The sequence below is a fragment of the Bacillus sp. lyk4-R2A-2 genome (assembly GCF_030209735.1).
Lineage (GTDB): Bacteria > Bacillota > Bacilli > Bacillales > Bacillaceae > Bacillus > Bacillus pumilus.
The window spans coordinates 288,358-346,028 of sequence record NZ_JARVRK010000001.1 but is presented as its reverse complement, the minus strand read 5'-3'; the positions used below and the strand labels follow the sequence as shown (position 1 = coordinate 346,028).

At 40.0% G+C, this 57,671-nt stretch carries 61 protein-coding genes, 1 pseudogene and 1 riboswitch (2 of these 63 only partly in view); of the genes and pseudogenes, 45 read left to right on the top strand and 17 right to left on the bottom strand.

Features of this window, described 5'->3' with window-relative positions:
* From QRN39_RS01500 to QRN39_RS01465, 8 genes are all read left to right on the top strand, one after another.
* Window positions 1-41, top strand: partial view of a CPBP family intramembrane glutamic endopeptidase gene (locus QRN39_RS01500; protein WP_284905911.1) — the 3' end only. The gene continues 1,447 nt to the left of window position 1, outside the view; only the last 41 of its 1,488 coding nucleotides appear in the window; its start codon lies off the left edge, out of view; it ends in the stop codon at window positions 39-41.
* A gap of 18 nt (window positions 42-59) precedes the next feature.
* A complete protein-coding gene (locus tag QRN39_RS01495; protein WP_050943432.1) occupies window positions 60-782 on the top strand; it encodes an ABC transporter ATP-binding protein in 723 nt (240 codons plus the stop codon).
* A complete protein-coding gene (skfF, locus tag QRN39_RS01490) occupies window positions 775-2,196 on the top strand; it encodes a sporulation killing factor system integral membrane protein (protein WP_113386651.1) in 1,422 nt (473 codons plus the stop codon). Before QRN39_RS01495 ends, skfF begins: the two co-directional genes overlap by 8 nt.
* Window positions 2,197-2,215: 19 nt before the next feature.
* The gene (locus QRN39_RS01485; protein ID WP_106029700.1) at window positions 2,216-2,731 is read left to right on the top strand and encodes a HEAT repeat domain-containing protein; all 516 of its coding nucleotides are present in this window, start codon (window positions 2,216-2,218) and stop codon (window positions 2,729-2,731) included.
* A complete protein-coding gene (locus QRN39_RS01480) occupies window positions 2,731-3,153 on the top strand; it encodes a TlpA family protein disulfide reductase (RefSeq protein ID WP_284905907.1) in 423 nt (140 codons plus the stop codon). Before QRN39_RS01485 ends, QRN39_RS01480 begins: the two co-directional genes overlap by 1 nt.
* A gap of 23 nt (window positions 3,154-3,176) precedes the next feature.
* Window positions 3,177-3,392 carry a hypothetical protein gene (locus QRN39_RS01475; RefSeq protein WP_284905905.1) on the top strand — a complete coding sequence of 72 codons (216 nt, stop codon included), beginning with the start codon at window positions 3,177-3,179 and terminating at the stop codon, window positions 3,390-3,392.
* Window positions 3,393-3,520: 128 nt separating this feature from the next.
* Complete coding sequence (locus QRN39_RS01470) at window positions 3,521-4,648, top strand: DUF418 domain-containing protein (protein ID WP_350225036.1); 1,128 nt, start codon at window positions 3,521-3,523, stop codon at window positions 4,646-4,648.
* A 364-nt stretch (window positions 4,649-5,012) separates the two neighbouring features.
* Entirely contained in the window at window positions 5,013-6,263 is a 1,251-nt protein-coding gene (locus QRN39_RS01465) for an MFS transporter (protein ID WP_284905901.1), read from the top strand.
* A gap of 56 nt (window positions 6,264-6,319) precedes the next feature.
* Here the strand turns inward: QRN39_RS01465 and QRN39_RS01460 are convergent, their stop codons facing one another.
* Window positions 6,320-7,369, bottom strand: coding sequence for a TauD/TfdA family dioxygenase (locus QRN39_RS01460; RefSeq protein ID WP_233421696.1), 1,050 nt, complete (start codon window positions 7,367-7,369; stop codon window positions 6,320-6,322).
* Between the two features lie 962 nt (window positions 7,370-8,331).
* Here QRN39_RS01460 and QRN39_RS01450 point away from each other — a divergent pair.
* The 15 genes from QRN39_RS01450 to QRN39_RS01380 all read left to right on the top strand — a co-directional run bounded on the left by QRN39_RS01450 (window position 8,332) and on the right by QRN39_RS01380 (window position 20,403).
* Window positions 8,332-8,703 carry a GntR family transcriptional regulator gene (locus QRN39_RS01450; protein ID WP_050943421.1) on the top strand — a complete coding sequence of 124 codons (372 nt, stop codon included), beginning with the start codon at window positions 8,332-8,334 and terminating at the stop codon, window positions 8,701-8,703.
* A 5-nt stretch (window positions 8,704-8,708) separates the two neighbouring features.
* Window positions 8,709-9,584: an ABC transporter ATP-binding protein gene (locus QRN39_RS01445; RefSeq protein WP_251191219.1), complete on the top strand. Its 876-nt coding sequence runs from the start codon at window positions 8,709-8,711 to the stop codon at window positions 9,582-9,584.
* The gene (locus QRN39_RS01440; RefSeq protein WP_284905898.1) at window positions 9,568-10,173 is read left to right on the top strand and encodes an ABC-2 transporter permease; all 606 of its coding nucleotides are present in this window, start codon (window positions 9,568-9,570) and stop codon (window positions 10,171-10,173) included. The genes QRN39_RS01445 and QRN39_RS01440 overlap by 17 nt, the downstream gene beginning before the upstream one ends.
* Before the next feature lie 186 nt (window positions 10,174-10,359).
* The gene (locus QRN39_RS01435; RefSeq protein WP_251191218.1) at window positions 10,360-10,575 is read left to right on the top strand and encodes a helix-turn-helix transcriptional regulator; all 216 of its coding nucleotides are present in this window, start codon (window positions 10,360-10,362) and stop codon (window positions 10,573-10,575) included.
* Window positions 10,575-10,871, top strand: a complete 297-nt coding sequence (locus QRN39_RS01430) for a hypothetical protein (RefSeq protein WP_223249605.1) — start codon at window positions 10,575-10,577, stop codon at window positions 10,869-10,871. The genes QRN39_RS01435 and QRN39_RS01430 overlap by 1 nt, the downstream gene beginning before the upstream one ends.
* A gap of 55 nt (window positions 10,872-10,926) precedes the next feature.
* Entirely contained in the window at window positions 10,927-11,871 is a 945-nt protein-coding gene (locus QRN39_RS01425) for an alpha/beta fold hydrolase (protein WP_284905894.1), read from the top strand.
* Window positions 11,872-12,055: 184 nt separating this feature from the next.
* Window positions 12,056-12,688: a TetR/AcrR family transcriptional regulator gene (locus tag QRN39_RS01420; RefSeq protein ID WP_284905971.1), complete on the top strand. Its 633-nt coding sequence runs from the start codon at window positions 12,056-12,058 to the stop codon at window positions 12,686-12,688.
* A gap of 50 nt (window positions 12,689-12,738) precedes the next feature.
* Window positions 12,739-13,422, top strand: coding sequence for a bacitracin ABC transporter permease (locus tag QRN39_RS01415; RefSeq protein WP_284905892.1), 684 nt, complete (start codon window positions 12,739-12,741; stop codon window positions 13,420-13,422).
* 24 nt (window positions 13,423-13,446) lie between these two features.
* The gene (locus QRN39_RS01410; protein ID WP_284905889.1) at window positions 13,447-14,205 is read left to right on the top strand and encodes a DUF4097 family beta strand repeat-containing protein; all 759 of its coding nucleotides are present in this window, start codon (window positions 13,447-13,449) and stop codon (window positions 14,203-14,205) included.
* Between the two features lie 381 nt (window positions 14,206-14,586).
* Window positions 14,587-14,913, top strand: a complete 327-nt coding sequence (locus QRN39_RS01405; RefSeq protein ID WP_284905887.1) for a circular bacteriocin, circularin A/uberolysin family — start codon at window positions 14,587-14,589, stop codon at window positions 14,911-14,913.
* Between the two features lie 57 nt (window positions 14,914-14,970).
* Complete coding sequence (locus tag QRN39_RS01400; protein WP_284905886.1) at window positions 14,971-16,623, top strand: hypothetical protein; 1,653 nt, start codon at window positions 14,971-14,973, stop codon at window positions 16,621-16,623.
* The gene (locus QRN39_RS01395; protein ID WP_284905884.1) at window positions 16,616-17,317 is read left to right on the top strand and encodes an ABC transporter ATP-binding protein; all 702 of its coding nucleotides are present in this window, start codon (window positions 16,616-16,618) and stop codon (window positions 17,315-17,317) included. The genes QRN39_RS01400 and QRN39_RS01395 overlap by 8 nt, the downstream gene beginning before the upstream one ends.
* A gap of 7 nt (window positions 17,318-17,324) precedes the next feature.
* A complete protein-coding gene (locus QRN39_RS01390) occupies window positions 17,325-17,858 on the top strand; it encodes a stage II sporulation protein M (RefSeq protein WP_284905882.1) in 534 nt (177 codons plus the stop codon).
* A gap of 257 nt (window positions 17,859-18,115) precedes the next feature.
* The gene (locus tag QRN39_RS01385; protein WP_144472715.1) at window positions 18,116-18,646 is read left to right on the top strand and encodes a hypothetical protein; all 531 of its coding nucleotides are present in this window, start codon (window positions 18,116-18,118) and stop codon (window positions 18,644-18,646) included.
* Between the two features lie 368 nt (window positions 18,647-19,014).
* Entirely contained in the window at window positions 19,015-20,403 is a 1,389-nt protein-coding gene (locus QRN39_RS01380; protein ID WP_284905880.1) for an amino acid permease, read from the top strand.
* A 40-nt stretch (window positions 20,404-20,443) separates the two neighbouring features.
* On the opposite strand, the gene QRN39_RS01375 is transcribed toward QRN39_RS01380, so the two are convergent.
* The 6 genes and pseudogenes from QRN39_RS01375 to fabF all read right to left on the bottom strand — a co-directional run bounded on the left by QRN39_RS01375 (window position 20,444) and on the right by fabF (window position 27,356).
* Complete coding sequence (locus QRN39_RS01375; RefSeq protein WP_113386657.1) at window positions 20,444-21,325, bottom strand: glycerophosphodiester phosphodiesterase; 882 nt, start codon at window positions 21,323-21,325, stop codon at window positions 20,444-20,446.
* 92 nt (window positions 21,326-21,417) lie between these two features.
* Window positions 21,418-22,752, bottom strand: coding sequence for a glycerol-3-phosphate transporter (gene glpT, locus QRN39_RS01370; RefSeq protein WP_050943401.1), 1,335 nt, complete (start codon window positions 22,750-22,752; stop codon window positions 21,418-21,420).
* A 225-nt stretch (window positions 22,753-22,977) separates the two neighbouring features.
* Window positions 22,978-23,748: a SurA N-terminal domain-containing protein gene (locus tag QRN39_RS01365; protein WP_284905878.1), complete on the bottom strand. Its 771-nt coding sequence runs from the start codon at window positions 23,746-23,748 to the stop codon at window positions 22,978-22,980.
* 152 nt (window positions 23,749-23,900) lie between these two features.
* Window positions 23,901-24,692 (bottom strand): AGE family epimerase/isomerase, encoded by a 792-nt coding sequence (locus QRN39_RS01360; protein WP_284905969.1) that lies wholly within the window; start codon window positions 24,690-24,692, stop codon window positions 23,901-23,903.
* 780 nt (window positions 24,693-25,472) lie between these two features.
* Window positions 25,473-25,964 (bottom strand): annotated as a pseudogene (locus tag QRN39_RS01355) (thioredoxin domain-containing protein); the annotation flags it as partial.
* Between the two features lie 159 nt (window positions 25,965-26,123).
* Entirely contained in the window at window positions 26,124-27,356 is a 1,233-nt protein-coding gene (gene fabF, locus QRN39_RS01350; protein WP_284905877.1) for a beta-ketoacyl-ACP synthase II, read from the bottom strand.
* Between the two features lie 103 nt (window positions 27,357-27,459).
* Here fabF and QRN39_RS01345 point away from each other — a divergent pair, with 103 nt between their 5' ends.
* Together QRN39_RS01345 and QRN39_RS01340 are read left to right on the top strand one after the other, a co-directional pair.
* The gene (locus tag QRN39_RS01345; RefSeq protein ID WP_284905875.1) at window positions 27,460-28,296 is read left to right on the top strand and encodes a helix-turn-helix transcriptional regulator; all 837 of its coding nucleotides are present in this window, start codon (window positions 27,460-27,462) and stop codon (window positions 28,294-28,296) included.
* Window positions 28,297-28,494: 198 nt separating this feature from the next.
* Window positions 28,495-28,704: a hypothetical protein gene (locus QRN39_RS01340; RefSeq protein ID WP_050943391.1), complete on the top strand. Its 210-nt coding sequence runs from the start codon at window positions 28,495-28,497 to the stop codon at window positions 28,702-28,704.
* 141 nt (window positions 28,705-28,845) lie between these two features.
* Here QRN39_RS01340 and QRN39_RS01335 read toward each other — a convergent pair whose 3' ends face one another.
* On the bottom strand, window positions 28,846-29,352 hold the full coding sequence (locus tag QRN39_RS01335; RefSeq protein WP_284905872.1) for a hypothetical protein: 507 nt from the start codon (window positions 29,350-29,352) through the stop codon (window positions 28,846-28,848).
* A 191-nt stretch (window positions 29,353-29,543) separates the two neighbouring features.
* Here QRN39_RS01335 and QRN39_RS01330 point away from each other — a divergent pair, with 191 nt between their 5' ends.
* From QRN39_RS01330 to QRN39_RS01300, 7 genes are all read left to right on the top strand, one after another.
* Entirely contained in the window at window positions 29,544-29,804 is a 261-nt protein-coding gene (locus tag QRN39_RS01330) for a metal-sensitive transcriptional regulator (protein WP_003217059.1), read from the top strand.
* A 123-nt stretch (window positions 29,805-29,927) separates the two neighbouring features.
* A complete protein-coding gene (locus QRN39_RS01325) occupies window positions 29,928-30,410 on the top strand; it encodes a DsrE/DsrF/DrsH-like family protein (RefSeq protein ID WP_012008766.1) in 483 nt (160 codons plus the stop codon).
* 14 nt (window positions 30,411-30,424) lie between these two features.
* Complete coding sequence (locus tag QRN39_RS01320; protein ID WP_284905867.1) at window positions 30,425-30,778, top strand: rhodanese-like domain-containing protein; 354 nt, start codon at window positions 30,425-30,427, stop codon at window positions 30,776-30,778.
* Window positions 30,779-30,825: 47 nt separating this feature from the next.
* Complete coding sequence (locus QRN39_RS01315; RefSeq protein ID WP_050943387.1) at window positions 30,826-31,386, top strand: sulfurtransferase TusA family protein; 561 nt, start codon at window positions 30,826-30,828, stop codon at window positions 31,384-31,386.
* A gap of 14 nt (window positions 31,387-31,400) precedes the next feature.
* On the top strand, window positions 31,401-32,528 hold the full coding sequence (locus QRN39_RS01310) for an MBL fold metallo-hydrolase (protein ID WP_284905865.1): 1,128 nt from the start codon (window positions 31,401-31,403) through the stop codon (window positions 32,526-32,528).
* 33 nt (window positions 32,529-32,561) lie between these two features.
* Window positions 32,562-32,792 (top strand): sulfurtransferase TusA family protein, encoded by a 231-nt coding sequence (locus tag QRN39_RS01305; RefSeq protein WP_284905863.1) that lies wholly within the window; start codon window positions 32,562-32,564, stop codon window positions 32,790-32,792.
* A gap of 58 nt (window positions 32,793-32,850) precedes the next feature.
* Window positions 32,851-33,627, top strand: a complete 777-nt coding sequence (locus tag QRN39_RS01300; protein ID WP_284905861.1) for a sulfite exporter TauE/SafE family protein — start codon at window positions 32,851-32,853, stop codon at window positions 33,625-33,627.
* 30 nt (window positions 33,628-33,657) lie between these two features.
* Here QRN39_RS01300 and QRN39_RS01295 read toward each other — a convergent pair whose 3' ends face one another.
* Both QRN39_RS01295 and proS read right to left on the bottom strand, forming a co-directional pair.
* Window positions 33,658-33,834: a hypothetical protein gene (locus QRN39_RS01295; RefSeq protein ID WP_003216908.1), complete on the bottom strand. Its 177-nt coding sequence runs from the start codon at window positions 33,832-33,834 to the stop codon at window positions 33,658-33,660.
* Between the two features lie 143 nt (window positions 33,835-33,977).
* Entirely contained in the window at window positions 33,978-35,411 is a 1,434-nt protein-coding gene (proS, locus tag QRN39_RS01290; RefSeq protein ID WP_284905858.1) for a proline--tRNA ligase, read from the bottom strand.
* Window positions 35,412-35,807: 396 nt separating this feature from the next.
* Window positions 35,808-35,907: riboswitch (purine riboswitch) on the top strand.
* 77 nt (window positions 35,908-35,984) lie between these two features.
* Between proS and QRN39_RS01285 the strand changes: the two genes are divergently transcribed.
* A complete protein-coding gene (locus tag QRN39_RS01285) occupies window positions 35,985-37,157 on the top strand; it encodes an MFS transporter (protein WP_061406605.1) in 1,173 nt (390 codons plus the stop codon).
* Window positions 37,158-37,397: 240 nt separating this feature from the next.
* Here the strand turns inward: QRN39_RS01285 and QRN39_RS01280 are convergent, their stop codons facing one another.
* Window positions 37,398-38,165: a GNAT family N-acetyltransferase gene (locus QRN39_RS01280; RefSeq protein WP_284905853.1), complete on the bottom strand. Its 768-nt coding sequence runs from the start codon at window positions 38,163-38,165 to the stop codon at window positions 37,398-37,400.
* 216 nt (window positions 38,166-38,381) lie between these two features.
* Here QRN39_RS01280 and QRN39_RS01275 point away from each other — a divergent pair, with 216 nt between their 5' ends.
* From QRN39_RS01275 to QRN39_RS01255, 5 genes are all read left to right on the top strand, one after another.
* Window positions 38,382-38,840: a MarR family transcriptional regulator gene (locus tag QRN39_RS01275; RefSeq protein WP_050943378.1), complete on the top strand. Its 459-nt coding sequence runs from the start codon at window positions 38,382-38,384 to the stop codon at window positions 38,838-38,840.
* Window positions 38,841-38,951: 111 nt separating this feature from the next.
* On the top strand, window positions 38,952-39,182 hold the full coding sequence (locus tag QRN39_RS01270) for a hypothetical protein (protein WP_251191199.1): 231 nt from the start codon (window positions 38,952-38,954) through the stop codon (window positions 39,180-39,182).
* Complete coding sequence (locus QRN39_RS01265) at window positions 39,179-39,640, top strand: 2-thiouracil desulfurase family protein (protein ID WP_251191198.1); 462 nt, start codon at window positions 39,179-39,181, stop codon at window positions 39,638-39,640. The genes QRN39_RS01270 and QRN39_RS01265 overlap by 4 nt, the downstream gene beginning before the upstream one ends.
* 29 nt (window positions 39,641-39,669) lie before the next feature.
* Window positions 39,670-40,086, top strand: coding sequence for a DUF5301 domain-containing protein (locus tag QRN39_RS01260; protein ID WP_284905847.1), 417 nt, complete (start codon window positions 39,670-39,672; stop codon window positions 40,084-40,086).
* An 81-nt stretch (window positions 40,087-40,167) separates the two neighbouring features.
* On the top strand, window positions 40,168-40,995 hold the full coding sequence (locus QRN39_RS01255) for an aldo/keto reductase (RefSeq protein WP_284905845.1): 828 nt from the start codon (window positions 40,168-40,170) through the stop codon (window positions 40,993-40,995).
* A gap of 48 nt (window positions 40,996-41,043) precedes the next feature.
* Here the strand turns inward: QRN39_RS01255 and QRN39_RS01250 are convergent, their stop codons facing one another.
* The gene (locus QRN39_RS01250; protein ID WP_284905967.1) at window positions 41,044-42,117 is read right to left on the bottom strand and encodes an iron-containing alcohol dehydrogenase family protein; all 1,074 of its coding nucleotides are present in this window, start codon (window positions 42,115-42,117) and stop codon (window positions 41,044-41,046) included.
* A 189-nt stretch (window positions 42,118-42,306) separates the two neighbouring features.
* Here QRN39_RS01250 and trhO point away from each other — a divergent pair, with 189 nt between their 5' ends.
* Both trhO and QRN39_RS01240 read left to right on the top strand, forming a co-directional pair.
* Window positions 42,307-43,275: an oxygen-dependent tRNA uridine(34) hydroxylase TrhO gene (gene trhO / locus QRN39_RS01245; RefSeq protein ID WP_284905842.1), complete on the top strand. Its 969-nt coding sequence runs from the start codon at window positions 42,307-42,309 to the stop codon at window positions 43,273-43,275.
* A 343-nt stretch (window positions 43,276-43,618) separates the two neighbouring features.
* Window positions 43,619-45,238, top strand: coding sequence for an APC family permease (locus QRN39_RS01240; protein ID WP_137055178.1), 1,620 nt, complete (start codon window positions 43,619-43,621; stop codon window positions 45,236-45,238).
* 34 nt (window positions 45,239-45,272) lie between these two features.
* Here QRN39_RS01240 and QRN39_RS01235 read toward each other — a convergent pair whose 3' ends face one another.
* Window positions 45,273-45,473 carry a hypothetical protein gene (locus tag QRN39_RS01235; RefSeq protein WP_050943366.1) on the bottom strand — a complete coding sequence of 67 codons (201 nt, stop codon included), beginning with the start codon at window positions 45,471-45,473 and terminating at the stop codon, window positions 45,273-45,275.
* Window positions 45,474-45,658: 185 nt separating this feature from the next.
* On the opposite strand from QRN39_RS01235, the gene licT reads away from it, so the two are divergent.
* The 4 genes from licT to QRN39_RS01215 all read left to right on the top strand — a co-directional run bounded on the left by licT (window position 45,659) and on the right by QRN39_RS01215 (window position 51,361).
* Window positions 45,659-46,495: a BglG family transcription antiterminator LicT gene (gene licT, locus QRN39_RS01230; protein ID WP_003217030.1), complete on the top strand. Its 837-nt coding sequence runs from the start codon at window positions 45,659-45,661 to the stop codon at window positions 46,493-46,495.
* 235 nt (window positions 46,496-46,730) lie between these two features.
* Window positions 46,731-48,590, top strand: coding sequence for a beta-glucoside-specific PTS transporter subunit IIABC (locus QRN39_RS01225; RefSeq protein ID WP_284905837.1), 1,860 nt, complete (start codon window positions 46,731-46,733; stop codon window positions 48,588-48,590).
* Window positions 48,591-48,609: 19 nt separating this feature from the next.
* The gene (locus QRN39_RS01220; RefSeq protein ID WP_284905833.1) at window positions 48,610-50,031 is read left to right on the top strand and encodes a glycoside hydrolase family 1 protein; all 1,422 of its coding nucleotides are present in this window, start codon (window positions 48,610-48,612) and stop codon (window positions 50,029-50,031) included.
* Between the two features lie 592 nt (window positions 50,032-50,623).
* Window positions 50,624-51,361 (top strand): hypothetical protein, encoded by a 738-nt coding sequence (locus tag QRN39_RS01215; RefSeq protein ID WP_284905831.1) that lies wholly within the window; start codon window positions 50,624-50,626, stop codon window positions 51,359-51,361.
* A 7-nt stretch (window positions 51,362-51,368) separates the two neighbouring features.
* Here QRN39_RS01215 and QRN39_RS01210 read toward each other — a convergent pair whose 3' ends face one another.
* The gene (locus QRN39_RS01210; protein WP_223251399.1) at window positions 51,369-51,689 is read right to left on the bottom strand and encodes a hypothetical protein; all 321 of its coding nucleotides are present in this window, start codon (window positions 51,687-51,689) and stop codon (window positions 51,369-51,371) included.
* 432 nt (window positions 51,690-52,121) lie between these two features.
* Between QRN39_RS01210 and arr the strand changes: the two genes are divergently transcribed.
* Window positions 52,122-52,538, top strand: coding sequence for an NAD(+)--rifampin ADP-ribosyltransferase (gene arr / locus QRN39_RS01205; RefSeq protein WP_212046258.1), 417 nt, complete (start codon window positions 52,122-52,124; stop codon window positions 52,536-52,538).
* A gap of 58 nt (window positions 52,539-52,596) precedes the next feature.
* Here arr and QRN39_RS01200 read toward each other — a convergent pair whose 3' ends face one another.
* The 3 genes in view from QRN39_RS01200 to mngB are tightly spaced (at most 57 nt apart) and all read right to left on the bottom strand, a layout consistent with a single transcriptional unit that may run on beyond the window.
* Window positions 52,597-54,516: a BglG family transcription antiterminator gene (locus QRN39_RS01200; protein WP_335363919.1), complete on the bottom strand. Its 1,920-nt coding sequence runs from the start codon at window positions 54,514-54,516 to the stop codon at window positions 52,597-52,599.
* A complete protein-coding gene (locus QRN39_RS01195) occupies window positions 54,513-55,397 on the bottom strand; it encodes an ROK family protein (protein ID WP_284905826.1) in 885 nt (294 codons plus the stop codon). The genes QRN39_RS01200 and QRN39_RS01195 overlap by 4 nt, the downstream gene beginning before the upstream one ends.
* A gap of 57 nt (window positions 55,398-55,454) precedes the next feature.
* On the bottom strand, window positions 55,455-57,671 hold the 3' portion of the coding sequence (gene mngB, locus QRN39_RS01190) for a mannosylglycerate hydrolase (RefSeq protein WP_284905824.1). Its footprint extends 447 nt past the window's final position; only the last 2,217 of its 2,664 coding nucleotides appear in the window; its start codon lies beyond the right edge, outside the window — the gene reads right to left on this strand; the stop codon is at window positions 55,455-55,457.

Here is a 57,671-nt window from a genome sequence, read left to right as displayed (position 1 = left end):
AAAGATATCTACATACCAAGAAGCCTCAGCATACATCCTAATAGTAAGGGAGAGATTTGATGCCATTCATGGAGGTTCAGAATATAAGCAAACGATATAGCAATGGTGATGGGATAGAGGGTCTGTCATTTTCCATCGAAGCAGGTGAGGTTGTGGCGCTACTCGGGCCTAATGGAGCCGGGAAGACGACAACGATTCGGTGTTTAACGGGGCTATATAAACCAGATGGAGGGGAAATTCTCATTGAGGGTTTCCCGCCTGGTCATTCCCATGTCCAAAAACAAGTAGCTCTTATTCCTGATCAGCCGTATTTGTATCCAGACTTAACGGCTGCTGAACATGTTCAATTCCGTGCTCGAGGATATCATAAAGGCTTAAAACAGATCAAGGAAAAGGTATATGGGGCGTTGAAAGAAGTACATATGGAAAAAAAGATGAACGAACTGTGCGGAAGGCTGTCAAGAGGTCAAAAGCAGCGTGTCGTCTTAGCAGGGGCCATTGTTCAAGATGCCTCCCTTTTTATATTAGATGAACCGACTGTCGGGTTAGATATTCCATCAAAACAGTGGCTGTCGGATTGGCTGAGACAAAAAAGCAGTCAAGGTGGGTCGGTCTTTGTGTCGACTCATAGTCTGGAGTTCGTTCTCGATACGGCCAGTAGGGTGGTATTGATTCGAGACGGTGCCATCATGAAGAATATGGATGTTCCTCAATTAAAGGAAGAACAGAGTGAGTGGAGGGCAGAAGTCATTCAACTTCTGGGGGAGTGGTCAAGTGAATAACACACTCTCCCTTTTATGGATGAAATCTCAAAGGCGCTTGATCAGTAAAAATCAAGAAAAGAAAATGCCTTTTCTGATCTTACTTCTTTTCATTGCGGCAATTGGTTTTCAGCTAAGCGCAGTTTCAAGTATGGGTGATTGGAATGCGGTTGCAGCTGGGTGGATCATTGTCTGTTTGTTTGTTCTTTATACGGGGTTTGGCTTGTTTACAAATCGTCTGCCTAGTCAAATGAACGATATCATTTGGTTATATGGAAATGGCGCTTCTCTATGGACAGTTGTCATCAGTGTATGGTTATATCACATTTTTTGGCGAGGGGCTCTTCTTATTGTCTCTGCTGTGGCTGCGGATTTACTTCTGTTTTTTATGACGCAGCAGTACCCGTTTCTCCTTGGAAGATCACTCATTCTCACAGGGCTGTTATGTTTGGTTGAAACTTGGATGATTGCGATGTCTTGTGCTAGAACCATTCGAGTATATAAGCGCCTGTTCATACTTAGTTTTGTATTGATGTTTTGCTTCTTTGCACTGCTTGTTTTGAATCAATTCATGATGAAACAGCTCTTCTTGATGAAAATGGCTGATTCTTTGATGTTTCAAGCTGGACGTATGATTGAAGAGTTCTCCATTCTTTCTTTCTTCATCTTTATTGGAGTAATGTTCCTATCTTTCATGATGATGTACAAGGCTAGTCATCGTTTAGAGATGAAGGAGTCTTTAGTCAAGGAGGCAGTATTTTGGGAAGAATTTGAGGGGAAACACATTCAATCAAGTCCAATCGTTCAAAAAAAGGGCAAGACATGGTGGGGGCTTCCGTCATTAACGGGTAGCTGGGCTTTTCTTTGGATTGAATTATTGCTGCTAAAAAAGTATGCGGCCTTTCATTTGTTATCTACCATGCTGTTAATTGGTACTTACTATGTCGTCCTTACTTATTTTTCTGATTGGCTGAATCTATTCTTAATCGTCATCGCTTCATCCGTTCTTTTTAGTTCATATTATGCTGGGATTGTAAGACACGCACAAACAGGAGTGCTCTATCTTTTTCCAGGTGCTTTATATCAAAAAATCATCCTGTTAGAAGTGTTTCAAACCTTTTGGCTGTATGCGTTCTACTTGATTTCTCTTTATTTAATTGAGATTCAGGATGTATTGTATTGGACCTTATTTGGTGGAGGAGTTTATATATGGTTTTTGGCCATACGGCACTTTGCCTTTATGCAGCCCCTGAGACGAGAAAGGAGTTTTGCTTTGGCCGCCTATTATCGATCATTGCTATTTGCGTCTGTGATTAGTGCTATGGTTATGATTAGCATTCATCTAATCACTGATGGCTTGTTGACAACAATTGTATCCCTAGTGGCTGGAGCAGGATTTTATGTGCTTTGTTATCGATACCGTGCGGTTCATTAAAAAGAGGAGTTGATTGTCAATGAAACCAGAAAATAAGCTGTCTCAATCAGTTCAACAATTGGCAAATACAAATGAAGTAACGATCGTTCAAGCAATAGGGGAATTGAGAAAGTTCGGAAAAGATGCAGTGCCCGTCCTTGTTGAGGCTTTAAAAGAAAAAGGATCTCTGCGGAACATTGCAGCAGCTGTACTTGGTGAATTTGGAGCAGATGCGGGAGAAGCAGCTGAGCCACTAGCGCAGCTATTAGAAAGTGAAGAAGAGGATACAAGAATGGCCGCTGCCATGTCACTCATGAGGATTGGACAGCCTAGCTTGCCATTCCTTCTGGCACTGGCTAAACGTTATGAGGGACCTACTTGTTTCTGGGCATCATGGTGTATCTCTTGGATTGATCCATCAAAAATTGAAAAAAACATGTACGAGTGCTTAAAACAAGAACAAGAAAATCCAACAGGCAGCGTCACTCCTTTTGCTGCAGAGGAAGCATTAGGGAAGATTATTGCTTTTCAGCTAAAGGAAAAGGGGGATAAATAGTGGAAACGCAAAAACTCAATTGGCCTGAGCACCTCCCTTGGATTTTTCCTTCAGATCAAAGGAGTTTATCTGAGGGACAGCAACTTCTATATTTTTGGTCAGTCAACTGTCCGCATTGTGAAGAATTAACCGACCACATTCTATATCGTGTAAATCAGTTGGGTATTCATTTAACCTGTGTCCATGTTCCATATACAGAAGATGAAAAGTCGGTAGATGTTGTTTCAGAATATGCAGAGGAAAAAAATATGACCGCTCCTATTGTGTTGGATCAGGATTATGAGATTGTTGCAAAGTATAAGATTCAAGGGTTACCTAGCTTTTGCCTTATAGATGAAGAGGGAAATTTAATAGATCGGAAAATGGGAGATAGCGGTTTGGAAAAAATATTGAAAAAGATAGAAAAACATTCAATTAGTTAGCAAGTATCAGGGAGGAGAGAGTGTTGTTTCAATCAAACAAAGAATTAAAAAGAAACGCCATTTTTTTCGCTGGGATTGGAGCGGTTTTGTTGGCTTTAATGATACTGAAATGGTTTTCGATTTCAGCAGACTGGGAGCTGACGTTGATTTTTTGGGGATTGGGGATTTTGTTTTATTTGAACCGTGTGATGCGGAAAGAAGAAAGTCATCATTCATCAATTCATTCGTATGAAACCTAGAATGTATATTCTAGGTTTTTTTATTAAATTTACCTTAAAACGCATGTTTTTACATGGGTGTAGAGACCAATTTTTTAAAAGTGTGGTAGGATAAATATGCTTTTATATTTTCCGAAGGAGCTGTCGTGTTGAAGGGATCTAGGGTTGAGTTAATTGATAGTTTACGTGGTTTTAGTTTATTAGGTATTTTGATCGTGAATATGCTTAATTTTCAATATGATTATGATTTTGAGAAAATGTTTGATTCGAGTTTTTGGGGGCAGGAATTCGGCGTTTATCTGACTGAAATATTGTTCCAAGGGTCTTTTTATCCGATTTTTTCCTTTTTGTTTGGGTATTCTTTTATCAAGCTGATTGAATCGACGAAGGCCAAGGGACTAAATACGAATGCCATTGTCGTTCGCCGTGGTTTTGGTCTGATTGTTCTTGGGATGCTGCATTACATCTTTATTTGGAATGGTGACATTCTTCTTTATTATGGAGCTTGTACGTTTTTCTTGATGATGTTTTTGAGCAGCCGGATTAAAACAATGCTGATTTGGTCGGGTGTGTTAGGTGCGTTGTCATTAGTCGTTTTGCCATACATGATGAAATTTGTTTATGGGACTGATGAACTTTTAACCGATGTGTATGCGAAGGGAGCATATGGGGATATTTTGCTCAGCCGGGTTACGGTTGAAGACGATATGCTGATTGTGACCGTCATTCTGGCGATCGTGACCATTACGCTTATGCCGATACTAGGGTTTCTTTTCGGTACGATGATGGTGGGGCCGTTTGCATTGCTAGGTATGGTGATTGGTAAACGAGGACATCTCACGGAAGAAGATCGAGGGATGGCTTATCGCAAAGGCTGGGTCTGGGTCATTGTCGTCGGGCTTGCGCTAAAATGTGCGACGTTCATTGATGCGCCTTGGAGTGAATTCGTTATGATTCTCGGTGGCTATGTACTGGCGATCGGGTATATTCAAGCTTTTATTGTTTTCTACTATTCGAAGGCAGCCGAAGGCCTCAAACGTTTGCTTGCAGGGCTTGGCCGTTTGTCCCTATCAAATTATTTGGCGCAGTCTATCATTTGTACAACGATTTTCTATTCTTATGGACTTGGTCTATTTGGACAGATGGGGTCAATGTTTGGACTGCTGCTGGCTGTCGGACTTTATACAGCACAGCTGTTCATCAGCTATCTCTATTTGAAAAAATGGAGAAGAGGTCCGGTGGAGTGGATGATGGGAAAATGGGTGTATTGGAAATAAATGCTTTATTAAAACGTGAACAGGTAAGGAGTTTACTATTGAGAATAGAGCACTTTAAGACTGTAATCTCCTATGACTCTTTTAGAAATCCTCAAAATTAATTTTTACTAATCATGAGTATTGGAAAAAATAAATATGTATAAATGCTGGTTCAATCTTAATTGAATCTAAGAACTATTCCTACTAGGGTGATGATTGAATTTTATAATTTTCTCTGACACTTATACAGGTCACCGTTATATAACATTCATCCAGTATATTTTAAAGCGGATAGAAAATTTAAAAATCCCATTCAAACTTCTTTTTATTTTTGAGATAATGACATAAAGTTTACATATTTAGAATAAAAAGAGAGGTGGGTTACATGTCACAAATTAAAGCTAATCATGAAAAGGGGAGCTATAGATGGGTTATACTCATAATAGCTACCTTTTCACAAACGTGTGCAACATTTGTAAATTACGGAGTAGGTCCTTTAGCAACATTTTGTCAAGAAATATATAACTTATCACAATTTCAAACAGGTTTAATTGTATCAGCTGTAAATATTGGCCCTATATTTTCTATGCTAATATTCGGTAACATAATGGATAAATACGGTGAGCGGTGGGTTGTAGGAATAGGCTCAATCTTACTAGGACTTACCATGTTAATAACAATTCCTATTAATGAATATGTATACCTTTTGATTGTTCTTGCTTTTGTCGGGGTTTGGTATGGGACGGCTCAACCAGGGGGGAGCAGTGCAATCATCAATTGGTTCCCTAAAAACAAAAACAGAGGACTTGCAATGGGGATTCGTCAAACTGGAATACCACTTGGTGGTGCTTTAGCTTCAACATCCCTACCTTTTTTCTTTTATAATTATGGTTTATCTTCAGTTAAATTAACACAAGCTATTGTAGCAATTGCAGGTGGTATAATCTTTTCAATTTTCTACAAAGATCATGGAATGACTGCGCAAAGACAACAGAATGATCGTTTTTTTGAGAAAATTAATAAGATCAAAGCAAAATCGAGTCTTTATCCAGTATTTTTTATTGGAATGAGTATGATTTCTTTACAATTAATCATATTAGCTCACCTGATGAGTTATCTAAGCAATACCTTACATATATCATTAAGTATTTCTGGAACGTTGTTAAGTGTGGTTTTAATTGGCGGTGCAATTGGACGGATATTGTTAGCATGGATGAGTGACAATTTGTTTAATGGAGATAGAAGTAAGCCATTACAACTTACAATATTATTAACTGTCATTATTTTAATTGTTCTAGTCTACTTTTTGAATTATCTTCCACTATGGGGACTTTATATAATTTGTTTCATTTTAGGTTTTTTAGGAGTGGGATGGTACAGTTTATTTATTGTGCTAATATCTGAAAAAGCAGATAAAGATTTTATTGGATTAACTGTAAGCTTTGGTTTAACTTTAAATCAAATTTTTATTGTGCTGGCACCCTCCCTATTTGGCTTATCAGTGGACTATTTTAATGGATATAAACTACCGTTCTTCCTATTAATATTGTTTATATCAATAGGGGGTATATGGCTTAACTTATCGGAAAGAAACAATAAATGTCAAACACAAAAAGAAACTGAAAACAACCTTTAAAATAGAAAAAAACGCCATAGAATGCTAATTTTCATTCTATGGCGTTTTCACACTCGTTAGTGATTTAAAGCAAGTTTAAAAACTCGATCTTTAACAGGTTCTAGAGTACGGTGATTCCATAAATCAGGTGCTATAAAAATCCGCTGCAACCACCGAATTGGGTTACCTGATTTATCCAAAGTAGGTTTGAAGGCATCTCTTGAATGAAATGTAAATCGATTATTAATATACACTAGACGACCTGGATTAACATCAATACCAAATGAAACTTTACGAATCGCATTTCTAAATTTCTCTAATGATGTAGCTGCTAAGTTATTAATAGGTGCTACCATATCTGGATAAAATGCAGCTGTAACCTCTGGTAAATCAATTGTTCCTTTTATAATTGGTGAAGGACTTGTCTCTTGTAATTCGACCGGCGTTGAAACTCTCCAGCGATACGGGACTTTAATTCGATAAAGAGGCTGACTTAATTGTTCAATATCTTGCTCGGACAAAAGTCTTAATGCTTCCCGTGCGTCAGACAAACGTGTAAGAGGCTTTTTTGGATCGTTATTTACACCTGTAAGAAGTAATCCAGATGGTGAAAAATTATTAGTTCCCATAAACTTTAATGCAGCATTTTCAATATGAAAATCCAACTCATACTCAGAACCAAGTCCTGTATATTCTTTTTTTGCTTTTAGGCTGGGTATTAAGTTATTAACAATATTTTGGCCTTCATGAAACATGGAATAAGGTTCTCCAATTAGTGATCCAATCGCAATTATGAGGTTTTCACTTATAAATCCTGACTTAGCCTCTAGGGGGATATCTTGAGAATCTGGTGTGAATCTAACTTCTTTATCTGTTGGAAGATTTTCAAAAATAATATATGGAGCTGGTTTCAATGAGGTTTTCTGTTGATTGAGAAATTTCACAATTTCTTTCGGAAGAGCTCGCATTGCTGCCATTCGAACTTCTGTTATGTAATCTGTATTTCCTGTTGGATCGTACTGAATCTGATTTAATTCGTTAAATAAAAAGTCTCGTTCCTCATCACTTAGAGTGAAGATAAATGATTTGTTAACAGCATTTTCTTTACTAATTACAGAAGAGTTCATAATTACCAAGCACCTTTCCGTTATTTTGTATAAAGGGATTTATTTCTATAAATCCCAAATATATTTTATTCTAAATTATTGGTATTTTCAATGTTTATAGACAATTTCAGTGAAAAAATATAGGAATATTTATAGGAGAAGTTTTATTACGCATATCTTGATAGTTTAAAAGTAAACGCTAGTTAATAATTACCCTTTTATAGAAATTCCACAAAATGAAGTGCAATAGATTTATAAAGCGCTGAACGTGATATGTGAGTAATCTCACTCCAATCGATTTACACCAGCCATGACAGTGAGTAAAAAATGACTATAAGGGTTTTTATTCGATAAATCGAGCGAGCTTTCTTTTCTTTAATGATTGCAATAAGTTTAAACAAGTCTTTGGAACTTAGACAAATGGTAGGTGTGTACAAGTTGATATTTCTTCATTAAACGCTGATGGAGATCCAACGTTATGATAAGAGGAGGAGTCACCATTTTTCAGTTTTCTAATGACTCCCCTCTTTTTTTATATAAAATTACCTAATACAAACATCATAGTTAATTTTTGTAATCGTAAGCGCTAAGGGGAGCAAGGCCAAATACAGAGCAACAAAAACCATAGACAGTGAAAAATTTAGAGACTAATTTTATAAAGTGATGCCAAGGTAAAACAAAGTTAAAAAAGAATAATTGTTCAGAGATAAGCCCTATTATCAACTCAAGATAAGTGGAGAATTCCACATTACTTATAACAATATGCTCTTTATTTACACTCATTGCTCGTCGAATGAATTCAAATGCAAAAGATAAAAGGACCGCATTGCTTAAGGGCTGTGCGGTTTTTTAATTGCATTCTATTTTAAAAAAATGAGGAGAACATTTTTAAAATGGTTGAATATTATTTTAGTGTGTATATAATGTATATATAGTGTATATACAATATTTTGTTCCAACTATCAGAAAAAAGAGGTTTTTATATGCAAATTACGATTTCAAACTACTCTAAGGAGCCCATCTATGAGCAAATTACGAATCAAATCAAATCGATGATTTTAACGAGTGAGCTGGCGGAAGGCGCGGCACTGCCGTCTATTCGAAAGCTGGCGAAGGATTTACAAATCAGCGTCATCACAACAAAGCGAGCATATGAAGAGTTAGAGAAGGCAGGATTTATTTATTCGATTGTCGGTAAGGGATCATTTGTTGCGGAGCAAAACCTAGAGGTCATGAGAGAGAAAAAATTGAAGGTGATTGAGGAACAGCTTGGAGCAGTTGTCACAAACGGCAAGGAATTAGGCTTATCTTTTGATGAATTGCAGCAGTTATTAAAGTTCTTGTATGAGGAGTGAGATGAGTGGAGCACGTGATTGAATTCAAAGGAGTATCAAAACGATTCAAGGACTTTTCTGTTCAGAATCTTGATTTACAGGTCAAAAAAGGCTTTGTTACAGGGTTTATTGGAGAAAATGGCGCTGGTAAGTCGACCACGATTAAAATGATTATGAATTTGTTAAAACCAGATTCGGGTGAGGTTAAAATTTTCGGTTTAGATTATCGCACCCATGAAAAAGAGATTAAGGAACGAATCGGCTTTGTTTACGATGCTAACGTTTTTTTCCCAGGATTGAATTTAAAAGACATTAAACGAATTGTGGCACCTGCCTATAAACGCTGGGATGACCAGCTTTTTTATCAATATATTGAACAGTTTGGTCTGCCGCTGAATAAAGCGATCAAAACATTTTCAAAAGGGATGCAGATGAAGGCGTCACTTGCGATTGCGCTGTCGCATCATGCAGAGCTGATTATCATGGATGAACCAACTGCTGGGTTGGATCCGGTCTTTAGAAGAGAGCTGCTCGGCACGTTACAAGAATTGCTGATTGATGGAAATCGAACGATTTTTTTCTCGACGCATATGACGACTGATTTAGATCGCATCGCGGATTATATTGCGTTTATACAAAATGGAAGATTGGTCTTTCAACAGTCGATTCACGAGGTAGCGGAGAATTATGCGCTTGTGAAGGGGAGTCTGGATTTGTTGGATCGAGACACAGAAAAGGCGTTTATCCATATTCAGCGTACGGCAGCCGGATTTGAAGCATTAACAGATCGGATTGATGAGGTGAAACTTATTTTTGGGGATGCTGTTGTGATTGAACCGGCGTCGCTTGAGGATATCATGTTTTATTTGAAAGGCGGGGTTGCGCATGTTTCATTTAATTAAGCGTGATGTGATTTTGCAAAAGAAGCAGTTACTTATTTTTATTCCGTTTATCTTGTTTTTTATTTTCATGGATGTCCATCCAGTATTAACGTTTCTAGTCGCTAGTGTCTTCATTCCATTTAACACATATGCTTATGATGAAATGGCAGAAACGAATATTCTCTTAAATTCTTTGCCTTATACACGGAATGAAATTATTGCAGCCCGTTATCTTGGTGCCGTTTTTTATATGGTCATTGCGATCGGGCTGACAAGTGCTGCTTTCTTTAGTTTTGGGAAGCTGTTTTCGATAACGGATATTGCTCTTGGCAGCGGGTTGTTTTTATTGTTTGCGGCGTGTACGTTTCCATTATTTTATATCTTAAAGCCTGGTTATATCACAACGGTAGTGCTCATTGGCTTTATCCTATTATCTACTATGGGACCGCCTGTTTTTCTCTATTTAGCAGAGCAATTCAGTGGAATCACTGATTTTATCATGAATTTATCGATCCCTATTTTATATACGGGGTCAACTGTACTGATTATGCTCATCTACTTGCTGTCTTGGGGACTTTCTACTGCGATTTACCAGAGGAAAGTGTTTTAAATCAGATGATCACATCATTTATAGAGAATCATTCATTTTGAGGTAGGCCTTTCAAAATGGATGATTCTTTTTTTTGCATCCGGTGAAATTGACATACAGAAGAAAAGAGGTTATTGTTAATTAACATAATGTTAATTATTTTTAACATATTGTTAAAAAAATCTTCCTTTAAGAAAGGAATTTGAAATGGAGATTAAAAATAGAATTAAGGTATTACGGGCAGAAAAAGACTGGACACAAAAGGATTTGGCAGAGAAGTTAGGTGTGACTCGTCAAACTGTGGCAGCGATTGAAAATGGTAAATATTCTTTGTCCTTAAAACTAGCATTTCAAATTGCGAGAACATTTGAAGTTGATTTATATGACGTATTTCAAGAGGTCGACAAGGAGGAACAACGATGATGACGACGATCATACTTTATTCTCTGATTATCCTTTCTATCTTAAGTACGGCCTTTCAATATAAGAAAAGCCGTGAATATAAGCAGGATGAACGGGGTCAATTTATTTTAGCGAAAGCCGGAAGTTTTTCTATTGTAGGTGTTGCTTTAGCTTATCTATTAGTTGTTATCATTCAATCTTTAGTCCATCAATTTTCATCTCCAACAGAGTGGTTTTATATAGCGATTACTTTTATGTATGTATCAAGTGTTTGCGCAAATACAATCGGTATCATCTATTGTGAAAGAAAATATTAATTTTCATCGATGGATGTAAGCTAGAGTTCTTCATCATGAAGGGAAGAGAAAACCAATGAAAAAAATATTGAGAATCATGCTGATATCTATATGTACCATTATCACGGTCATGGTTGTTTTTCTAGCTACTGTTTATTTTGTAAACCTCATTAGTAATGAACGGGAGAAGGGGAAAATAGAAGCTTATGGGCAAAAGGTCTTGGTGGATGGGAAGCAAATGAATGTGCTCATTCAAGGCGATGGGAAAGAAACGATTGTACTTCTGCCAGGCTATGGAACTGCTTCGCCAGTGCTAGATTTTAAGCCGCTAGTAGATGAATTATCACCTTATTATAGAGTCGTAGTAATTGAACCATTTGGCTATGGTTTAAGTGACGATACAGATAAAGCACGGACAAGTCAAAACATTGTAGATGAGATTCATGAATGTTTGCAGAAGCTCAACATTAATGAGTATACGTTGATGGGGCATTCGATTTTTGGCATTTATGGATTAGAATATGTGAATCAATATGAAAAAGAAGTGAAAGCATTTGTTGGAATTGATAATAGTGTTCCTAAGCAGGAAACGGATGAATTGCCGGTTTCCAGTTTGCAACTGCTCAATCAATCTGGCCTTTACAGATTGTTATTGAAAGTGAATCCAGATCAACTGGTGATGCCTAAAGTAGATGATCGAACGAAAGATCAGATTAAAATGCTGACCTTCCGAAATTTCATGGATGAAAGCCAAGCTAGTGAGGCAGATAACTTTAGAAACAATTTTAAAAACGCTCAACGCCTACATTTTCCTAAAAAGCTCCCTGTAGTTTTCTATCTAGCAGATCAAACGGAGAAAGAAACACCAAACTGGAAACCAATGCATGAAGAGCTATTGAAAAATGTAGATCACGGCAAAGTAGTTACTTTCAAAGGCGGCCATTATTTGCATCATACGAAATCAAAGGAAATTGCAGCTGATTTTAGAGAGTTTCTATCTAACAACGAGAGTCATCGTTAGTAATATACCATCCCGGCATCATCTAGTGACCCAAGTTAAAAAATAGAGACCGTGTGAGCGGTCTTTTTTTATATAAAGAACCTATATTGACAGTTTATCATGAAGTAGATTAAAATACATACCAACGGTCGGTATGTAAAAGGAGGCGTTTTATTTGGCCAGAAATAAATATCCAGAAAAGACAATCCAGCAAATTTTAGATGTGTCGACGAAGCTGTTTCAGGAAAAAGGATTCGAAAAGACGAGTTTGCAGGATATTATCCATGAATTGAACATGTCTAAAGGGGCTATTTATCATCATTTCAAATCGAAGGAAGAAATATTACGTGCCGTGATGGAGAGGCAATTTCGTCATGCGACTGAGAAGCTTGAAGATCTGATTAAGCATACAGAAGCAGCGCATGCAAAAGAGAAGCTGCAGCGTATTTTAGAGCAGCTAGTGGCAGATCCAAAATCTCATTCGATTGATGGGATCTTGGTTGACCAGATCAAAAACCCGCAATTTGTGGTTGAAGGGATGAAGGCAGGAGTCAATCAGGATGCGCTTAAAATCAAACAGCTGATTCTTGAAGGAATTGATGATGGTTCGATGACAACTGCATTTCCTGGTGAAGTGGCAGAAGTGTTTATGCTTCTCGTGAATATATGGCTGAACCCAACGTTATTTGCTCGTGATGAGCAGGAAACTAGTCAGCGTTTACTGTTTTTACAACAGATGATGAAAGGTCTCGGAGTGGATGTGGTGAGTGATCTATTTATTCAAAAGGTCACAGCGCATTATGCTGGGATTGGTGGATATGATCAGCATGGAACCTAAATGGCCAGAAAAGAGTCAAAAGCAAAATTCATTTCATAGGAGGATCCCTTATGCTTCACTTCGTAAAACTTGAGCTAAGAAAAAGTCATATGAAACATTATATTCAAGCTAGTATGATTATCAGTATTGTACTGCTGGTGTTTATTTATTTTGTCGCGTTTGTTGCACAGGTTGAACAGGAAATAGGTTTTCAGCAATATCCGAATATCTATTTGTTGACGAGTATAGTATGGATGATCTTTTTTTCGATCGTCACAGCCATGATGTATTGTCGAGTAATAGTGACCGCATTGAAAGAACATGAATCTCATTCATTAAGTATGAAGTCATCCCTCCTTTCGAGAATGGTTTGGATGCTGTGCTTTTCTACAATTGTCATGCTGTGTAGTATCATTCCTTCATTTGTTGTGTTTAGTGTCACTGAAACATTCTTCCCTATAGTTCAAGATGCGCTGACAGCTGATGTGATGTTCACTGTGATCAAAACGTACCTAGTGTTTACTTGCTGTATCAATGGAATTGGCATGATTGCGATGAGAGTGGGGGTAATGAAGAGGTCTACTTTCATGACCATTCTGACTGCGATTGTTCTATGTGCTGTTTTAGGAAACGTATTAATCGCTGTTTATGGAAATGATCAAATGAATGTCATTTTGTCAGGAGTCATGATGATAGCGGTCCTCATTGTGATCTTGGAGTTATGGGGCCGCATGACCCGGCTTCAAGCGAGATAAGCGAGTATACAAGGAGGGAGACATATGGAGCATACGATTCAAATTGAAGAATCGGTCGTAGAATTATCGTTGGATTGGTTGCTCGGAGAGGTGTGTATTCAACACCATGATCATCCTTATCTCATCATTCGTCAAACGACCAATCAAGTGTTTCCAAAGCGTTATTTGATGCATCATCAGGTAAAAGATGGACGACTGTTCATTCAAGATAGACGAAAAAAAATACTCAGCTTTGGGCTTCAACTTTATAAAACTGATGTCGCTATTTTTCTCCCTAAACAACAATTACAGTCCATTTCCATTCGTTGTAAAGGAGCAAATCTTCAGGCAGAGAGATTGAAGGTGGAAAATGCCTCTTGTCATTTAACGTCTGGAAAAGCAATGCTATCAGGTGAAATCAAGCATCTTCATTTAGAGACAGTAGGTGGGCTTATTTCTAGTCGGCAACTGACCGCAAAAAGATTATTACTGCACGCCACATCGTCAAAAGTTGAGTTGTCGGGTGCCTTTTCTGACGTTGATCTGCATGTAACAGGTAGAAGGATGCAGATTCATTCTACAAACATGCTAAATTCACTTAAATCTACTTCAACTGGAGCAAATGTTAAAGTGACGATACCGGAAAATGATGGGTTTACTTGTTATGTAAAGAAAAGATCCGGTGCTTTCCGGAATGACTTTTCTTGTCATCGAGAGAAGGACAAAATGGTGCATAAAAATGGACTGCGATCCTTTGAGGTTGATATAAGAGGCGGTCAGTTTCTATTAAATAAGCGAATATAGGATTTTGCTTAATCTGGTTCAAGGAATATCCAAATCTTCTTGGGTTTCTTAAATAAAGAAAGTCTAATTTAGAAAACTGGGTGATGAGATGAACTATAAGTTGTTTTTTACAATTAAAGGATATTAATCAAAGTGCATGTTGGTAATAAAGAATTGTGGGTGCAAGGTTATAAACATTAGATCGTTAAGTACTATCGAAAAAAGAGATTGTTAAGAAATAAATAACATTTTTCAATCTAATATATTTTAGTATGTATCTATTTTTATATATAATACAGGTAATTAGTATCTAATTGAAGTAAATTCTAAAAATTATATTGATTACCATTTTTTGAAGTGATATCCTTTTGTTAGAGGGGGATAAAAAGGGGAGAATTATTAATGGTCAAGAGTACAAAGAGTCAAACACTATTACTTATAATAGTCGCAACAGTAGTTTCTTTAATGTTCGGTTTAATGGCAACACAATTAGCAGCCGCACCTGCTGCAGAGATTCAAACAACTTTCAGTATGCTGGCTACGAAACTAGGAATTAGTCAAGCAACTGCAGGAGTAGTTATTGATATGATAGCAGGCGGTTCAACTTTATGGACTATCGTAGCAGCTGTTGCTGGCCTAAGTGGTGCAGGTTTAATTGCAGTCGGAGGAATTACCGCTATCAAAGCAGTTATTAAACAAAACGGAAAAAAATTCGCTGTATCTTGGTAAAGTTTAAATAATATTTTCATCCCCCTCTTCTCTCGTAAAAAGAAAGGATTAATATTTATGTTGAAAAAAGTCGCAACTCTATCATATTACACAAACTTAACAAATATTAGAAAATTTCTTGTCGATTGGTCTATTAATAAATATACTCCTTCTCAAATAATGAGAATTTTTGTGCTTATGTTAGTTTTTCTATCATTCGGACTATACATTGTGGCTTTCTCTGTTTCAAAAATCATTGAGGGTAATCAGGATCTAACATCTATTATTAATCTTGCAATATTATATATGCTCATTATAACATTGTATAACTCATTAAATTTCTTTAATAAGCATCAGTCAGTTTTTTTCTATGATTCTAGAAAGAGTTTACTACAGATAAAAGATTTTAGAGTTATTAGAGTAATTTCAACGATCTATTTTAATATTCTGAAAAGTTCAATTTTATTATGGTGCGTCTTTTTCACACCAGTTTATTTAGGTGTATACACTATAAATATGAATTTTAATCCAATCTTTTTGATTATCTATTTCCCGCTGTTTTTATGCATTTATGCATTGTTAGTTATGATAATTACATACATAAGATTTATTATATCTAAATTATTTTACTTGAAGGCTTTAAATATGTTGAATAGTCTAGTGATATTTGGAATTTTAGGGTGTGTGTCTTTACTTGCTCCTTATTATATTATTTCATTTTTATTAAATTATAAGAATATTTTTAGTGAAGTAAATGAAATGATAAGAACAGTAAGTTTATTGCCAGATATATTTAATGTATACAGAAATGTTTTTTTAGAAACTACGATAAATATTTGGATAACTGCAGGCATTGCACTTTTTTTAAGTATTGTTTTTTTGCATATTTTATGGGTTAAAACACTTAATTCATGGGATCTAATTAATTATTATGACATGAAAATGGGTAGAGAGGTGAAGTATAAGAAGCCGTTATTTGCTAAGCATAAAAACAACTTTTTTCAAAAAGATTTGCTTCATATACTTCGTGCTAATTCATGGTTCATTGGACATCTTGGCAAAACTATTATAGGTGTTTTATTCTTTGTTGGTGCGGCTATACCTTTTATAGACCATTATATTTCAAAGAGTAGTTCAATAGGGATAATCGCTGCTGTGTCGGCTTGTTCCTTTGCTGTATTCCAAATTGTAGGGGATTCTTTACGTATGGTTTTAGGAGTAGATGGAGAATCTAAAAATTTGCACCTGTTTATTAATAGAAATTTTACAATTTGGGATTTAGTTCGTGAAAAATGGAAAGTATATTGTATCTTCGTGTTATTTATAAGTTTTATATCACTTATTGTATTAAATTTCTTCTTGAAAGTTAATTTGAATACACTTATTTTATCATTGATTATTGTGATAACGTATGGAGGATTAAGCGGATTATTTCAAATATCTACTACCGGCCTTTATCCTAGGATAAACTGGGAACATGAGTATGAAATAGGTGAATCACATAAAGCAAGCTTTTTAAATAACTTATTAAACAATGGAATTACGATTCTATATACATTTTTCATCGGTGCATTATTTATACTAACTGAATTCGTCAATGTGAATTTAACAATCAATTTGGTATTAATATTAAGTTTTAGCTTGTTTGTTATTTGTGTACTTGTATTCATGATTACTGTTACATTTTTAAAAAGAGTAACAATAAAGGAAGTGTTTTTAGATCGTGATTGAAATAGTAAATGTTTCGAAATCCTATGATAAAAAAAGCGTTTTGAAAAATATTGATTTAAAAATTGAAAAAAACATGATATATGGCCTTGTGGGTACAAATGGAGTAGGGAAAACTACCCTACTTAAAATAATAGCTCAACTTTTGAAACCAAATGATGGGGAAGTTATATTCGACAGCAACAATAAAGTAAGTTTTGTTCCAGATAATGCTTCATTATATGAATATTTAACAGGTCAAGAGTATTTACTTTTCTCTGCAGCAATGTTTGAAATTCCAAAAGAAACAAGAGAAAAAATTGTATTTGATTTATTAAAATTATTTAATTTAGAGGAAGCAAAACATAAGTTAATTCAAACATATAGTAATGGCATGAAACAAAAAGTTTCAATTGCTTCAGCGATTATTAGTGACCCGGATATGATTATTTTAGATGAGCCTTTAACAGGTGTAGATCTAATTAATTCGAAAATTATTAGGAGTTATATTCAAAAATTCTCAGAAAAAGGAATAGTTATTATCTCCACGCATTTATTAGAATTAGCTCATTCACTTTGCGACAAGATTGGAATACTTCATAATGGAACAATAGTTGATGAGTTTATTTGTAAAGAAATGAGCTTGAGTGAAATGGAACATTACATAACCACTATATATTTGGATAAAGAGACCGTAAGCATGACTAGGGAAGTGTAGAAAGACTATGTTAAATATTAAAGGCATTATCATAAAAAATAAGGCCTTAATCATTTGTTCTTCTTTATTATTTTTAATTGGTGTGATAGCAGGTTCTTTCATGACTCCAACTTTAATTGAACAAAATAAATTAATAGAGCCTAATAGTTTATCACATCTATTCATCAATAATTTACTAGCAATATTGTTTATAGCTTCTGGTTTTTTTACTCTAGGGATAGGTACAATTGTATTTGTTGCGATTAATAGCCTTACTATTGGATTGAGTATAAAAGAGAGCCATTATTTAGGTAAGTCCTTTTTTGAGATATTCTTTAAAATAATCCCGCATGGTATATTCGAAATTCCAGCACTAATATTGAGTGGAGTTATAGGTTTTAAAAGTATCATGTTTTTGATTGAATATATGGGGCATTCTATTAACTTTAAAAGTCTTCTGAAAAAATACATTAAGGAAATTTCAACTCTTTTCTTTATAATAATTGTTTTGTTATTTATTTCAGCTTTAATAGAATGGTATATAACACCAAGAATTTTTTGAGGTGAACATATGAAGAATCGTTTATTAACCATACTGACAAATATACTGCTTGTTTTAGCTGTCATTTTATTGTTGAGTTTAGACAAAAAAGTGATTGGGATCATACCATTACTAATAGCAATCTTACTTTTTTCTTTTCAATTTTTATTAACTATTAAAAATAAAATGATAAGAATAGCTTTTATTTCGTTTCAAAGCATACTCTTAGTAATACTAATTTATTTTGTAGTTAAACAAATGTTATAGGAGTAATAACTATGAATTTAACAAAAAAAACTGTGGTATATTTACTAGGTATAATGATAAGTTATGTTTTGTTTTATTCCAGCGTGTTTCATAATCTTGATAATATTTTAAATTCAATTTTAGAAACACAGGGAGTTTCTAGTGGAATTGTGATAGCTGTAGGTGTTTTTAATTTATTTACAATTTATATTGGGATTCTTATTTATTCACTGATTGGTTATGTATTCGGTAGGATAAGTTATTTAGATTTAACTAAAAAAGAGTTTCTTTATATTTTTACTGTGACTATGTTTTTGAACACTTTAGTTCATGTACCGTTGGCTATCGCTAATTTCTTTTCAGAAGGAAGTACAATTATTCTCAGTAACCAAAATTATTGGTTCATTGTCTTCAATCCTTTTCTTCTTTTAGCTACAATCGCATTATTTAAAATGTTAAAGAAAAGAAAGGCATCTTTTTCGAAAGCGATAGGATTTTGTGGAGCCTATTGGATTATTCAAATTACAGGCGCTATTATTTCTAAAATGATGTTGAGTATTTAATAGTGTTTTTATTTAAAAATACGTATTTAGTGCATTATCTCTAATGGATTAAATACGTATTTTTGTGATTTAGAACTTTCTAGAGTCTTAACTTCAAATTAAAAGAGGTTTGAAAGATTAAGCAAATGAATTCAAAATGTATTAGTTTGCTAGTGTGCCTGTCACAAGAAGATTTTTATATAAAAATAGAAAAATTGAAGGTAATTAATTTCGCAATATTCCGTTAATAGTGTTTCTCTCAAAAAAACAATTGTTTTTTAAGGGTAGATTTATTATGATAATATACATCGAAAGATTGATGTTTCTCAATCAGAATGAACATTCTGATTTTTATTTTTTATGTTGTTTGTTGATGAGGGGGAAGAAAAGTGGCTCAAAAGGAATTAAAGAGAGGGTTAAGTGCCCGCCATATTCAAATGATCGCACTTGGCGGCACGATTGGTGTTGGCTTATTTATGGGGTCAGCCAAGGCCATTCAATGGACAGGTCCATCGGTTCTTCTCGCGTACGCAGTATGTGGTATCTTTATCTTTTTTATTATGCGTGCGATGGGAGAAATGTTGTACGTTGAACCGAGTACAGGTTCATTTGCTACATTTGGTCATCAATATATTCATCCGCTTGCGGGGTATATGACAGCTTGGAGTAACTGGTTCCAGTGGGTCATTGTTGGGATGTCGGAAATTATTGCCGTAGGCGCTTATATGAAATATTGGTTTCCGGAGCTGCCAGCGTGGATTCCAGGATTAATTGCGATGATTATTTTGGGAGCGGCCAACTTGATTTCGGTTAAATCGTTCGGTGAGTTCGAATTTTGGTTTGCAATGATCAAGATTGTGACGATTATTTTAATGATCATTGCAGGTCTAGGCATTATTTTCTTTGGATTTGGAAATGGCGGGACGCCTATTGGCTTGTCTAATCTGTGGGCGCACGGCGGGTTCTTTACAGGTGGATTTACCGGATTCTTGTTTGCGTTGTCGCTCGTCATTGCTGCCTATCAGGGTGTAGAGCTGATTGGGATTACAGCAGGTGAAGCACAAAATCCAGAAAAGACGCTGACCAATGCCATCAAAAGTATCATCTGGCGTATTTTGATTTTCTATATCGGTGCGATCTTTGTCATTGTGACAGTGTATCCTTGGGATCAGCTGAATACCCTTGGCAGTCCATTTGTGGCGACGTTTGCGAAAATTGGGATTACAGCAGCCGCTGGTATTATTAACTTTGTCGTCATTACAGCAGCGATGTCCGGCTGTAATAGTGGGATTTTCAGTGCGGGACGTATGCTTTATACATTAGGTGTGAATGGACAGGCGCCTGCTTTCTTCACCAAAATTTCGAAGAATGGTGTGCCGTATTTTGGGACATTCGCTGTGCTGATTGGTCTAGCGGTAGGAGTTGTCCTCAATTATGTTGCGCCACCAAACATTTTCGTCTATGTGTATAGTGCGAGTGTACTTCCTGGTATGGTGCCATGGCTTGTGATTTTGATTAGTCATATCGGCTTTAGAAAGGCGAAGGGATCTGCGCTTGATCAGCATCCATTCAAAATGCCGCTAGCGCCGTTTTCTAATTATCTTACAATCGGTTTCTTACTAATGGTGCTTGTATTTATGCTCATTAATCAGGATACGCGTATTTCTCTGATTGTGGCAATTGGGTTCTTAATTGTAGTAGCGCTTAGCTTTTATGTTTTTGGGATCGGGAAACGAAAGCCGATCGAAACAGCTTCTTCTGATCAAACGGTAAAATAATCAAAGGCCTTGCGGGATGGGACCGCAAGGCTTTTTTTGTTTAGAGTGAAGCTTTTACACGGTTAAAGACATCTGGAAAGTTGGTGAAAAGACCGGTGACGCCGTATTGCAGTAAACGGGTCATGTCGGCTTCATTGTTGACCGTATATGGGTGGAGGAGGAGTCCGTGGCTTCTGACCTGTTGTACGTTTTCAAGTGTCAATGCTCTGAAATTCGGTCCGACACCCACTGCATAAGATTTGATGAAATCGAGCTGATCATCTGTGATGGACGTCATTTGGGTTCTGTCTAAAAGCTGTACTTTTGGAAGGCGTGGAGCTAATGTCTGTAGCTTTAGCAGGCTGTCTTGACTAAAGGATTGGATAATGACCTGCCCTTTTCTTGTGTGTTTCCCGAGGAGGTGATGTTTTTTTAGGGTCGCCAATAGCTTTTCTTCCATTTGCGGATAGATGTCTGGTTTTTTTGTTTCAATATAATAATTTTCTCGTTTGCCGAAATAGCGCAGCACTTCATCTAATGTGAGGACTCGCTGTCCGATATAGTTGGCATTTTGTCTGTCGGGATTGACTTCATTAAACCAAGTACCGGCATCAAGCTGTTTGATTTCGGCAAGTGTGAGGTCTTTGACCCAGCCTGTTCCGTTTGTGGTGCGGTCAACGGTTTCATCGTGCATGACGATGAGATGTCCATCCTTTGTCATTTGAAGGTCGAGTTCGAGGTAATCCGCATTCATCTTTGTGGCGAGTTTGTAAGAAGCCAGGGTATGCTCTGGTGCATACCCTGATGCTCCGCGATGTGCAACGGTTAGAATACGATCTGGAGATAAAAGATGTTCATGTGCCGATACGGTGGCCGGCACCCACGCAATAGACAGTAAAGCAAAAGAGAGCAACAAGAAAGCAAGTAATCTACTTTTCTTCATATTTTATCCTCCTTTAACGGTAACTGTCTTCATCATAAGAAATAGATGTAAAGGGCATGTTGGGTGGATATGAATCTTTTATATGATTTTCATTAAGCCTGTTCTACGCGCTTCCCTGTATTCCATGTCATCGCTAGGAAGACAATCGCAAGTACACAAGAACCAACCAATAAAATAAAGCCTCCTGTCCAGTCGTAATGGTCCACGACGACGCCCATCATCGCATTGGCGAAGGCAGAGCCGCCAATATAGCCGAAGAAGCCTGTGAGTCCAGCCGCAGTGCCAGCCGCTTTTTTCGGAGCGAGGTCAATGGCTTGAAGTCCAATGAGCATGACAGGTCCGTAAATTAAAAAGCCGATGCTGATGAGGGCGATGTTATCGACCATTGGATTGCCAGCAGGGTTTAACCAGTAAACAAGCACCGCAATTAACACCCCAGCCATAAAGAGGACGCCTGCTGGTGCACGGCGGCTTCTAAAGAAGCGGTCACTGATCCAGCCGCACAATAATGTGCCAGGAATGCCTGCATATTCATAAAGAAAATATGACCAGCGCGAATGCTCTGGTGAAAAGCCCTTTGCTTCTGTTAAGTAGGTCGGCGCCCAGTCCACGACACCGTAACGGACGAAGTACACAAAGACGTTGGCAATGGCGATATACCAAAGGAATTTATTGTTGAGTACATACTTAAATAAAATCTCTTTCACTGTTAATTCTTTTTCTTGATCTTCATATTGTTGTGCCGGATAGTCATTGCGATATTCCTCAATTGGCGGAAGACCAGCGGATTGCGGGGTATCCCGGACGAGAAGAATGATCACGAAGGAGACGATAATAGCAATGATGGCAGGGAAGAAAAAGATACTTTTCCACGTCGCAAACAGCACGATCCCTAAGGTGATGAGCGGTGCAAGAATTCCCCCGCCAATATTGTGAGCGACGTTCCAAATGGACATTTTTGTTCCACGTTCACTAACCGAAAACCAATGCGCCATCGTCCGTCCGCATGGCGGCCACCCCATGCCCTGGAACCAGCCGTTTAAAAACATGAATAAGAACATGATCCATACACTTGACGTCACCCATGGAAATGAGACAAATAGGATATTGATAAGGGCTGAAAGAAAGAGTCCGGTGGCTAAAAAGTATCTTGGGTTACAGCGGTCTGAGATCATCCCCATGATGAATTTACTAAAGCCATAGGCGATAGAGACAGCTGCGAGTACAAAGCCTAATTCACTTTTCGTGAACCCTTCTTCCTGTAGATAAGGAATAGCAAAAGCGAAATTTTTTCGTAGCAAATAGTAGCCCGCATACCCGATAAAGATGCCTAAAAAGACTTGCAGCCGCAGCCGCTTATACGTCTCATCTGTCTTGGCATCATCGAGCCTGTCGATATGCGGAGCGGGTTTAAACCATTTGAACATAAAGATCCTCCTCTTGTCGTTGTCCGATTGACTGAAGCAAAAGTACGAGATCAGCGTTTGATCTTGTACTTTTTAAGAGACAAAAGAATTGATAACGCTTTCTTTTGTACTCCCATCATATCGGATGGAAGAGACGTTTATGATGAGGCTTTTGTCATTATTTTGGAAAAATAGTTCATCAAGTAACGAAAAAAAATCCGCACAATGGCGGATTTTTCTTAGCTGTTACAGAGACACATTAATTTTCGCAGATTTCTTTAGTTTTTCAATTTCTTTTTGTACTTCTTTCTGCTTTTCTTGGGATTCTAGCTGTTTTTTAATTTGTGATTTAACCTCTTTGTACTCTGGTGCTTTTTGCTTTTGTTTTTTCATTTCATCCGCGTATTGATCATAGTACGCTTTAACATCCTTTTCAGAGACGGAGGCTGATTTGATTTCTTTGTCGACATACTGGCTGTATTTGATGCTGTCGGCAATGTCACTTTTCAGCTGATCCATTGTGAGTCCGCTTTTCTTAAGGGCTTCTTCAAATTGAGCGTTGTCTTTGAATTGTTTCTTTTCTTCTTTTAGCTGTTTATCTACCTGCTTGTCAGAGGCTTTGATGCCTTTCTTCTCAGCATCTTGCAGGATAAGCTCTTGACCTACGAGCGCATCAATGGTTTGTTTCTTAACTGCTTTTGCGCCTTCTTTAGATGTTGGGTCTTGCCCAGATTGCTGAAGCTGTCCTTGAATGGTTGATAGAGCGCTATTATATTCATTACCTGTTATTTTGTCTTGGTTGACGGTCGCAACGACCTTTTGATCATCGATTTTTTGTGCGTCTAATTTCTTTTGCATCTCTTCCATTTGCTTTTGCTGTTCTTTTTGGTCAGCCTGTGTTGTTTCCTTGTTTTTGGCTGCATCGTTTTGCTTATCTTGTTTGGCATCGTTTGACGAGCAGGCTGCAAGCCCAACAGATAACAGACAAGCGATGAGTGTGTATGATACCTTTTTCATCATTTTCTCTCCCTTCGGTATGAGAACATCTAGTGCGCATTCTAACCGTTTTTTAGGAAAAATAAAACCGTACAGACAATTTGTTAGCGGATTGACATGTTTTTTATCTGTTTGTCCTCATTTTGTCTTCTCATAGTCATCTTATGACAGACTCAATCGTGGAATAATTGTTCCATCGCTTCGTCGATATTGGTGATTGGCTGGCGGCAGCTGTAGTTTTCACAAATATACACGGTGGTTTTGCCATCGATCGTTTTGTAATCTTTTGTAAAGGGCGCGAGTTTTGCTAATTCCTCCCCTGTTTCGGCAGTCAATATGATATCAAAGGGCATGAATCGTTTTTGAAGCGCCTGTAAAAGCTGTTCTTTTTGAGGGTCGCCGTTTTTCCCGAGAATGATGATTTCTCTTTTCGTTGCATATTGACCGAGGAGCCCTTGCAGAAACGCTGTGTGCCCGCTTGGATAGGAAGAGACATCGACATAAAAGGCTTTGAACATTTGCTCTAATGTGTCCAGCCAATCCTGACGTCCGGTCAGTCTGCTTAGCATGAGAAGCTGCTTGAGTGCGGTGCTGTTACCAGAAGGCATGGCGCCGTCGTATACTTCTTTTTCTCGAACGATGAGCGCTTCCGCATCTGATCCTGAGAAGAAAAAGCCCCCTTTTTCCTTATCCCAAAACAGCTCAAACATGTTCTCGGCAATGGCTGTCGCTTTTTTCAGCCATTCTAATTCAAAGGTCGCTTCGTATAAAGACATATACGCTTTTAGCATATGCGCATAATCCTCGATAAAGCCGAGATGCTTTACGTCTCCTTCTCTATAGCGGACCATGAGCCGCTCATGTTGGACGAGGTGTGTTTCTAGAAAAGACATCGCCTGTTTCGCCATACGGATCGCTTCCTCTGCACCAAATACCCTTCCTGCTTTGGCGAGCGCAGAGGCCATCAGTGCATTCCATGATGTGAGCACCTTGTCATCGACAAGCGGTGCAGGTCGCTGCTGTCTGACAGATTGTAAAATGTGCCGGGCTTCTTGCAGCTTAGACTGTAGCGTATGGTCATCAATCGAAAAAGAGGCTTTAATGTCATCAAAAGAGGTTGAAATGGTATGAGGGATGTTCGCCCCTTCAAAGTTCCCCTCTTCTGTGATGTGATAGACAGCGCAGAATAATGCGCCGAGATCCTCGCCTAAATGAGTCATGATCTCATCTTTTGACCAAACGTAATATTGTCCTTCTTTCCCCTCAGAATCTGCATCTATCGCTGAATAAAAGGAGCCGCCCGGATTCATCATATCTCGCTTGATAAAGTGGATCAGGCGGTGGACAAGCTTTTTATATTCAGGTTGTTGAGTGAGCTGATACGCTTCTGTGTAGGCTTCCATCAGCAAGGCGTTATCATACAGCATTTTTTCAAAATGAGGCACAAGCCATTTTTCGTCTGTTGAATAACGAGAAAAGCCTGAACCGACATGGTCGTATATACCGCCATTTGCCATTCCATCTAACGTTTTTGTGACTGCATAGAGCGCATTTTCCTGCCCAGTCCATTCGTAATAGCGCATCAAGAATGAAAGCATATGAGGTGCAGGAAATTTTGGCGCAGAGCCGAATCCGCCGTGCAGCGTATCAAAGCTACTCATGAGCTGATAATAGGCTTTGTGGATCGCCTCTTGGGTGAGCGTATTTTCCGTCTGCCCTGCTGCTTTGATCCGCAGATTATTTGTCGCCTTCTCTGCCAATGATTCGATATGATCGCGATCGTTATGGTACGCATCCAGCAATTGTGTCAGTGCCTCGATGAAGCCAGGACGCCCGTAAGCACTTCTCTTTGGAAAGTACGTCCCCGCATAAAAAGGCTTTTGATCAGGCGTGACAAACACGTTGAGCGGCCAGCCGCCTTGCCCCGTCATCATCTGACAAACAGACATATACATCGAGTCGATATCTGGACGCTCCTCACGATCGACTTTGATTGAAATGAAATGCTCATTTAAGATGTCAGCAACTTGCTGATCTTCGAAGCTTTCGTGCGCCATGACGTGGCACCAGTGGCAAGTGGCATAGCCAATACTGACAAGCACGGGTTTATTTTCACGCTTGGCTTTGTTGAAGGCTTCTTGCCCCCACGGGTACCAGTGAACTGGGTTGTAAGCGTGTTGAAGGAGGTAGGGTGATTTTTCAGTGATGAGTGAGTTGGGTGTTTGGTTGTTTGGCATGGGTCACCTGCTTTCTAAATGTTTTTTCGTATTTTCTTTTCTCCATTTAATATATCAGATTGCTGAGGCACGTCATAACTTGTCTGTAAGGTATTCCTAAAATGAAAAAAACAAGGGCTATAAACCCTTGATCGATTCTTTATTTCATCTTTAACTACTTCAATTGTAATGTTTTAACAAGATGGCTGAATTATGTCCTCCAAAACCAAAAGAATTGGATAGCCCGTATTTCAAAGGAAGCTGTCTCGCTTCTAATACAACGTCTAAGTTGCAATCTGGATCTTGCTTCTCTACATTAATAGTGGGTGGAATCATTCCTCGTCTCAAACTTTCCACTAAAGCAATGGCTTCTACTCCACCGGCAGCACCAAACATATGCCCAGTCATTGACTTGTTCGCCGTTGTTGGAATTTCACGGGAACGTTCACCAAATAATGTCTTAATAGCTAGAACTTCTGAACGATCCCCTACTTGAGTACTTGTTGCATGAGCGCTAATAACATCGATTTCATCTGTTGATATATTTGCACTTCTCAATGCTTTTTTCATGGCTAAGTAGGCACCCTTACCTTCTGGGTGTGATGCTACCATATGATGAGCATCTGAACTAGCTCCGTATCCCACTACTTCACATAGTATCGGCGCATCTCTAAGAATAGCGTTTTCTAATGATTCTAATACTAAGATACCTGCACCTTCACTCATAACAAATCCATCTCTATCTGTATCAAATGGACGGCTGGCTCGACTTGGATCTTGGTTTCTAGTAGATAGTGCATGTGCGTTTCCAAAACTAGCTAAAGATATCTGTGAGACGGCAGCTTCTGCTCCACCGGCAAATATAATATCTGCATCATCATTTCGGATCGCATTGAAAGCTTCACCGATAGAGGTGTTCCCAATAGAACAAGCAGTGACTGGTGACATTGATGGCCCTTGTGCTCCTAATTTTATGCTGATTTGGGCCGCAGCTGCATTTGAAATCATCATGGGTACAAGACTCGGGCTTACTCTCGAGGGGCCTCGTTTATCTAATACATTCACATTATCAACAAGCGATTGGATGCCCCCGATTCCTGAACCAACATATACGCCTAAACGTTCAAGATCAACATGGTCTAACTGTAATTTTGAATTTTTTAATGCTTGTTCGGCTGCTGCTAAGGCAAACTGACTAAAACGATCTAATCGTTTTGCTTCTTTTCTCCCCAATATTTCATCTGCATCGAAATCACGAACGATTCCAGCTATTTTTGTTTTATAATCAGTCGTATCAAAAGAATCAATGAGAGATATTCCCGATTGTCCTTTCACTAGTTGATTCCAAAAGCTATCTATATCATTTCCTAGTGGAGAAATAACTCCCATTCCAGTAATGACAACTCTTTTCATGATCATTCCCTCCTTGTTTTTATTAACTTTAGCCATTGTGTTATCCTATTACAAGTTGTTGTTTATCCTAGTATAATTAATAATATTTTAAAGGGAGCTCTTTATGAAACCTGAAACAAGACTTCAAGCATTATCAGAATTTCTCAAAAATCAGCGTTCGAAAATTACGCCCCAAATGGTTGGTTTACCTGTAGGAACCCGAAGAAGAACACCAGGACTTAGAAGAGAAGAAGTAGCTCAACTAGCCGGTGTGAGTCTCACTTGGTATACATGGTTAGAGCAAGGCAGAGATATAAAAGTATCTACTTCGGTATTAGATGCTATTTCTCGTGCATTACAATTAAATAACGATGAAAGAAGATATTTGTACGCTTTAGCGTTAGAGGAAGGTGTTAAACAATCTTTTATCATTGAGGATGAGAAGGAAATCAGTCCGGCTTTAGTGAAAATTTTGCAGGAGCTTCGTTATTGTCCAACAATTATATCTGATAGAAGAAGTCAGATTGTTGGGTGGAATCAAGCAGCAGCTAATGTCTTTTTAGACTTTGAACAGATCATCCCGGCAGAAAGGAATATCATACGCTTACTATTCGCAAGAAAGGAATTTAAAAGTTTAGCCGTGAATTGGGAGCATTTTGTTAGAGGATATATCGCCATATTTAGAACGTATTATGGACAGTATGTGGCTGATGACTGGTATGAGCAATTTATAGAAGAAATGGAGCAGGCATATCCTGAGTTTCGTAAAATATGGAATGAAAATGAGATCAGCTATGCGCCTGAAGTATTAATTGAATTTCGTCATGCTAAGGCAGGGAAAATGTTGTTTAATCTCACTTCATTACAAGTGTATGGGGATACTGATTTAAGATGCAGTGTCTATACTCCAGTTGAGGATACTGAAACTGAGCTTAAGTTAAAACGTTTAATTGAAGGCTAGCTATTGTTTGGAGTGTATAATTGATTTGAGTGATACTTCCTTAATTTTCTATAATTTAAATAAATTAAGCATTTATGATAGAAATTATTTTGTGCTTTTTAAACTTAATCATGACATTTAGCTTCTTTGGATATCGCTGATTGAGACATGTCGTCTATTCGCTTATCTAATACAAAATAATGAGAACGGAGAGACAAAATGGACTATGTTTATCAGAAAAAGGAAAAGAAAAACGGTAATTGTGTCATATCTGTTCGAGATAGATGGGAGAATTCAATAATTGAATTTGAAAAAAAGCAACATCATATCGATATAGTGGTTAATTACCGCAATGATAAAACAACGAAGTATTCAATACCAATAGAGATTTTTGAAAAAGTTTACGATGATCTGCAAAGAGGTAATTGAGGGGATTTTGGTTCCTTTAACTACCTGTTACAATTATATTCGCTTTTCTATTAATAACTTCAATTGATCTTTGCTTAACCAAGGTTACGCTTCTACAATCTCTAATAACACAGCGTTTTGATGTAACTTGTCAATTTTCCTCTACTTCTTCACCAGTACATATTGTAAGTTTTCTAATTCAAACATATCAATCAGTTCATCGATCCCTTTAAAATCGATATGTTTTCCAAACCGTTTTTTGCTTAGGTCAATTTCTACATCCAATTTATCGTCCTTTTCTTTCGTTTCGAATCCATCTAGACAAGAATAGATTTCGATGGTTTCTCCTTTTGACAGCACTTTTTCAATGAATTGAAAAAGTGCACGAAGAGAATAAATGATGTCTAAATCATAAACAAAAGGATGCGTAAATTTGTCTCTTACCGCTTCATAGACGGGATCTAGATAATCAATGTGAATGCCTTCGAAATCCTCTTCTGTTTCGAATACTTCTATCAAAGGATCTTCTTTTTGATAAGTTTTTGGCTTGATTTGTTTTTTATCAAACGTCCTGATATTGAGTTCAGAGAGTCGTTTATAGGTAGACTTTTGACCAAAGGTACCGAGCGGCAGCTCTTTATGAGCACCAATATAGTGATGTAAAGTCATATGTGTATCCTCTTTTCTTCAACTAATTTCTCGTTCAATGATTACTTCTTTTTATCAATAATTGGGGGAATGTGCAATTCTTTTCACATACGATCTATCCTTTCCCTATAAAAAGAAGGGCAAGTCGTTTGACTAAATACCTCTTAGGGTATACTATCTGTCATAGAAAGAATAGAAAGGAGTCCTTATTCATGGAGTATAATCAGCAGATGAAGAATCGTCTTCGCCGGATTGAAGGGCAGATTAAAGGGGTTCTTGCGATGATGGAGCAGGGCAAGGATTGCCGCGAGGTGGTCACGCAGCTGTCTGCATCACGTAATGCGATTGATCGGGCAATGGGTGTGATTGTGAGTACAAACCTTGAGCAATGTGTTCGTGAAAGTCTTGAACAAGGCAAGGATACGGAAGGTCTTGTGAAAGAGGCAGTTGAGCTATTGGTGAAAAGCCGGTAAGAAATTCCTCAGCCTTTGGAGGTTGACGGATTTTTTTACTTGATGTAATATACCCTTACCGGTATATGTATATATTTTTATTTTCTATATACCCCCATAGGTAATTGTTGAAGGAGGAGCAGAATGGAAGAACAGAAAAAACGCACGACGATTGTGTTATTCAGTGGAGATTATGATAAAGCGATGGCAGCTTACATTATTGCCAATGGTGCAGCAGCTTATGATCATGAGGTGACCATTTTCCATACGTTTTGGGGACTGAATGCCTTGCGTAAGGATGAGATGGTACCGATGAAAAAAGGATTTTTAGAAAAAATGTTCGGCAAGATGATGCCGCGCGGGGCTGATCGCATGGGGATTTCCAAGATGAATTTTGCGGGAATGGGACCGAAAATGATTAAGCATGTGATCAAAAAGCACAATGCCATGACCTTGCCGCAGCTCATTGAGATGGCGAAGGAGCAGGATATTAACCTCGTGGCATGTACAATGACGATGGATCTTTTAGGATTACAGGAGAAAGAATTATTAGATGACATTCAATATGCTGGTGTAGCGGCATATTTAGCAGAGGCTGAAATTGGACGTGTGAATTTATTTATCTAGTGAGGTGAAGCAGGATGGTGCAGACGATTTTACTCATCATCGTAATTGGATTACTCGTGAGCCGCTTTCTGCCGGTTCGAGGTGTGAAGCAAATGGATGCAGCTCATATGAAAAAGAAGCTGAAAAGCAAAGGTCAACAGCTCATTGATGTGCGCTCTCCTAGTGAATTTCAAACAAATCATATCAAAGGCTTTCAAAACATTCCATTGCCTCATTTGAAGGATCGAGCTTCTCAGCTTGAGAAAAATGAAGAGGTCTATGTGATATGTCAAAGCGGGATGAGAAGTATGCAGGCAGCGAAAATATTGAAGAAGCAAGGATTTACTCAGATTACAAACATCAAGGGTGGCATGAATGCTTGGTATTAAATGCGCAACAAAATATACCCCCACCCCTATATGAAGGAGGACATGACATGCAGCAACCAACTGTCATTTTAGATGCAAAAGGACTGGCATGCCCGATGCCGATTGTGAAAACAAAAAAACAAATGAATGAGCTCTTACCAGGAGACGTACTTGAAGTGCAGGCTACCGATAAAGGGTCAGCAGCGGATCTAGCGGCATGGTCAAAAAGTGCCGGTCACGAATTTTTAGGGACAAAAGTAGAAGGTCAGGTGCTTCATCATTTGATTCGTAAAGGCGGAGAACAAGAGAAAGAAGGGAAGTCCATGATTTCGGAAATGTCTTTGGAGACTTTTCAACAGAAAGTAAAAGAAGATCCATCTTTGTTTATTTTAGATGTGCGAGAGCTGGATGAATACGAGGCGGGGCATATTCCAGGAGCTGTTCATATTCCTCTTGGTGAGGTTGAACAACGTGTGGAGGAATTGAGCCGGGAGACGGACATTTACCTGATCTGTCATTCAGGCAGAAGAAGTGAATTAGCTGCGCAAAAGTTAAAAGAAAAAGGATTTCATCAATTGATGAATATCGTGCCAGGCATGAATAGCTGGACAGGAGCGATTGAAAAATAGGAGCTGAATGAAACATGACGGTAACAGCGATGAACGCAGAGCAGTTAACAAAAAAGATCGTGAGCAAGGAACCGCTCTTTTTGCTAGATGTGCGAAATCAAGCGGATGTTCAGGATTGGAAGATCGAAGGGGAAGCAATCGTTCATATGAATGTGCCTTATTTTGATCTCCTTGAAGGAGTAGAGGGCATTTTGCATGACATTCCTCATGATCGTGAAGTGTTGGTGGTTTGTGCCAAGGAAGGCTCCTCTATTATGATCGCGGAGATGCTGTCAGAGGCGGGTAGAACGGTCCATTATTTAGAAGGTGGCATGAAGGCGTGGAGTGAGCATCTAGAGCCAGTGAAGATCGGTGATTTAAGCGGCGGTGGAGAGCTGTATCAATTTGTGCGAATGGGCAAGGGATGTTTGTCTTATATGATCATGTCGAATGGAGAAGCCGCAATTGTAGATGCAGCTAGAATGACGGATGTCTATACCCGTTTTGCTAAAAAGCATCATGTCTCTATAACGCAAGTGTTGGATACTCATCTTCATGCAGATCATATTTCTGGCGGGAAAAAACTGGCTGAACAGACTGGTGCCAACTACTGGCTGCCGCCAAAAGATGCAGAAGAAGTGATCTTTGAATATAAACGGCTAGAAGAAGGAAAGCGGATGACGATTGGAGCGGCTTCCATTGATATTCACCCCCTTTACTCGCCGGGGCATACGATTGGTTCAACATCTTTTATCGTGGATCAGCAATATCTTCTTTCAGGTGATATTTTGTTCGTGGATTCGATTGGAAGACCTGACCTTGCTGGAATGGCGGAGGACTGGGTAGGTGATTTGAGAGAAACACTTTATGACCGGTATAGAGCACTTTCGAAAGAATTGATTGTGCTACCAGCGCATTTCATGGTCATGGATGAAGTCAATGAAGACGGAAGCGTTTGGAAGGAGCTAGGCGTCCTATTTGAAGAAAATCATGGACTGAATATTGAAGATGAAGACGTATTTAGAGAAATGGTCACGAAGAATCTGCCTGCACAGCCAAACGCCTATCAAGACATTCGTCAAACCAATATGGGGAAGCTGAGTCCAGATGATGAAACGCAGCGTGAAATGGAAATTGGTCCAAACCGTTGTGCGATTCGGTAATGTCCAATAAAATAAGAAGAGAGGAACAATCAAATGACATCAGATCAAATGTTAGACGTCAAAGGGCTTGCATGCCCAATGCCGATTATTCGGACGAAGAAAAAAATGAATGACTTGACGGAGGGTCAAGTATTAGAAATACATGCAACAGATAAAGGGGCTAAAGCTGACTTAGCAGCATGGGCGAAGTCAAGCGGACATGAATTGATCATGCAGACGGATGAAGGACATGTGCTGAAGTTCTGGGTGAGAAAAGGGTCCTAAAGGATGTAGGGGTATCTGCTGAAGATCCCCTTTTCCTTTTGCAAAGGAGGAGACCAGCGTGGATTTTGCGTTTTTGATTACACTTTTTATCATCGGAGGTATTGGTTCCTTCTTATCAGGAATGGTGGGGATCGGGGGGTCTGTGATCAACTATCCTATGCTGCTTTATATCCCGCCAATTGTTGGTGTGATGGCACTTTCGGCACACGAGGTATCAGGAATTGGCGCCATTCAAGTGCTTTTTTCGACGCTCGGCGGGGTATGGGCCTATCGTAAAAGCGGATTTTTACATCGGACTTTGATTTTATATATGGGGGGCAGTATATTGGCGGGCAGCTTATTAGGCAGTTATGTCTCTCACTTTATGCCAGAGAATGGGATGAATCTCGTCTATGGATTGCTTGCAATTGTGGCTGTGGTCCTCATGCTGATTCCAAAAAAGGGACAGCGTGCAGATGCAGAGGGAGAAGTCACTTTTCATAAAGGACTTGCGGCAGGTATTGCCTTTGTGATTGGCAGTGTTTCCGGGGTGCTAGGCGCGGGTGGAGCATTTATATTGGTACCGGTGATGCTGTCTATTTTAAAAATTCCGGTCCGGATGACGATTGCGTCCTCACTTGCGATTACGTTTCTATCTGCGATAGGTGCATCAACTGGAAAGATATTGACGGGTCAAGTCATGCTTCTTCCTGCGGTTGTGCTGATGCTGGCAAGTTTAATAGCCGCTCCGATTGGTGCTAAGATCGGTCAGAAAATCAATGCCGTCTACTTGCAATGGGCACTTGCTGTGATGATTACAGCGACAGCGATCAAAATTTGGCTGGATTTATTATAAAGAAAGGACCAGCAAACGTGTTGGTCTTTTTTATTTGACATCATCGTGCTCGATATATGTTTCAAGGGCTGGGTGAAACTCTTTTTGATAATGAAGGTTGGGGCATGTTTTCACGACTTTGCCTTGCAGGGCATTGGACTTAGAGACTTCTAATGCTGTTTTACATTTAGGGCAGCGTTCGGCAAACAGTGAGGGCCAGCGCTTCATATATCACCACTCCAGTTAAAGTCTTAAAAACCGATTATATTAATATGAATTATAGGGGATCGTGCTGGTGAGGTCAATGGGTGTTTGGGTCTTTTTAACAAAAAGGAAGCATCGTGAGGGATGCTTCTCTTTCGTTTCTATTCTCAATAAGCTTTTGCCCAGAAAACCATATCAGATGCTGGCTTTCCGCAGCAGACACATGTATCAGAGACAGATTCCTGTTCAAATGGGATACAGCGTGAGATCGCCCCTGTTCTTTCTTTAATGTCGTTCTCGCAGGCTTCGTCACCACACCACATGGCTTTAATCAATCGGTTTTCTTCTGAAAGAATGTGCTCAATGTCTTCGATGATGTGAGCTTTTGATGTTTTTTCATGTAATCGTTCTTTCGCCTTTTCGTACATCGTCCGTTGAATATCTTCAAGCGTGGATGTGATGGTTTGTTCAAGTGCATCTAATGTGACAGCTTGCTTTTCACCAGTGTCTCGTCTTGCGAGCATCACCTGTCCTTTTTCGATGTCCTTTGGTCCCACTTCGACACGTAGAGGAATGCCCTGCATTTCACATTCGTTGAATTTCCAGCCTGGCTGTTTATCGCTTGCATCAATGTCAGCACGTGCGATGCGGGTGAGTCGTTCTTTCAACTCGTAGGCATGATCGAGTACACCTTCTTTATGAGAGGCGATTGGCACGATCCGCACTTGGGTTGGCGCAATGTTTGGCGGAAGGACGAGTCCTCTGTCATCGCCGTGCACCATGATCATGGCACCGATGATTCTTGTGGTGAAGCCCCAAGAGGTTTGCTGGACATGCTCTAGCTTTCCTTCGCGGTTTAAGAATTCAATGCCAAATGCTTTGGCAAATCCGTTTCCGAAGAAGTGAGAAGTGGCCGTTTGCAGCGCTTTTCCATCATGCATCAGGCTTTCAACTGTATAGGTGAAGCGGGCACCAGCGAATTTTTCCTTCTCTGTTTTTCTCCCTTTAATGACAGGAATGGCAAGGAGCTCTTCGCAAAGAGAAGCGTAGATGTGAAGCATTCTTTCTGTCTCCTCAATCGCTTCTTGCTCCGTCTCATGACATGTGTGTCCTTCCTGCCATAGGAATTCAAGCGTTCTAAGAAATGGACGTGTGGTCTTTTCCCAGCGGACGACATTCGCCCATTGGTTATAAAGCTTCGGTAAATCACGGTAGGAATGAATGATATTTTTGTAATGCTCAGCGAACAGTACTTCAGAGGTTGGTCTGACGCAGAGCCTTTCCTGTAATTCGGATTCACCGCCATGTGTGACCCACGCCACTTCAGGAGCGAAGCCTTCGATATGGTCTTTTTCCTGCTGCAGCAGACTTTCTGGGATAAAGAGCGGCATATACACATTCTCATGCCCTGTTTCTTTGATTTGGCGGTCCAGTTCGTCCCGAATATTCTCCCAAATTTTAAAGCCGTATGGCTGAATGATCATACTGCCTCTGACGCTTGAATAATCGACGAGGCGTGCCTTTGTGACAACATCTGTATACCACTGGGCAAAGTCGTCTTCCATGCTTGTGATTTTTTCAACAAATTGTTTCTTTGACATTGCATATTCCTCCTTTTAAAATGCAAAAAAGCTGTGCTTTAAGTTAGGGACCATTCCTGGTGGTACCACCCTAATTTAAAGCACAGCTTTACACTCGATCATGATAACGGTATGAACCGCTGTATGAAACAGAACTAAATCGGCAGGTTCACTTGAAGATGTCAGTAGGAACTTCTCAGCACCGTTCCCTCTCTGTTAAAGGTCAATTCAAGCTACTATTCCAGATCTACGTTGATCAATGTTCGTTGATTTTTCATCAGTTTACCTGTAAATGCAGGAGAAAGCAAGTTGTACTGGGGTTTCTTTTCATGCTGTTCTGAGTGCTTTGTTTGATCGTGAATTTGCAGTCATTTCCTATTTTTATAGCTTGCCAGTTATGTAAGCATATGCTACTATATTTGAAGAAAAAAATAGACTTGTATAACCTCAATAATATGGTTTGAGGGTTTCTACCAGGATCCGATAAATCCTGATTACAAAAGCGTGCTTTCCTTTTTTGTAATCAGGGTTTTTTTGTTTGTCTTCACCCTGTATCAAAAGTGAAAGCGATGATATAGAGAAGGGATGTTAGACATGAACTGGAGAGTATATTTATTAGCCGTTTCTACTTTTGCGGTTGGATTAGTTGAGCTTGTGGTCGGGGGCATTTTGCCAAGCCTTGCAGAGGATTTGAATGTATCTCTTGCGACAGCTGGGCAGCTTATCACCGTATTTGCCATTGTGTATGCCATTTCAGCACCTGTGCTGCTGACTGCCACAGCTAAAATTGAACGAAAGCGTCTTTATTTAATCGCGTTATTGGTGTTTACAATAGGGAATGTATTCACATATTTTAGTTCGACCTTTGCCCTTGTCATGATCTCTAGGGTATTGATCGCAATGAGTACAGCGCTAGTGGTGGTGTTGTCATTGACGATCACTGCTAAGTTGGTGGAGCCAGCGCATCGTGCGAAGGCATTAGGGCTGATTTTTATTGGGATTAGTTCTTCACTTGTTCTCGGTGTACCGATCGGTATTTTTATTACAGAGAGCTTTGGCTGGAGAGTGATGTTTTTAGGAATCAGTATTTTATCAGCGATATCGATGGTGCTGATTTATTTCCTATTAGAGAAAATGCCTGTTGAAAAAGTGACACCTCTTAGAGAGCAAATACGTTCTTTAGGGCATCCGAAAATTTTTAGTGCACATTTGATTAGTTTGTTTATGCTTGCAGGTCATTATATGCTTTATTCTTATTTCACTCCGTTTTTAATGGAAGTACTGCATATGACCCCGTTCTGGATTAGTATTTGTTATTTGGTCTTCGGGCTTGCTTCTATTGGCGGGAATGGATTTGGCGGCTGGCTTAGTGACAAGCTGGGTTCAGGGAAAGCCATTTTGCTCGTGACAATCGCGTTTGCAGTTGTGATGTTTATTATTCCTTATACATCGGGCGTGTTTGTCCTCTTTATGATCATGGTTGTCCTATGGGGAGCTCTTAGCTGGGCATTAACGCCTGCCTTGCAGAGCTATTTGATTCAAACAGATCCTGTGACGTCTGATATTCAGCAAAGCTTAAATACATCGGCCTTGCAAATTGGTATCTCAATTGGATCAGCGGTTGGCGGTGTCCTATTTACGATGACCGGTTCATCTGTTGATCTGGCGAAGTTCGGTGCAGTGTTTGTACTGATTGCCTTTAGCTGTGCGGTGATTTCGTTGAAGAGACCACCACTTTATATGGATCGTCAGCATCGTGCTGAATAGCTGCCTAATGATAGGCAGCTTCAGCGTGTAGACAAACCCTCGCATTCGTTGTCAGTCCTGCGTGCTGGTGCTCACGAATGTCAAATTCGCTCCGCGCCAGTACTCGTCCTTCCTAGACTTCAAAGGTTTTCTATCACGCTGAAAAGAAGACAAAGGGCTAAAATAAAAATCATTTTAGCCCTTTGTCAACAATCTGTAGCTGCCTATGATAGGCAGCTTTTTTTTATGTTCTATTTTACTCTATTCAAAAACAACCATTTCGCCGATTGGTTGGAAGCCGGCACGTTGGTAAATATTTTTGCCGTCCGCCGATGCTTGTAACAGGACGCGCTTCTGTTTGTTGTCTGTCTGGGTCAGAAGATAATGAAACATGTCACTGCCAAGTCCCTTTCCACGGTGCTCTGCCTTTGTGATGACATCATAAATACCGTAGCTATCGGTTGCTTCGAGTAATAAGCCTGTTGTGACCGGTTTGTGGTCTGCATATCCGACGAACATGCGAGCGCGTGATTGTATAGCTTCAAGCGAAAAACGCTGGAAATAGTTCTCTAAGGCGATAGCCTCCGGTGACTCTTTGAATAGCTCGATAAAGATATTTTTGTAATCAAGCAGTGTCTGGTCATCAAGTACTTCTTTGATTGTAAGTGGTGAAGATGTAGCTGGGTCAATGCCTTCTGTCTGTTCAAGCATCATGATGGTATTGCGTTCAACCTCTTCAAGCTGATATTCCTTTAGTAAATCAGTCCAATCAGGATGAAGCAAGCGGTGATCCACCCATGTGCTAAATAATAGTTTCTGTGACTGCAAGTATTCGATGGTTGCTTTCACTTTTTGCGGATCTTTAATTTGCGCTGATGTCGGTAATAGCAAATTGAATGTGTCTGTCGATATGTGAGTATTGGATAGTACGAAATCGTCCGTTGCGAGGAAGGTTCCGTTCACAGCTGAAGAAAACAGGTGGATCTTTTCTTCTAATTGGCGAATGGCGATGTGTTGTTCGGTTTTCATTAGCTCACCTTTTTCATCAAAAATTGGATGTCATCCCCTATGAATTATAGCAAATAAAAGAAAGAGGAGCTGTGACATCATAGATCATCTAGTAGAAAAGTACATATACCATTTTCGGGTCTGATGGCCTATTATTTTTATCACACTGACATTTCTTTTGACTCCTATCTTAATTATTAGTACCATTTTATTAACCAGTTAAGAGTGGAGGTTCAGATGGAGACTAAAGAGCAGATTGTATTAAAAGCGATTCAAGATCTGATTATTCATAGAGAAAAGAGAAGGAATGATCCAACAGATCCACTGATTACCACGACTGATACACTCAAGCAAGATTGGACACTCACACAGCTTCACATTTTATCGATGATTCAAGCAAATCCAAACGAATCAAATAATACATTTCTTTCTCAACAACTGAAACTATCAAAGCCCGCTATTACAAAGGCTGTGAAAAAACTAATTGATAAAGGCATGGTGGGCTATTGCCACCGGCAAGGGGATAAAAAATCTGTCTACTATTCATTGACAGAGAAAGGCACGCAATTGGCGGCACTGCATGATGAATTACATGAGAAAGCTGTCGCGTCCTACTTAGAATTTCTCCAGCAGTTTCATGAAGATGAATTACAAGTGATTGAGCGCTTTTTGAAGGCATGGAAAGAAAAAATATAGATTAAAAAAACCGAAACCATCGTAGAAAATGAGATGATTTCGGTTTTTTATATGGTAAAATTAACATATATTGACGTTATTCGTGATCATGTTAAAAGGGAGGGAGCTTCTTTGGGGAAAGAAATGATGGAAAATTTTAAAAAGTACGTATTCATCATGCCGTTCGTGGGATTGTTTGTCAGCTTGCTATTATTTGTTTATTTTTTTGGTATCACAGGAGTTGAAGGGTCGATTTGGGCTGCTGCTTTGTATTGTGCTCTGCCCTTTTTTGTGAACACGATATGTTTTTTGCCATTATGTATTTATTTTAAAGTCAGCAAAAATAGTGAGGAACATTCATGATAGTGGTCAGCGCTTGTCTTGCTGGGTTGAAGGTCCGGTATAATGGTAGCCATCGATTAGATCAGCGAATCGAAGAGCTTGTGCAGGAAGGAAAGGCTGTGACAGTTTGTCCTGAACTGCTTGGCGGCTTTTCTACGCCAAGACCTCCGGCAGAAATCATTGGCGGAGATGGACATGATGTATTACGAGGGCAGGCTTCTGTTGTCGATGTTCATGGAACTGATGTCACAGAGATGTATGTAAAAGGTGCGAAAGCGACACTGGAACAGGTTCAGTCTCTGAAAGCAACAGCGGTTGTGCTAAAAGAGTACAGTCCTTCTTGCGGGAGCCAGCTGATTTACTTGGGAGAGTTTAACGGCAAGACAAAAGCTGGAGATGGTGTGACGTCCGCCTTGCTAAAACAGCACGGGATTCAAGTGTTCTCTGAGGAGGATGATTGGACTTCGGTGTTTCAATAGGCGTGGCGTGATTAGAAGGAGGAGTTAGGTTGAAAAAGTGGATCATTGGTGTAGTTGTCGTTATTTTAATCGGAATGGGTATTTATTTTATGATCCATGCCAAAACATACTCTTTTGATGATGTGGTCTCGATTGATCGAAACAAAGTGACATCCATACAAATTGAGCATGATAATGAACGTGCTGTTTTGAAGAAAAAAGAAGACATTCAAAAGCTGTTGAAGGAACTTTCAGATGTGAAATTAAAGAAAATGAAAGAAGCCAAAAAAGCTTCAAAAGAATCTTATTGGATCAGAGTGTACGAGAATGAACAGGAAACTTATGGTCTGACTTTTTATGACAAAAGCTTTTTAGAGACATATGATTTTTCTAAAAAGAAAGATCAAACAAGCGAATACCAAATCGTTGACGCCAATCAAGTCGATATAGGACAATATATCAAATAACACAAGCGAAAATTCATGCATGATCAATCAAAAATTCGGGTATAGTGCTTGGTAAGCAAAAATGAAGCGGAGGTTTGTTTGATGAGTGGATTAACAGATACAGTCACATTAGCAAACGGAGTAAAAATGCCGAAGCTAGGCTTCGGTGTATGGCAAGTAAAAGATGGGGATGAGGCTGTAAATGCAGTCACAGACGCTCTTGAAGCGGGCTACCGCAGCATCGATACAGCAGCAGCCTATCAAAATGAAGAAGGGGTAGGCAAAGCCATTCAGCAATCAGGCATCTCTCGCGATGATCTGTTTATTACGACAAAGGTGTGGAATCGTGATCAAGGCTATGAATCAACACTTGAAGCCTTTGAAACAAGTATGAACAAGCTAGGGCTAGATGTATTAGACCTTTATTTAATTCATTGGCCAGTTGAAGGCAAATATAAAGAAACTTGGAAAGCACTAGAGAAGCTGTATGAGGATGGACGCGTTCGAGCCATCGGTGTGTGTAACTTCCATCAGCACCATCTAGATGATCTATTAGAAGAAGCAGAAGTTGTGCCAATGGTCAATCAAATCGAGCTGCATCCAAAGCTGACGCAGGAGCCTTTACGAGACTACTGCAAGGAGAAAGGGATTCATGTAGAAGCGTGGTCACCATTAGGCAGCGGGAAGCTGCTGAACCATCCTGTTCTTCAGGATATTGCGAAAAAACATGACAAATCCGTGGCTCAAGTCATTCTTCGCTGGGACTTGCAGCATGGTATTATCACCATTCCAAAATCTGTGACGAAGAGCCGAATCATCGAAAACACACAAGTCTTCGATTTCGAGCTGTCCGCACATGAGATGGGTGTCATCGATCAGCTTAATGAAGATGAGCGCACAGGTCCAGATCCAGATAACTTTGATTTTTAATCGAAAGAAAAGCACAGGTGGCATGCCTGTGCTTTTTATTGAACGATTTTACGAGGCTGATACGGTTTCAATGACTTGAATGGCGTCGACCATTTGCTCTTTGGAATAGTCTCCAATCAAGCAAAAAGTTTCATCTATACGTGCAGCATGGCTTGCCACTGTTTTTGCGGCTTCTTCTAGCTGAGCTGTGATGCCAAGCTCACGCATATTTCTAGGTAATCCGAGTGTTTCATAAAGCTCAAGTAATTCTTCTACTTCGCCCATTCGATTTTCTGTGGCAAGCTGAACAAGAATGCCGTATGCCACTTTTTGACCATGTAACATATGGTGCGTTTCCTCAATAAACGTCAATCCGTTATGGATGGCGTGGGCTCCTGCCATTCTTCCGTAGCGTCCTCCGTAGCCGCCGACCGTGCCAGCTAATGTAATAATGGTATCCGTTACATCTGCAAATGCTTGCGAAAGTTGACCCGTTTGCAAGCTGTGGACAGCTTCTTCGCTATGGGAAACAAGAATATCCCTCACGTATACCGCCTGTTTTAGTGCTGCATGCACCATGAGCGGTAAGGAATCCTTTGCATTTCGAATAATGGCTTCCGCTTCATACCATTTGGCCAGCGTATCTCCAATCCCACTTTGAAGGTAGGAAAGAGGAGAAGAGAGCAAAAATGTATGATCAATGAGCGTGAGGTAGCTGGACCGTTTATGGTAATCGACTCTCATGAAATTCCCCTTGTCATCATAAATGACGCTAAGCGGTGTAGATGCAGCACATGTCCCCGGGATGGTTGGAACCATGATCACTTCAATTTGAAGAGCCTCTGCTACTGACTTGGCGGTGTCTAAAATCGTGCCGCCTCCAATCCCAATGATCACATCTGCCCCGTGCAGTTCTTCTGCAATTCGGGTAATTGCATTGGGTGAACTGTATCCTTTGTGCTGGACAACAGGCCAATGAGACGGAAGCTTTGTGTACTGTGAAAAAGCATGAAATGAATCATATCCCGTCACGACAGCGGGTGACCGGAAGGATGGAGAAACAAGTGAATCGAGTTCATGATAAATGCCTTTTTGAGAAATAAATTGGTTTGGACCGCTTCTGACGATATCTTCTGGCTGTATCATTGCGTTCTGCTCCTTTGCAATATCATATTTGATAAATCATCTCATTTTACAGAAAGTTCTGTCAAATATGAGAAGAAAGACCCTTCCGTTTTATGGAATTGAGCCGCTGTCATTGCCTTTAGGTATGTATTTCCTGTATGATAAAGAACGGTATGTTTTGATTAAATTTAAGAGGTGTTTATATATATGGAAAAACAATATCGTGTCTTACTTTACTATCAATATGTCCCCATCGAGGACCCAGAGACGTTTACAGCAGAGCATCTAGCATTCTGTAAGGAGCTTGGTTTGTTAGGCCGTATCCTTGTCTCAGCAGAAGGCATAAACGGAACTGTTTCTGGTACCATTGAGCAAACGGACAAGTACATGCAAGCATTAAAGGAAGATCCGCGCTTTGCGTCTATGCCGATCAAAATTGACGAAGCAGACGGTCATGCGTTTAAAAAAATGCACGTCCGCCATCGAAATGAACTAGTGAATCTGAGCCTTGAAGATGATGTGAACCCGTTAGAATTAACAGGTAAGCATCTTAGCCCGGTTGAATTTTACGAGCAAATGCAATCACCTGATACCATTGTGATTGATGCACGTAATGATTACGAGTTTGATGTCGGCCACTTTAGAGGGGCAGTTCGTCCTGATATTGAGACATTCCGCGAATTACCGGAGTGGATTCGTGACAATAAAGAGATTCTTGAAGGGAAAAAAATCCTGACGTATTGCACAGGCGGCGTACGCTGTGAGAAATTCTCAGGCTGGTTAAAGCGTGAAGGCTTTGAAGATGTCTCTCAGCTTGACGGCGGAATAGTCACGTACGGAAAAGATCCAGAAGTTCAAGGGAAGCTTTGGGATGGTCAATGCTATGTGTTTGATACTCGTTTAACAGTGCCCGTGAATCAAACAGAGCATGTGGTTGTCGGAAAAGATTTCTTCACTGGTGAGCCTTGCGAGCGTTATGTGAACTGTGCAAATCCTGCATGTAACCGCAAAATGATTGCAACAGAAGAAAGCGAGCATAAATATATGCGTAGCTGCAGCCATGAATGTCGTACAAGTGAACGTAACCTTTATGTGAAACAGCACAATCTGTCTGAAGAAGAAGTGCAAGAAAGACTAGCTGTGATTGAACAAGAACAAGCGATCTCACAAGGATAGAGGGAACCCCCCTTTATCCTTTTTTTTATTCATGATAGGGCTCAGAAGGAAGAGGGATTCATTTCCTCTTTCTTTTTTGTTTAGTTTTTTTCAAAATAAGGGTAAAGGTAGTTATTCAGTCTAATAGATTGAATCATTGAAAAAGCGCTTTCTTAAGAAATAAGCATGTTCGACTATTTCAGAAAATGGAGAATTGAGAGATAATAAAACAGGCGAAAAAATGAACAAGGGTAAAGATTCAGTTGAAGAAATATTTGTTAATTGAATGAAAAGTGAGCTGCAATGAAAGAAAGGTGCTTACTTAGGCACATGCTTTGTAATTTAATCGAAAGGTGTTATGAACATGAATCATTTACATCGTAGAATGGGAACTTTCGCTTTAATGATGGTAGGTCTTGGCTCAATCATTGGTTCAGGTTGGCTATTCGGTGCTTGGCGTGCCGCTCAAATTGCCGGCCCTGCTGCTATTTTATCCTGGTTGATTGGGATGGTCGTAATTTTATTTATCGCTTTGTCTTATAGTGAACTCGGATCGATGTTTCCAGAGGCAGGCGGGATGGTGAAATATACGCAATATTCACACGGCTCTTTTATCGGGTTTATTGCCGCTTGGGCAAACTGGATCGCCATTGTCTCCGTCATTCCGGTTGAGGCGGTGGCTTCTGTCCAGTATATGAGCTCATGGCCTTGGGAATGGGCAAAGTGGACAACCCATTTGGTCACAAAAGGGGTGTTGACGACAGAAGGGCTCATGGTCGCTAGTGTGCTTCTTGTGATTTACTTTCTGCTCAATTATTGGACCGTTGGGTTATTTTCAAAAGCGAATACATTCATTACCGTGTTTAAAATTGTCATTCCAGGATTAACAATTGGTGCGCTCTTATTCGTAGGTTTTCATAGTGAGAATTTTACTTCTGGAACAAGTATTGCTCCTAACGGCTGGGCGAGTGTGCTGACAGCTGTTGCGACATCAGGAATTGTGTTTGCCTTCAATGGCTTCCAAAGCCCGATTAATATGGCGGGTGAGGCGAAAAATCCAGGCAGATCCATTCCGATTGCTATTGTTGGATCTATTTTGATTGCGACTGTGATTTATGTGCTTTTACAAATCGCCTTTATCGGTGCTGTCGATCCGTCCATGATTGTGAATGGATGGGGTCATTTGAATTTTAATTCGCCATTTGCCGACCTTGCCATTGCGCTTGGGATTAACTGGCTGGTTCTGATTTTATATGCAGATGCGTTTGTATCACCTTCTGGTACAGGGATTACGTATACGGCGACGACATCCCGTATGATTTATGGAATGGAAAAAAACAAATACATGCCAAGTGTACTTGGTCGTCTGCACCCTATTTATGGCGTGCCTCGTCCAGCGATGTTTTTTAACTTAGCCGTATCGTTTATCTTTCTGTTTTTATTTAGAGGCTGGGGTGTACTTGCAGAAATCATATCTGTTGCGACACTTATTTCTTATCTGACAGGCCCAGTAACTGTCATGACTCTGAGAAAGACAGGGACAGATTTATATCGTCCGCTGCGAATAAAAGGACTCAGCATCATTGCTCCTCTCGGCTTTGTCTTTGCGTCATTGACGCTGTATTGGGCGAGATGGCCGTTAACAGGTCAGGTGCTATTCATTATTCTCATCGGTCTTCCGATCTATTTTTACTATCAAGCAAAAGCGAAATGGAAAGGCTTCAGCCGCAACTTCAAGGCGGGTGCTTGGATGGTCGTGTACTTGCTTGTGATGATGACGATTTCCTGCCTGGGCAGTGACAAATTCGGCGGCTATAACGTCATTCATTATGGCTGGGACATGGCTCTTATTACAGTGGTTGCTCTGCTATTTTATATGTGGGCACTCAAAAGTGGATTTGAAACAGAATTTCTAGAGGATGCGAAAAAAATCAATGATGAGCTGCGTACTTCTTCGCAAGAAGCCGCATCATCCAAAGAATAAAGGAACGGCTGCCTGAATATCATGGGCAGCCGTTTTATTTTGATAAATGATGCATCACGTGCTGCCTCAGCCAAGTGGTGACACCGCGCAAAACGGCTGCTGTGACAAATGAGATGAGCACATACTTCCAAAGCAGATTCATACCTTGTCCACTAAGCAAAAACACGATTCCTAGAAAGACGAGTGTGAATAGAAGCACGAATAAAAATGATGCAGACCAGAAAAAAGCCTTCACTGAAGGTCACCTCCTTGGAGTATTGTATGCAGGCAATTGAAGGATCAGACCAGCTATGACGGGGTAGAATTATGGTGAAATCTATTGCAAAAGTCAGATAAAAACACCAAGTGATTTGACAGTTGTGTTAAGATGAGAGCATATTTTGAGTGAAGATTGTGGTTCATAGACGGAGGTGTTTGGGGTTGCAGATACAAAAAGTTCTAAACAATAATGTCATTAGTGTGATAGATGAACAAGGAAAAGAAATCGTCGTCATGGGAAGAGGTATCGCCTTCCAGCGGCGGCCCGGGGATCCGGTAGACGAATCGTTAATCGATAAAGTTTTCCGCCTAGAGGATCATTCCGTTCATGAGCGAATGAAAATGCTGCTTCTGGAGGTTCCGTATGATGTGGTCAAGGTAACCGAAGAAATGATTCAATATGCACATACAAAGCTGAACCGAAGATTAAACGAAAGTCTGCATGTATCGCTCGCAGACCATATTCATTACGCCATCGAACGACTGAAGAAAAATCATCTCATTGAAAATTCGCTCATTTGGGAGATTAAACGCTTATACAAAGATGAATTTCTTGTGGCAAAGGATTGTCTTGAGATGATTAGAGAGCGTCTTCATATTGAACTGCCTGAGGATGAAGCAGGCTTTATTGCCATGCATATCATTAATGCAGAGCTCAATGAGGACATGAATACAACGGTCAATATTACAAAAGAAGTAAACGCCATTCTCACCATTGTGAAATATCATCTCAATATGGAATTTGATGAAGACTCACTCAACTTTTATCGTTTTCTCACACATTTACGCTTTTTCGTCCAGCGTCTGATAAACGAAACAATGCTTGTCAGCGAAGATCAGGATTTGTATCAGCTGATCAAGGTAAAATATCCGAAGGCATACGAATGTGCAAAGAAAATCGCAGAATACGTCTATCAAACCTATCACCGAGATCTCACATCAGAGGAGATGCTGTATCTATCCATTCATTTGAATCGATTGATCAAACGAGAAAAATAAAGGTAGTTTTCAAAAGAAAGCGTTGACATGAGAAAAGCTGAGTGGTACTATTTGCTCATAAACATAAAAGAATACGGTTTCACAATGATCGTCTTAGAGGATTGTGACTGTTCGGCAGGCAAAACCTAAACGTTCACTGAAAAAGCGCAATAGCAAGTTGCGACTATTTTTGGTGCCCGTTTAGGTTTTTATTTTGCCCAAAAATGTATTTTTTTGAAAAAAAGGGGGTTTTTGTATGAGTTATCGTCAATTAGCAGAAGACATTATCAAACACATTGGCACAGAGAAAAACGTTCATTCACTGGTCCATTGCGCTACAAGACTTCGCTTCACATTAAATGACCGATCAAAAGCAGACAAAGCAGCCATTGAAAAATTAAATGGCGTTGTGACCGTTATGGAAAGCGGCGGCCAATTTCAAGTAGTCATTGGCAATACCGTACCAGAGGTTTATCGAGAGATTGGGGAGTTTACAAATTTATTAGAGGATTCCACTTCTTCATCTGCAAAATCAGGTGGAGAGAGCACAAGCCTTTTCGGAAAATTCGTTGACATTGTCTCAGGTATTTTCACACCACTTCTCGGTGTCATGGCAGGTGCTGGTATTTTAAAAGGTCTACTAGGTATCTGTATCAATGCAAAATGGTTATCACCTGAAGATACGTCGTATCAAATTTTATTTGCTGCGTCTGACAGCTTGTTCTACTTCTTGCCATTACTGCTCGCATTCACTTCGGCGAGGAAGTTTAAAGCGAATCCATTTGTGGCTGTGACGATTGCTGGTGCACTCATTTACCCAACCATTCAAGAATTGTCAAAAGGCGGCGGAGATGTGACCTTCTTCGGTATTCCAGTCGTCTTAATGTCTTATACATCAACGGTTATTCCAATCATTTTGGCAGTGTTTGTCATGGGATATATCGAACGTTTCTTTAACAAAGTCATTCATGAAAGTGTCAAAAACTTTATTACTCCACTGATTTTACTTGTCACGGTTGTTCCGTTGACACTCATTGTATTCGGACCATTTGGTGTGTATGCAGGGAACGGCATTGCCGCTGTCTTGCTGAAAGTATTCTCCTTTAGTCCTACACTTGCAGGTGCTTTAATTGCGATGGCATGGCAGGTTCTTGTGATCTTCGGTATCCACTGGGGTCTAGTGCCAGTGATTTTAAATAATATTGCCGTCCATGGAAAAGATCATATCAAGCCGGCGACTGCGCCAGCTGTATTTTCACAAGCCGGTGCTTCCATCGGTGTTATGCTGAAAACAAAGAATAAAAAGCTGAAATCATTGGCTGGGTCGACAGCGGTTTCTGCCGTGTTTGGGATCACAGAGCCAGCTGTATACGGGGTCACGCTTCGTTTGAAAAAACCATTTATTGCAGCCGTTATCTCTGCTGGAGTCGGCGGTGCGATCATTGGTTATTCACAAAGTATTGCGATTGCGTCAGGGCTTCCAAGTTTACTGACACTTCCGATTTTCTACGGACAAGGGTTTACAGGGTTCATCATCGGAATCTCGGTCTCATTTGTTCTATCCATCGTCTTGACTTATTTGATTGGATTTAAGGATCCAGTAGATGAAGATGAAACCCCAGCACCGGTTGCCGCACCAACAATGGAAAACGAACATGGGGTCAAAGCAGCTCATGTGAAAAGTCCTTTAAAGGGTGAGGTAATCAAGCTGGAGGAAGTACAGGATAAGGCATTCTCATCTGGTGCACTAGGAAAGGGCGCAGCCATCATTCCATCAGAAGGCAAGCTGTTTGCACCAGTATCAGGAGTCGTGACAACGGTGTTCCCAACAGGTCATGCGTACGGTCTTACTTCTGAAAGCGGAGCAGAAGTGCTCATTCACATTGGACTGGATACCGTACAATTAGGCGGTCAGCATTTTACCCCGCAGGTCGTACAGGGGCAAACCATTACTGAGGGCGAATTGCTTGCGGAGTTTGATATTGAAGCCATCCAAGCTTCCGGTCTGTCCGTCACAACACCAGTGATTATTACCAATTCAGGTGAGTTTAGCGATATCATAGAAACAGAAGAAAAACAAATCACACCAGGACAATCATTTTTACATCTCGTTTAATCAAGAGGAGGAAGAAATCATGAGATATTCAACACTAGCACCATTTCCAAACGACTTTTTTTGGGGCGGATCTACATCCGCCTATCAAGTAGAAGGTGCGTGGAACGAGGATGGCAAAGGACCATCTGTCATTGATATGAGAGCAAGTTACCCTGAAGGAACAACAGATTTTAAAGTCGCAAGCGATCACTATCACCGCTATAAAGAGGATGTGAAGATGTTTGCAGAAATGGGTTTGAAGGCTTATCGTTTCTCTATTGCATGGACACGGATCATTCCAAATGGAGATGGGGAGATCAATCAAAAGGGGATTGAATTCTATCATTCTCTCATCGATGAATTGCGCCGCTATGATATTGAACCAATCGTGACGATGTATCATTTTGATCTGCCTCATGCACTTCAAGTAAAAGGCGGTTGGTCAAATCGTGCGACAGTAGATGCGTTTGAACGGTATGCAGAGGTTCTATTTCAGGAGTATGGTGAGAAGGTAAACTATTGGCTGACCATTAATGAACAAAACATGATGATCTTACATGGATCAGCGCTCGGTACACTTGATCCAAATTTAAAAAATCCGAAAAAAGAACTGTATCAGCAGAACCATCATATGCTCGTCGCTCAGGCGAAAGCCATGACGCTTTGTCATCAAATGTTGCCTGAAGCGAAAATTGGACCAGCGCCAAACATTGCGCTCATTTATCCGGCATCTCCAAAGCCTGAGGATGTGCTTGCTGCGGCGAATTACAATGCGATCCGCAACTGGCTGTATCTTGATATGGCAGTCTTCGGCCGTTATAACAACCTTGCTTGGGCGTATATGAAAGAAAAAGACATTCTTCCTGTGATTGAAGAGGGAGATATGGATATTTTGAAAAGTGCGAAGCCGGACTTCATTGCCTTTAACTACTACACATCTCAAACGGTTGAAGCGAGTAAAGGAGATGGCAAGGATGAATTTGCGCGCGGCGGAGACCAGCATTTGAAATCTGGTGAAGATGGCGTATACAAAGGCGGCAACAACCCGTTCCTAAGTAAAAATGCGTTTGGCTGGGAGATTGACCCTGTCGGCTTCCGATCAACGATGCGTGAGATTTACGACCGTTATCAGCTGCCTCTTATTATCACGGAAAACGGATTGGGTGCTTTCGACAAGTTAGAAGAAGATGGATCGATTCAAGATGATTATCGAATTGATTATTTAGAAAAACATATCGAACAAATCAAATGGGCGATCACAGACGGCGTCGAGGTCTTCGGATACTGCCCGTGGTCTGCAATCGATTTAATCAGCACACACCAAGGATGCTCCAAGCGCTACGGATTCATCTACGTGAACCGCGATGAATTTGACCTAAAAGACCTGAAGAGAATTCGTAAAAAGAGCTCTTACTGGTATGAAACATTAATTCAGCAAAATGGAGATAAGATCGGGGAGTAGCAAATAAAAAAGCCAATCACCTTATGCGGGTGGTTGGCTTTTTTTCGTTCACTCTATTGGCAAGATTATATTGTTCGAATTGTTTTAAAAAGATAGCCTGATTTTAACAGCCTAATAAACTACTTTCTTTTATAATCCAAAGAAATTTTGCTGTTTCGAATGCTACATCAGGTGGAAGGCCTGCCTGTATAAAAATTGCGCTACTTTGTAAAAACCTGATTTAGCTTTCTTTGCATATTTCTTGTCTATTACTTTCAATAAAGGGTTTTTCTAAATATGTGCCTGACTTGTGAAGAGCCTGAACAGCAAGTTTTTTTGCTATTGTAGTGATGATATTTTTAGTTTGGGCTTCTTTAGATTGTGGTGGGAATATCGTGCACCATTGTTTAGGAACATATGCATTTCGGCTTGTGTCATTTGTCTACCACAGAAATTTTCATCAAAACGAAGTTCTAAAAAATAAAAAAATGATTGCGGACACCGCAACCAAAAAAGTAATTTTCTTAAATCTATCTTAAATACATTGATAGACTCATTTTGATTTGATAACCTTAATTTTGGAATTTAATACAAAAGGAGGAATATAAACAAAATGTTCAAAAAAACACTTTTAACCCTAATTACCCTAGCTCTTGTCATATCGATATGGACTCCATTTTCATCAGAAGCATCAGCAAAAACACACTCTATCAATTCACAAGAATTAGAAGCGTTAGTAACATCAACAGTTCTACAAAATGAACAAACTACCAAAGAATTAGACGAACTTGAAATGAAAATGGGGGAATACATAGAAAACCTTCCATTTACAGAAAAAGAATTCGAAAACATGTCAGAGACAGAACAAAATAAAGTGATAGATCAATATTTCAACAATGAAGAATTTTTAGCTATAGAAAACCGAATGAAACAACTTGACTCCAAAAGTAATCAGAGTGAAATAACAACACAAGCACTACCAGTATTCTTCATACCTATCGCAATGACCGTAGGAAGAGTTGCTTTAATGGCTATCAGATCAAAAGGCGCAAGAACTGCACTTAAATATCTAAAAAATCGAATAAAAGGATTCGGTAAAAATTACAAAATTAAATGGGATGTAAGAAATGATAAAGGACAACTTAGAAGTTTAGTTGTCGTCCTACACAAAGGAAAGAAAAAAACAACAAGAGTATTTGCTGTAGACAATGGAAAAATCCCTTTAATACCAAAAACCTCAACTTGGTATTGGCATTTCCATGTAGCTCCAAAAGATAAAATACACCATGCTCTCAGAGCATCAGTACCAAAGAAATACAAAGCAAGTCCAGGAGAAACAATATTACACTAAAAAACCCCTAATTTTCAGGGGTTTTTTTCTCTTCAAGACTTGTAACTATATCAACTGGATGTATCAAGTTTTCATCATCATTATCCTCATCAATGTAAGGCATAATAAGTGAATCCAACTCTTCTTTATCATCAACTAAAGCAACGTAAGTTGTATAATCCTCTAAATCTGATGGAAACAATTCAGCTTGACCAACATTACTTTTCAATGCTTGGTCAATAGCACTCTTTAATTCTATTAAACCCTCACGATTACCAATAATATAAGAATCCATATGCCAACTTTTTTGAGCATATATATGACAAATCTTATCTCTATCTTTCATCATCTCATTACACCCTTCCTGAAAAATTTAATTGATTATGTGCCAACACGCCAACCAGCTATAACATCAAACGTCTCATTGGCTACTTTATCCTCATCTTCTTCAATCCTGCTCAGAGATTCTTCCTAGGCATCAATACGCTATTTCCAAAACTGTCACCAACATTTTTTTGCCCTTTTTTCCTTCTGCTCCGTTGTCGCAATTAATTTTTTAGTTTCTTGTTTCTCTTATGGCTTCTAATAGCTTTTTATCTCTTTTAATAAGACTGCTTTGTATGTATTCTTGCTGTTTTTTAACTTTCTGGAGGTTACAAATCCCATCTTACTCTCTACTATCATTATACCCCGAATGTTATCTCATTTATAGACTGTTTTCTACCCAGATCAGGCCGTATACTGTTATACGCAAGTCAAAAACGATAAGGGGTGTGGCTGTATGAACGAGAAGCAACAAGTTTTAGACCCTGGCCCATTTTTTCATGGGACGAAAGCGGAATTGAAGATTGGAGATCTGCTTGAACCGCAGTATTTATCGAATTATCAGGATCAAAAATCAAACCATATCTATTTCACCGGAACATTAAACGCAGCCAAGTGGGGTGCTGAGTTAGCAAGATCTGATGCGAAAGAGAGAATTTATGTTGTAGAACCGTTAGGCGAGTTTGAAAATGATCCGAATTTGACTGACAAAAAATTTCCGGGTAATCCCACACGTTCTTATCGGTCGAAATCCCCTTTGAAAATCGTCGCAGAATTAGGTTCATGGGAAAGACATTCCGATGAAGAAATCGATCATATGCTGAGCTCTTTAAAGAAATTAAGTGAAGAAGGGAAAAATGTCATATACGATTGATGATTCTCAATCACACGAAGGCCGCCTCATCAACAGCTGGGCGGCCTTTTGTTTGATCTTATTGAAACAACGCATTCATCAGCTCATCGAATGTTTTTGATTGATTCAGAGAGTGAATGCGGTTTGGATTATCCAGTAAATCAACGGCTTGTTCAAAGAATTGATTCATGCAGGCTGCGTCATCTTTATGAATGGCTAATAAAAAGACAAGTGATACTTGGTTTCCCTGCCAGTCAATCGGCTGTTTTAAGTGTGCGATGGCTACGCAGGATGTGCCTTCATTTGTGATGAGCGGGTGCGGCATGGCAATTCCTTTTCCAAGGTAGGTAGACGACATTTGCTCCCGTTCAAGCACCGAGGACCGAAAAGATGACGATACTAGCTGATACGTTTCTAAATGGCTGCATAGTGTGTCTAATACCTCGTCCTTACTGGATAGGTCAGCGTTCAATAAGGTTAATCGTTCTTGAAAAAACGCCATCAGTTCTTGCGAGGGAGTCCCGTGTCCATTTAATAAATGAATGACCTCATTCACCCGCTGTACATCATGTTGTTCAAAAAAGGCGCTAACCTGTATCACTGGTTTTCCCTTTGATGCAAGCGGGACGGTTGTAATGATGACGTCACAGGGAAGGGTGGTGCTCATGAGATAATCCTGATAGGAATACAGCTCGACGATGTCCAGTTCGTGCTGAAAGGCTGCCTTTAATTTAATTTCAAGCAGTCTTGCCGTCCCTAGTCCAGACCCGCACACGATAATGGCTTTCTTTTTTTGCGAGGTATCGAGCTGACTTCTTTCAAAAGAAGCAGCGATATGCAGGGCAACATATGCCGCCTCATCTTCATTTGGCGTCCGCACCAGCTGTAAGGCATTCAGTCCGCTGACAGCTAAATCAAACGGGTATGGATAGGACGCTTTGATCTCATGCAAAAGCGGATTTTGTAAGGATACGCCATATTGGATTCGATTTAATAATGGCTTCATATGAAGCATCAAGTCTTGCTGCAGGATGTTGTCATCTGCAAAGTGGTGGCCGCTTGTTTTCTCAATGTGCTGTAGAAAGACCGCAACCGCCTGCTGAACTTCCACTGTCGTCTGATGCTGGGCGGCTTCTTTCCACGTTTGATTTGCCAATAGATGCATGACTAAGTAATCTGTTTCATCCTCTGATAAGGTGACATGAAAGGTGTCACTCACCTGCTGTATGATCTTTTGGGCAATTCTCATCAAGACGGGTGATCGTTGTGTACGAGTGGTACTGGCGGGTATCCGCTGGTTTTTTCGTGTTTGCTGAATCGCAATTGCTAAGTGAATGACTAAGTTTTTTAAGGCAATGTCTTTAATGAGCAATGACTCTTGATGCAGGTTCGTCAGGACAATCGATCGAATGGTTTCAAGAGAAATATCGGGAAAATGGAGCTGCTCCCGCTCGGTGATATGAGAAAGTGCAGGCTCTTCTTCAAGGAGTAAGTCTGCATAGCATGTTCTTTTTTGCAATTCGTCTCCCTCAATTTTTAAGCCAAATCCAGGCTTTGACACAAGGGTCATACCGTAACGGGCTAACAGCTCTCGTCCTTTTTTCAAATCACTGCTGACCGTCATGCGGCTGATGAACAGTTCTTCAGCCAGCTGGTCAATTTTTAAGTAATCCTGTTGAAGCAATAGCTTCCTCATGATAAATCGTACACGCTCTTCTGGCATGACGGGGACGAGAGAGCGGGCAGGAAGCTTTTGTTGATGAAGCCAAAGCAGGAAGGCATCTTGGTCACTCGTTAATAGGGTGTATCCCTTTCCGCGGATCGTTTTAATCTTGGCTCCAGCTTCCTTTAATTGCTCATTTGCTTCTTTGATTAAATGACGGATGGAGCGGTCAGATAAGCGAAAAGAGGCAGTGAGCTCCTCCAGCTTCACGAACCCCTTCGTTTCAAATAGCTGCTGAATCAGCTGATAGGTTCGAGGATCTGCCGTCATCATCATTGCGCGGCTCCTTGCGCCTGTAAGGCATCAGTACCAAGAGCGATGGCGCCCATTAAACCTGATAATCCATCAAAGGATGGCTTGGTGATAATTTCATTTAAAGGCTTTGGTAGTTGTAAATACCCATGAAGCCGCTTTTCTGTTTCATCAAGAATGAGCGGCAGCATAGCGGGCTGTTTCATCACACCTCCACCGAGAATGATGCGCTCTGGCGAAAGGGTGAGTAATAAATTGGCGGTCATCTGTCCGAGATAGTAGGCATGAAGTGACCAGGCAGGATGATCCTCTGGCAGTATTTGTGCCAGTGTATGATAGCGCCCTTCTATGGCAGGTCCTGATGCCAGTCCCTCTAAACAGTCATGGTGTATAGGGCAGCAGCCACCGTAGGAATCATGAGGGTGCCGCTGCACTGTGATATGACCCATTTCTGGATGCAGCAACCCGTGAATGAGGCGGTGTTCAATATAGGCACCGCCGCCTATTCCGGTTCCAACAGTGATATAGACCAAAGAAGCAGGCTTTTCTGCTTCAACCGAAAAGCGGGCTTCCCCGAGTGCTGCACAGTTCACGTCTGTATCAAGCTTCATAGGGAGTCCAAGGGCTTGTTTTAAAGTAGAAAGGAAAGGGAATTGGCGCCAGGCTGTTTTGGGTGTCTCTAAAATCGTCCCATAGCTTGGGCTTTGTTCTTTTACATCGACAGGCCCGAATGCCCCAATGCCAATGGCATCGACAGGATGCTTTGTAAAGTAATCGATTACTTGCCGGCATGTTTCATCTGGATTACCTGTTGCAAAGGAAGTCGTGTGTTCAATCGTTCCATCTGTTGTTCCGTAGCCGCAGACAAATTTTGTTCCGCCTGCTTCAATGCCTCCAATTCGCATGATCAATGCCCTCCATTAAAGAGGGGCGGAATCCAAATGGACCCCGCCCCTACATGTTCATTTTTTCTTTACAATGTAGGTTTGTACCTGACAAGGTGTGAGCGGTTCAATGTGTAATGATCCATGTTGTGCTTTGAGTATATGTCCTTCAGGTGTTTCGCCTAAATTCGCTGTTTCTCCGTGCTGTAGAGATGAACTATTGATTGAAGCGGCTGTTTGACGCGTTAAAAATGGATTGAAGAGACGGATGACAATGCCTGTTCCATGCTCTTCTTTTTTCAGAGCGCTTAGAATGGCTCCGTCTGTCTCAATGTCAAGCAGGCTATAAGTAGATTGTAAGTCTTCTTTTTCATCTCGGAAAGAGAAAATTAAACGACCGTTTAAAAAGTCTGCCCGTTCGTAGCATTGAACTGGGGTTGTATACCGCTTGGCAAGCTGCGCTAAGTGCCCCTCGCTGACAGCATCCTTGCTATAGTGCATGCCAAATGAGAACGACAGTGCACCTTGTAGCTGAGCGTCAGGTGTCTCAACAATTTTTTCACCAGATGCGCGTCCTGGACGGTAAAGAAGATTTTCTTTCCCCATTTTTCCGAAACAGCGGAAAAGCGTATACGCAATCGTTGTGTAGCCTTCTCCTGTGATCTGGTATTCTCTCACGCAGTCCGTCAATAGAGCGACACCATATGCTTCATCACGAAGTGCAGTAAAGGATTGCATCGGTTCAATGGTGATCGGTTTTTCTTCCCAATGCTCATTGCTCCACCATTCAAGCTCTTGCGTGAGCTCTGTCGGGCGTTCGATGGTTCCAAACTGCTGATCGCTCAGTGATACCTTTGATGCGATGCCTGTATCAAAGAGGACACGCAGACGATGGTCTAACGCATGATTATCGACATCGACATGAAAACGGATGACAGGCTCATCTTTATTTAATGCTACCTTCGCTGTAATCGGGAGTGAAGTCGTGACTGATTGCTGAGAGCGCTCTTCTAAGTCATAAGGGACAGTAAGAGTAAGCTGGACGGTGAGCTCTTCTTGCAAGCCGCTTTTAGATACTGTGATGTCTGCTGAAGAAAGGTCCTTGGATGACACATACAGATCCTCACGCGGCGGTGAATAGTTGTAGGAATCCCCATCGTCTCCATTGTCTTCAAAGATCATTTGCTCAGAGAATGTCCGGCCAGTTTGTTTATCTGTGATCTCCAGCGATCCGTTGTCATTTGCCGCAATGCGGTAATACGTATTTTCAATCGCGTGTCCTTCTGTTTGTTCCCATGCAGATTCGCTTGATTCATCGAAAACCATGCTGACTTGTGTATAACCAACGGATGGTAAGCTGGTGGCTTCGATCAGTAAAACGGCTTTCCATACTTGTTTTGGCATGTACACATCTTTACTTGGGTTAAGAGAAATTTGCTGTGCCAGCACATAATCTGTGACATCAGTTTTGCTTTTTACTGTGTAGTGAAGCGTTTTTCCATTGGCATCTTTTAGTGTAAAAGGACGTTCTGTGATAAAGGTTTCAACTTCAATAACTTCAGAACGCTTTGAAGGCAGTGTATTAAATAAAGTAAACGTGATTTCTTGCTCTGTTTGCAGTCGAATGGCGATGAGACGCATGTGTAAGTCCACAAGGTTCTCGGCGATTTCCTTTGCCTGCTTGTAGCGGAAGAAGACATCTTGATTCGTCGTATCACTATTACAGCCGCCAATGCTGTCATGCGCTGCATTTTCAAACATGAGGTACCAAATATCACGAACCGTATCATGCGGAAAGTCGTGTCCGAGTGAATAGCTAATCGTGAGGATAGGCTCCATCACATTGACGAGATAGTTTTCAATTTGATTGTTTAAGATTTTTAAATCAGCTCGTGTTGAAAAAATAGATTTGTGAATCCGCATATGCTTCGCATGAATGAGCTCTCCTTTTAAAGTTTCAAAAGACGTCCGCTCTTTTTTCACTGCTGCAATGTAATCTTCTAAACTGCTGATTTGATAGTGGTGCTCGTTCAGTTCATTGGCTTTTTCTAATAAGTCAGGCAGGTTTTTGCGGATCGGTGCCTGGTCAAAGCCATTTGGGAAATAGACATTCTTTGTGGTTGCCTTTGCTTGCAGCGCACCGATTTTTTCAGATAAAAAGGCTTGTAAGTCCTCATCCTTTTCAGGAATATTACCACCGTAGTAGTAGCCAAATGGCAGGTTCACCGCAAAGACTTCACTGCCGTCAGCCCCTTGCCAATTGAATTCAGTGTGATTCGTCATATGGTCTGAAAC

Bases quoted from the DNA above. Each gene is read 5' to 3' on its own strand.
- QRN39_RS01225 (WP_284905837.1), top strand. From the start codon at position 46,731: ATGAGTTATCGTCAATTAGCAGAAGACATTATCAAACACATTGGCACA.
- QRN39_RS01415 (WP_284905892.1), top strand. From the start codon at position 12,739: ATGCTTCACTTCGTAAAACTTGAGCTAAGAAAAAGTCATATGAAACAT.
- QRN39_RS01375 (WP_113386657.1), bottom strand. From the start codon at position 21,325: ATGAAGAAAAGTAGATTACTTGCTTTCTTGTTGCTCTCTTTTGCTTTA.
- QRN39_RS01495 (WP_050943432.1), top strand. From the start codon at position 60: ATGCCATTCATGGAGGTTCAGAATATAAGCAAACGATATAGCAATGGT.
- QRN39_RS01305 (WP_284905863.1), top strand. From the start codon at position 32,562: ATGACATCAGATCAAATGTTAGACGTCAAAGGGCTTGCATGCCCAATG.
- QRN39_RS01435 (WP_251191218.1), top strand. From the start codon at position 10,360: ATGGAGATTAAAAATAGAATTAAGGTATTACGGGCAGAAAAAGACTGG.
- QRN39_RS01285 (WP_061406605.1), top strand. From the start codon at position 35,985: ATGAACTGGAGAGTATATTTATTAGCCGTTTCTACTTTTGCGGTTGGA.
- glpT (WP_050943401.1), bottom strand. From the start codon at position 22,752: ATGTTCAAATGGTTTAAACCCGCTCCGCATATCGACAGGCTCGATGAT.
- QRN39_RS01430 (WP_223249605.1), top strand. From the start codon at position 10,575: ATGACGACGATCATACTTTATTCTCTGATTATCCTTTCTATCTTAAGT.
- QRN39_RS01265 (WP_251191198.1), top strand. From the start codon at position 39,179: ATGATAGTGGTCAGCGCTTGTCTTGCTGGGTTGAAGGTCCGGTATAAT.
- QRN39_RS01215 (WP_284905831.1), top strand. From the start codon at position 50,624: ATGTTCAAAAAAACACTTTTAACCCTAATTACCCTAGCTCTTGTCATA.
- QRN39_RS01385 (WP_144472715.1), top strand. From the start codon at position 18,116: ATGAATTTAACAAAAAAAACTGTGGTATATTTACTAGGTATAATGATA.
- QRN39_RS01365 (WP_284905878.1), bottom strand. From the start codon at position 23,748: ATGAAAAAGGTATCATACACACTCATCGCTTGTCTGTTATCTGTTGGG.
- QRN39_RS01460 (WP_233421696.1), bottom strand. From the start codon at position 7,369: ATGAACTCTTCTGTAATTAGTAAAGAAAATGCTGTTAACAAATCATTT.
- QRN39_RS01405 (WP_284905887.1), top strand. From the start codon at position 14,587: ATGGTCAAGAGTACAAAGAGTCAAACACTATTACTTATAATAGTCGCA.
- QRN39_RS01450 (WP_050943421.1), top strand. From the start codon at position 8,332: ATGCAAATTACGATTTCAAACTACTCTAAGGAGCCCATCTATGAGCAA.
- QRN39_RS01275 (WP_050943378.1), top strand. From the start codon at position 38,382: ATGGAGACTAAAGAGCAGATTGTATTAAAAGCGATTCAAGATCTGATT.
- QRN39_RS01345 (WP_284905875.1), top strand. From the start codon at position 27,460: ATGAAACCTGAAACAAGACTTCAAGCATTATCAGAATTTCTCAAAAAT.
- QRN39_RS01390 (WP_284905882.1), top strand. From the start codon at position 17,325: ATGTTAAATATTAAAGGCATTATCATAAAAAATAAGGCCTTAATCATT.
- fabF (WP_284905877.1), bottom strand. From the start codon at position 27,356: ATGAAAAGAGTTGTCATTACTGGAATGGGAGTTATTTCTCCACTAGGA.
- QRN39_RS01330 (WP_003217059.1), top strand. From the start codon at position 29,544: ATGGAGTATAATCAGCAGATGAAGAATCGTCTTCGCCGGATTGAAGGG.
- QRN39_RS01210 (WP_223251399.1), bottom strand. From the start codon at position 51,689: ATGATGAAAGATAGAGATAAGATTTGTCATATATATGCTCAAAAAAGT.
- QRN39_RS01325 (WP_012008766.1), top strand. From the start codon at position 29,928: ATGGAAGAACAGAAAAAACGCACGACGATTGTGTTATTCAGTGGAGAT.
- QRN39_RS01425 (WP_284905894.1), top strand. From the start codon at position 10,927: ATGAAAAAAATATTGAGAATCATGCTGATATCTATATGTACCATTATC.
- QRN39_RS01200 (WP_335363919.1), bottom strand. From the start codon at position 54,516: ATGATGATGACGGCAGATCCTCGAACCTATCAGCTGATTCAGCAGCTA.
- QRN39_RS01360 (WP_284905969.1), bottom strand. From the start codon at position 24,692: ATGGCCTCTGCGCTCGCCAAAGCAGGAAGGGTATTTGGTGCAGAGGAA.
- QRN39_RS01485 (WP_106029700.1), top strand. From the start codon at position 2,216: ATGAAACCAGAAAATAAGCTGTCTCAATCAGTTCAACAATTGGCAAAT.
- QRN39_RS01320 (WP_284905867.1), top strand. From the start codon at position 30,425: ATGGTGCAGACGATTTTACTCATCATCGTAATTGGATTACTCGTGAGC.
- QRN39_RS01340 (WP_050943391.1), top strand. From the start codon at position 28,495: ATGGACTATGTTTATCAGAAAAAGGAAAAGAAAAACGGTAATTGTGTC.
- trhO (WP_284905842.1), top strand. From the start codon at position 42,307: ATGGAAAAACAATATCGTGTCTTACTTTACTATCAATATGTCCCCATC.
- proS (WP_284905858.1), bottom strand. From the start codon at position 35,411: ATGTCAAAGAAACAATTTGTTGAAAAAATCACAAGCATGGAAGACGAC.
- arr (WP_212046258.1), top strand. From the start codon at position 52,122: ATGAACGAGAAGCAACAAGTTTTAGACCCTGGCCCATTTTTTCATGGG.
- QRN39_RS01400 (WP_284905886.1), top strand. From the start codon at position 14,971: ATGTTGAAAAAAGTCGCAACTCTATCATATTACACAAACTTAACAAAT.
- QRN39_RS01220 (WP_284905833.1), top strand. From the start codon at position 48,610: ATGAGATATTCAACACTAGCACCATTTCCAAACGACTTTTTTTGGGGC.
- QRN39_RS01410 (WP_284905889.1), top strand. From the start codon at position 13,447: ATGGAGCATACGATTCAAATTGAAGAATCGGTCGTAGAATTATCGTTG.
- QRN39_RS01240 (WP_137055178.1), top strand. From the start codon at position 43,619: ATGAATCATTTACATCGTAGAATGGGAACTTTCGCTTTAATGATGGTA.
- QRN39_RS01295 (WP_003216908.1), bottom strand. From the start codon at position 33,834: ATGAAGCGCTGGCCCTCACTGTTTGCCGAACGCTGCCCTAAATGTAAA.
- QRN39_RS01465 (WP_284905901.1), top strand. From the start codon at position 5,013: ATGTCACAAATTAAAGCTAATCATGAAAAGGGGAGCTATAGATGGGTT.
- QRN39_RS01335 (WP_284905872.1), bottom strand. From the start codon at position 29,352: ATGACTTTACATCACTATATTGGTGCTCATAAAGAGCTGCCGCTCGGT.
- QRN39_RS01280 (WP_284905853.1), bottom strand. From the start codon at position 38,165: ATGAAAACCGAACAACACATCGCCATTCGCCAATTAGAAGAAAAGATC.
- QRN39_RS01440 (WP_284905898.1), top strand. From the start codon at position 9,568: ATGTTTCATTTAATTAAGCGTGATGTGATTTTGCAAAAGAAGCAGTTA.
- QRN39_RS01310 (WP_284905865.1), top strand. From the start codon at position 31,401: ATGACGGTAACAGCGATGAACGCAGAGCAGTTAACAAAAAAGATCGTG.
- QRN39_RS01255 (WP_284905845.1), top strand. From the start codon at position 40,168: ATGAGTGGATTAACAGATACAGTCACATTAGCAAACGGAGTAAAAATG.
- QRN39_RS01315 (WP_050943387.1), top strand. From the start codon at position 30,826: ATGCAGCAACCAACTGTCATTTTAGATGCAAAAGGACTGGCATGCCCG.
- QRN39_RS01195 (WP_284905826.1), bottom strand. From the start codon at position 55,397: ATGCGAATTGGAGGCATTGAAGCAGGCGGAACAAAATTTGTCTGCGGC.